Consider the following 56,600-nt stretch of genomic DNA (forward strand, 5'->3'; position numbering starts at 1 on the left):
CAGGATCTGAACCTAGATTAACAACACACTCTCTTGCACCTGCCTTTCTTGTTCTTTTTACTGATTCACGTAGGAAGTTTGCCATACTATTTTGTATATCCCCATCCCACATTCTTTTTATAGAATAATAGCATCCAAATTTTTTAGTCTTAATATTATAGACCTGTGGGTTTCTCTGATGATCATGTAAAATTTCAGGAAGAATAATGTACATATCAGGCATTGCTTTCCAAACATTCAATACTTCCTCAGTACTGGTTATTCCGGCTGAAGAATCCCCTTGATTACCATAAATAGAAAATGGCGGCATATAAATATTATGATCTTGTGCTAAACCGTCAGTTCCAAAATAAGGTTTATACCTCGCCAATTGAGGAGTACTTTCTATAGAGAATGCAAACTGATTTCCTATCGTCAGTCTGTTTTCTTCAATGCTGAACATTCCAGAGGTATTTTCTGCTAATACTTTAAAATGATGAAATACCGCATTGCCGTCATTATCAACAAGTGGAAGTACACCACCATTCCCCCAATCAGTATTACTTAATGCCAATGTTAAAATTGAATCATTACTTTGTATTGAGGCAATCTTAGTCCAATTTCCCATACCTGAATTGTGTTTAATTTCTGCAATAAAAAGTCTTCTTCTTTTCTTTAATGTTCCATTTTTTCCCTCATCAAAAATAATTCTATTCTTTATAATAGCACTTTCTCCTATTACATCATCCAAATTTATATTTCGACTTTTATCATAAGTTATATAATGCAATTTATGTGTAGTTGTATCTACGCTAAAAGAATTTTTGACATTGACTGCCCACAAATCATTATAGTATTTATCAACAGGGAATTTCTGGAACATTCTGTAGTTTAAAAAAACAAACGATGCACAAAACCCGAAACTGGATTCTTTTTCAAAAGTTATGCTGATTGATGCGGATTTTCCAAAAATATTAGCTGCAGGTGATCCGAATTGTTCTCCTGAAATTTGCGGTCTTTCTGTAGAAGGATATGCTAATAAATCTACATTTGGAGCAATTACATTAACTGATATATTTCGTTCTGAATTTCTTTCTAGGGTAGTGCTTTCGATAGTGTAGTCACATTGAAAGTTTATATTTTGAGGAGAATTATTTAGCAATTGTTTAATTAAAATTGGCCACCCATTTGTGTTATCAGGTTCTGGGCTTGTACCGCTAAAACCATATACTTTTCTAGTAGAATCATAGTAATTAAAACTTCTATTATTTTCTCCTTGTATATAGATATAAAGCTTATTGCCGGTTTGATATTTTTTTAATATTTCTGAAATACTACTGATGTTACTCACCTTAATTCCATCTTTATATTTAATTATACCACAGTTAATATGAGATCCCCAAAACGCAGCAGCATCTAAAAATTGATGTATGTTTTCTTTAAGTCTTTTTTTCTTTGTATCAGAAAGAGAACCTATATCGAAAATAAATTCCTGAGCCCTTGCAAAATCTAAATTATAGCTAAAAAGGATTTCCTGATTTTCGAAAATATATTCTCCATCATCTAAAACGATATCCAAGCCAACTTCATCATTAAAATTTCCAATATAATCACCTTCTATACAGCTCACCAAAGATTTTTGGAAAGCTTCATCAATTAATTTTGTGCCAGGTGCAGCAAAATCATATATATACTCTAAGGGGAAGATATTTCCCGATGGAGAAGTAAGACCATTCAATGCTAGAAGTGTAGTCCATAATTTTGTTACAGTAATGGGTTTATTTACATCTGGCTGATTTAATACATTATTTGTAAAATAATCTGCTTTATTTATCCCTCTATAGATAAAATATTTAATTTTTAACGGACTGTAATTGTTAGTAGATGGTTTTATAATGATATTTATCTTATTGTTATCAGTGCTAGGCTGTATCAGCATTCTACCATCACAGATAGCATAAAGTTTTGCAGGACTTGCATTGATCGCTTTTACTTTTGATGTGACTCTATACTTTGTAGTTAATGAACCAGCAACAGGTCCAAAACCATCATTTCCATTAGCTGCTGCTAAACTTGAAAGATCAGTAAAAAAATGTGAATGAGGCTTATATTGTTTCATATTAAGTGATTGTGGTAAATTTTATAACTACTTAAGTTTAAATAAACCCTGTAATTGTTAGTTTTAGTAGGAGAGGTACAAGATTTATACTTATTTTATTGAAATTTATGATTGGATGCGTGTATAAAAAAAAGCTAATCTCTGCTTAGTAAGTAATGCTATAAAAAAAAAAAATTAAATACATAAAGATGATTTTCTATCAAAATATCCTCCTGCGATTTGTATTTGTTAATATCATTTGTTTTGTTTTTTATTTCTCAAATCTATTAAAATACTTCATTCAAAAGTGAAGCTATTCAAAAAATATAATTATTTATTAAAAATTTAACATTTCTAAAGCCAATGACTTAACATAATATCAAAAGAAGGTCATTAATCACCTGAAAATGACATAGCCCTTTTTATCTTTAGCTAAATGTTGAAGAATTTTCCAAGAAGCTTTTACTTGTTTTCCGTTTCTTATGATAAATCGTCTTTCAAAATGAGGAAGATCTCTAAAGTTTTTCCAATTGCCACCCCAGTCCCAACCATTTTTAGCAAATATTTTCACACATTCATACCAGTCGGCTATTCTATCATTATCCCAATCTTTCGCAGTGTCCCAACTTGCTGTTTTCCCGTCAATAATCATACATATATCAACTGCTAAACCGTAATTATGAATACTTTGACCAGGTTTTGCGTTAGTTACCTTTCTTCCAGGTTTCGTACGTCCCTGATCATATAGATCCTGTTGCTCTTTGTAAGTTCTTAAACCTTGGGTTATTCTCACTTTTGCACGACCGGTAAGGGCTAGTTCACATTCTTGAATAATTTTGGTAACTTGCTCACGAACGAAAGGGTGAACTTGAGTACTAACTAAAAATATCATTGTTTTTTTATGACTACATCATAAAAGCGAACACCTAAAAAAGGATCACATTATAAAAATGTAATCCTTAAAACACAAATGATGAGAAAATTTTCTTTATATCTATTTATAAGCTAATTTAAAAATTATTTTCTCAATAAAAATATTTACTAAGAAAATAATTCTTAAAAAAATCAAATTCGAAACCTTTTTTCCAAAAACACCCTTCGGGAAAGCTGGGTAGGTTTTTAGAAATGGGGTTGCTCCGCTTACCTGCAAAAATTCGTTTCCGACCAACGGAGGAATTGCATTTTTGCATCCCAGTTGTCAATTAGATTAAAAAATCAATTTTTCATGATTTGCTATCCCAATAAAAATCTTCTAATTTCCAAGTATGGGTTCTAATTTGACCAACCAATTCCTTGAGCTCTTCCGAATAATCTGTATTTCCAAAATTCATTTCTATTTCAGTTTGTATTGTCCAAAGTGATCTCCCCAAATAATTGATGTGTTTTTTAAGTTCATCAATTCTGTCAGAGGAAAGTTGGGTGTCTTGTCCCAAATTAAGTCCATCAATAGTACATTGGTCATTTGACAGAAAATATTCTCCATTTTCAGATGCTGTAAAACCTAAACCAACTGCTACTTTTTCGGAAGCTGTAAAATTATCTCGCCCAATTTCATTTTCCCTTATTGTTATTCTTTGTTCATCTCTACTCAAAAATAAATGAGGAATAATTATGTCTTTCATTGCCTCTGTCAAATACCCCATGCCCCTATAATTTTGAAGAACAAACCAATGTAAATCTCTTTTCATATCAAATACAATTGCAACAAAAATGTTTTCACTATTTTTGATCAAATAAAAATTATCTGGTCCATCAGAATTAGTTACACTATCAGTCAATTTTGGTTTGTCTAACCAAATTTTTGCAAAATCAACATTTGAGCTTAAAGACCTTAAGTAAATAAGGCTAGATGACGCATCATTTCTGTTTAATTTTTCAAGTAACGATTGAAGAGATTCATTTGTCATTTTTAAGCATTTACCTTGTTAAGAACTACCATTCTATTTCATATATTTTATGATCATCACTCAATTCCAAGTCGTCAATTTTGCAATTATATTTTTCAGCTTCTGATTTAAGAAAATCTAAAAAATCATTATACTCATTTGAAAAATAAATGGAAACTCTCATCAGATCAGCCAATTTTCTAAATGCGATTTTTCCGCCCCTCATTTCAAAAAATTTAGCATTAATATGTCGCATGTACAAATACAGATATTCATTTCCAGCATTAATAGCATCATTTAAAAAGGGCAAAAGCGTCTTAGCTCCAATGGGATCATAGCTTTCTATTACTTGCTCTATCCAATATTCGAGATGTAAAAACATTGCTATATCAGCTTTATTACTATCAACCATTCGCATATTATACTTTAGTGCTACGATAGAGAATATAATATGCACCCAAGATATTTTAAAACCTAAATATGGAATTTCCTCAAAGGAATAATGACTATGATTTCTTGTTAATCTACTTCCATAAGATGCTTTTCGGATTTCATATGAAAAACTGCTAATCAATTTATTTTTATCTTCATATCCTTTAACATGAAAGTATGCTTCATCATTCCAAAATTTTGAGATAATTTCATAAATGTACTCCAAATCATCACGAGTTCCCCATATTTCAATTCCTAAACCCTTTTTTGTTGGTACTGCATAAATCATTTTTTAGTAGCTTTTTCTTCTAACAAATTTATAGAAATAAAAAATACATTTAAATAGGACAATTACTAAAAATAAAAATCCCGCAGCCTCTTTTCAAAAACATCCCCGCCCAAGCCTGGCAATGTTTTAGAAATGTGGTGCATCCTTATTTCGGCAAAAATGCGTTTCCGACCGCAGGGAGGAATTGCATTTTTGCCGCCCGATTTTCATCAGACAGCAAAAATTATAGTTTTATCGGTTGAGATTGAAAATTCTTTAGATTTAGGAAAATACCTCTGTTTTCCGTCAATCCATTGCGGAATAAACTCCACAACAAAGAACTTCCCATTTGCGCCAAAGTTGAGTTGATAAACAAATCCTGCTTTTCCAAGGCTTCCGCCAAACTGCAACTTGGTGTATCGTCTTCCGCTTCCGAAAGCTTTAAAAGTTCACCAAATTCTTCTGTTACAAATGGTAAATTCGCAACAGTTTCATATTTTTCAGAATTAGGTTGTTTAATATCTCCAATTGTCGAAAGCAAAACTTGTCCCGAATATTGGCTATTCCCAAAGTCCATCCAATATTTAGATTGATTTCGGTAATATCCTCTACTCTCCTTTAATCCATCTAAAATTTCTGCAATTGCAAAACGAGATTTTACATTATCTACACACGAAATATACATCACAGATTGCATATTTTTTTGAACTTTCCCCAAATTGTCTTTTTCAAATTTTCGTTTTTCCGCTTTCCAATTGGTTCCAAAAAATCGGTTGATTCGGTTGATTAATGCTACGGATTTATGAAATCCCATTTCACTTTCTGCAAACAATTGTCTGCCGAGATTGGCTTCCGTAATCACATCATCATCCCACAATCTTACAGACAATCCTGCGTGATTCAGTTCCGTCAAAGCGTGGTTCATTCTTGCCAATGTCGTTAACATTTGAGAACCTGTTCCACCTGCTCCGATTAAATTTATTGTTATCGGATTCGTTGGATTTATCAAGCTGCTATCAACAAAATGAATTTTCTTTTTTTCTGAATTTATCATTGTAAAAGTTCTTTTAAGGTTTTATTATTTTCAATTAATTGGTGTATTGGAAAAGTTTCTTTAGTTCCAATGAGATTTTTCCAAAGATTCACGCAATTTCCTTTTATCGGATTATGACTATTCATCAAATGACTGAAATACGAATTGAAAAAATAATTTTCCCAACTTTCGGTAAACTCTTCCAATGAAGCCGAATTTTTAATTTTCACATCAACCGTTCCCATACATACATTTCCGTTTTCGTAAACATTGAAGAATGGAGCGTGGAAAATCGGTGTGTTTTCATCAGGTCGTTCATCATTTTCCACAGCGAAAATTTTCAAATTCTGCTTATTGGCAACCCAAAGTAAAGGTGGAATATTGGCTTTTCCGTTCGGAATATTTAAGTTTTTCAAAAAAAACAATTCTCTTTCCTGCGATTTTGTAAACCAAACTACTTTTCCATTTTCAGATGAATCGATATGAAGAATATTGATGGAAATAATCCCTTTTGATTTTAAAAAATCTTTATCTTTTTTGTTTTGAATATTCAACGATTTGGAAAGTCTTTGTGCTTCTCTAACGGTTAAAGGATGTGCGTTAATGGGATTTCCATCTTCATCCATATCAAAATATTCCACATAAGTTTCTGAACTTTTTTCTTCATTTTCATAGAAAAGCAATGCACATTTTGGTAGATAAAGTGTTCCAAAATCATTGGTGATATCAATTATTTCGCTGTCTATTTCTTTGTTTTTTGTATTTCTCATTTTTTGTTTTTTTGGAAATTATTTAATTGTTTTATGTGTGTTTTTCAGAATTAATCCCCCAATAATGTTGAAAGCTGAATTAAAATTCCAAACAATCGATTTTCAAAATCAAGGTTATTTTTAGGAATATCGCTTCCATCAAAAACCTTTGTAATCATTGGTTCTTGCAATTCTGAATATTCGTTGAAATCATTGTTCACGCTGTCAATAAGGTTTTGATAAATCAATCCTTTATCGTCAGCAAAAAAGGAAATGTATTTGTCCATTGTAACTACTTTTTCTTCATTGTAAAAATCATCATCCGTATTCTCTTCCGTTTGAATATTATTAAAATGGGCATTTCTGAAAATACTTTCTTCGGGATAATCGTTGTACAATTGAAAAACCTTTTTCGAAAGTTGAAAGCATTCTTTATCAAAATTATTTTTTGCTTTAAAAGTTTCAAGTCGTTTTCCAAAAACCTCGACATTATTTTTATGAAAAATTTTCTGTTCCATAAAATCTCCGATAATTTCGGCTTGTTGAAGTTCTTTTTTAGAGGAATGATTTTCGTCTATTTCTTCATCTTCAGAAATCCAATCGGTCAGCATTTCGTAATTCCAATACAGATAAGAATTTTCTTGTCGGTAGTAAGGAATATTGGCGTTTCTGTACAAATAAGAACAAACCGACAAAAGCAGTTGAGCCGATTTTTTCTTCGCCTTATTTTTCAACATTCTGTAAAGCGGAATTAAGGGAATGTAAAAAAGACTTGTTCCCGTTTTACAACGTTCTTCGCTGATGAAGTACGTTCTATTTTCATTTTGTATTAATTGGATATTATCCCAATTTTCGTTGCTTTCTTTCAATTGTTTTTTAATATTCCAAACTGAAAGCGCAATATTATAAGGAAAATCAAAATTTTCTGTCGGTATTGGATTTAGTCCGTAATGTCCCGCCAATTGTGAAAGGGACTTATAAAAATCCCTTTCCGTTTTACTCTTTTTTCTTTGAATTTTAATTAAATTATCTTCCTTTGATATTGATTTCTGAAAATCGTTCTCTTTGAATTTTGGCAGAAAAGTAGTTTTCAAAAAACCATTGGAAGCTGTCTTATCGGAACCGATTGGCGTTGGTCTTTTTGGACTTCCGATGCATCTTTTTGCTGCTTCATCCATTCCAGAAACTCTCCTAATTGTCTGTGTAACTTTCGCTGTTTTTGCTCTTCGGGTGGTTGTATTTTTCCCGATATTATTTTTCGTTGCATTCATTTTGGTTGTTGGTTGTCAGTTGTTGGCTTGATGTAGTGATGTTTCTATCAACTATCAACCAACAACTATCAACTAATTTTATCCTTTCGTTCCCATCACACTTTCAAATTTGTACAAAATCGTATCATCTTTGATTTGTGGTGCTGAAACTTTGGCGGTAGTTAAAATTGGGTAAGTATTCGAGTAGAAATTCATCACGGCTTCCACGCTCCATTTTGGTTCGGGGTCGGTCAGTTTTATTTCTTGTCCGTTGTCTTTGAGTAGAAAAACTCGTTCTAATTGTGTTGCGAGTAACATAATTTTGGATTTTTAAATTAAATTTCGGTTGATTGAGATTGATTTTCAGAGAAAAGACTTGGGGCAAAATGTCTTTCATATTCATCCTGCTTTTTGCGGATAATTTCAGCATAATCGGGAAACTCCGAAGCTTTCGGAAGTGCAGACCAAGCATCCTTGTACTTTTCTTCTTTTTCAAGTTCTTCGGCTTTTTGTAGAGTATCTTTAAACTTCTTCTCTTTGGCTTCCTTTTCCTTTTTCTCCTTGTCAGATTTTTCTTTTTCCATTGCAGAATTTCTTTTGGTTTCTTCGAGTTGTTTCATAAAACTTTCCATATCCACCATTAATCCCGATGCTGTTTGTAGTGGTTGAGTGATACTTTCAAAAAAACCATTGTCCAAATCTTCTGCTGTTCCCCGCAAATTCAAGGGCGGAATGGTTTTTCTTGCTTCGTCTCCGCATTGCTCGTTTTTGAGCAACACGGAAGCGATAAAATTGTTCTCCGAAGTTTGGGTAAATGTGATTTGTAAATCGCCTTTGAGGTTCAGTTTGGCTATTTGTCTGAAAAAATTGGTTTGCATAATTCTATTTTTTATTGTTGAGAAAATTAAAATGGTAAATCATCATCTGCATCATCAAGTAAAGCAATAGGTGCTTTCTGCGGTTTGGCAGTTGGTTCTTCTTTTATATCAGACTTTTTTCCACCTCCGTGAAGTTTAATATTTGAAGTATGGAAATTCAATCCCGATTTTATTTCTCCGTCTTTGCCAATCCAAGCATTCGAACTTACTCTTCCCGAAAGTTCTACTAATGTTCCTTTGGTAAGGATTTTCGCTACGTTTGGACTTATCCAATACGAGCAATTGTAATAGGTGGTTTGTTCTACTCGGTCGCCTTGTTTGGATTTGTAACTGTCATTGATTGCGATTGAGAAATTCACGACTTGTTTGTCATTTTTTAAGGTGTTGATTTCTGCGTTTCTTGTAATTCTTCCTACGATGTTCATAATTTTCGATTTTAATTGTTAATAATTGTTTTGTTGTTAATTTTAAATTTTCAAGTGAATTGATTTGGATTCGAGGACACTCGGCTTTTTTTGCCTCTTTATATTTCTATTTTTTAAAGGAATCGGCGAATCTCATTCTTCGATTTCATTTTTTTTACTTTTACCAAAGTTGGAAAAGCAGTATTTTTTGTTGTTTTTTTTGATTTTTTCGTTGATGTCAAAGAGCGTCTGTAATTGAATTGATTCGTATAACTGAGGTTCCGGCTTTTTCTTTGCCGATGATTATAGGAAAGTATCAGGCACACAAAACCCGATTCATTTCCATCTAAAAAAAAATAGAAATTGAATCGGGCTTGAAATCTCTTTGTCCGAAGGATTTAGGAGTGTCTGGAAAAATTATTGGAGCTCAGCGGAAAGAATTTTTGTAGAAACCCAAAAAGATTTTTTTGAGTGAATGATGCTTTCCTACATTTGCAATAGTAAAAAGCCAAGACTGCAGTTGTAAGTGATTAAATAAACGGTTTTGATGGGCGGAAAATCAAAATAGACATTAGATATTCTGCTTTTTTAGTGTTTGACAAGTTTTTGATCTTTTAAAAATATATAAACAAATTTGCTTATATTTGTAATATGAACTCTCAACTTATAAAATATAAAGGCATCCATCCGGGAATTATTCTTGAGCGAGAACTACAAAAAAGGTCGCTCAAAAAACGCCCTTTTGCTTTAGCTGTTGGCGAATATCCGCAAACTTTTAATGATATAACGAAAGGAAAAAGAAATATTCCTGTTTCTTTAGCTTTAAAAATAGAAAAAGAATTACAACTCGAAGAGGGAACAATCGTTCTACTGCAAAGTTATTATGAGATTCAAAAAGAGAAGGAAAAAATTCAAAATCGCATCCCTAATCTTTCTATTCTCCGAAACTCCTTATTTTGGGATACAGATATTAATCAGATAGATTGGGACAAACAATTTCACGCAGTTATCCATCGCGTTTTTGAACGTGGAAACGAAGAAGAAAGGAAGGAGATTTCACGTTTTTATGGTCAACAAAAAATCAATACGGCTCTCCATTCCAAAAAGACGAAGCCTATGCAACTTTATAAAATTTCTTAATTCTGTACTATGTTGTATTATAACACCGTAAATGATGGATTGAAAAACAGTCTTCAAATCCTTATGAAATCTGATGTTTTTGAAAATTTCAGATTAGTGGGAGGAACTTCTTTAAGCCTGCAATTGGGGCATCGTATTTCTGTGGATATTGATTTATTCACTGATGCTGAATATGGTAGCATTGATTTTGGAAAAATTGATCTTTTTCTTAAAAATAATTTTGCTTATCTCGATACTTTTTCTGATTTGGAACCAGCGATGGGGGAAATCTTATTTCATAGGAACTGACAAAGAAAATACCGTTAAACTAGATTTTTATTACACCGACACTTTTATCCAACCTGCAAAAACGGAAGATCAAATTCGTTTTGCAACGATAGAAGAAATTATCGCAATGAAAATTGATGTGGTACATAGAGTTGGACGTAAAAAAGATTTTTGGGATCTCCACGAAGTTCTCCCATCTTACAATATCGATAAAATGCTAAAACTCCATCTGCAACGCTATCCATACAGCCACGACAAAGAATTGATTTTAAAAAATTTTACAAATTTCGGTCTTGCAGATAATGATTTTAACCCCATTTGTCTTCAGGGAAAACATTGGGAATTTATAAAAGATGATTTTGAGGAAGCTATTTTGAAATATAAAAATTCATAAAAATCATTTCATGATTTTCATTTTTTTACAAACCCACTCATTCAAATCTTTAAAGCCGCAATACAACAAAGAACAATCCTCCACATTTTTATATTTTTGTTGGATAATCTCCTTGGTCGCATTTCCATTATCATCATTATCCAAGAAAAGCGAAATTTTATCATATTCTTTCAACGTTTCTTCAACTTTGAAAAGCATTGCTGTAGAATTAAGAATTAAATAATCTGAAGTTAAATTTTCTTTCTTTTCCAAATTCCTAAAAGTCAGATAATCGAAAAAACCTTCAAAAACGATGATTTCATTGAAAGTCTTCAAATCGTTTTTAATCAAAGCAACATCCTTTTTACCCAAACAAATTTTTGAATATTTATTTCGGATTTCCACGCTTCCGGAATTATTGTAAAAGCCAACTCCAAAATACTTTTTTCCATTCAATTCGTACTCAATTTCTTTAACCAAATCTTTTTGTTCGTAAACCTTTCTGAATTTTAAGTATTGAATCAATGCGGGATGTCGAATTTCAGAAGTTTTTAAAATCTGATAATTTTTGTGCTGGTCGGTTTCTTCAATTTCTTCATTTTTCCGTGCTGAAAACTCAAATTTTTCCAAATATTCCAAAGCTTCAGAAACCGAACATTGATTCATTTGCTGTACAATGGAAATGACATCATAACTTTTCCCAGTTCCGAAATCAAACGCTTTATTTTTCACAAAATCAACTGAGAAACTCGGGATTTTTTCCTCTCTGTCGAGCGCAAAATAAAATGCCGTTTTTCGGTTTTCTTTCACGGGAAAGAGATTGAACGATTCCAAAACTGTTCTAATATTTACTTTTTCTTTTGCTTCTTCGCAATTCATTTTTTTCTTTTTTAAAGCAAATTTTTTATCCACATTTTCCTTTTAAATAAAAAAAGACTTTTTAATTACTTTTATAATACTTTTAATGATGCACCGAATCGCCTTATGGTAAAGCATTTGAACCCCATTTTCGGTGAGTGCAATTCCGAATTTCAGTGAGTGCAATTCCGAAAGTGGAGTGAGTGCAATTCCGAAAAAACAACTCATTTGTGGTGAGTGTAAATCCGAATTGTATTTTCTACTTTCATTGATTTTTCGTTTTTTTTCACATTTTCTTACAGTTATCCCTATTTTTAACGGGTTTTGAATTTTGGAGTGAGTGCAATTCCGAATTCTCAATCAAAAATTTCAATATTTTAACATTTTCTTAACTTCAGTGAGTGCAATTCCGAATTTTGGGTGAGTGGAATTCCGAACTCAAATAATTATTGGGTAGCCATTTGGCAGCAACTCTCCCATTTTTGTATTCCTGTAAATCTGTATGATGTGTTCCTGAATTTTATTTAAAAATTCGGTTCCTTGAAATTCTGTCGATTTAATTCCTTGCAATCGTGCTGTTCTAATAAATTCTTCAAAAGCTTTCTCTATCAATACTCTGGTTTGCGGAATATATCTGTATTGATGCGAAAACTGAATCATTTCACTTGTCAGCAGACCATATCTTTTTCTAAAGTAGATCAATCTTCGGCTGATTTCTTGCTTTTCATTAGGATATGCTTTTCTTAATTTCCGTTCTTCGTTACTGTTTTCAGATATATGATCATCTTCCTTCTTTTTTGTCAAACGCGGTATTACAAAAATTGAATCTCTTTTGTACTTATAATCGAAAGAGACCGTATTGAATGTATTAAGACTGCTTCTTGCAGGTTTTAGAAACTTGAAACAAAAATCCTTGGCAGTTTGATAATTCAATCCAAATTTTTTGTTCAGTGTTGACAGTTTTAATACCGTTCCATTTTCAGGGATTTTCGAAATCGGTGTATCAATTCAAGATAAGTCATCTTTATTTTTTTCCGAAAAGCGATAAACCTCCGTTGAATTTTAGTGTAATGAACGGAAATAAGCGGTACGAAATCTGCGCTCCACTGTTTAAAAAATTGCTAGAATTGAGATATTCGCTTTTGAAAACACCCAGAGGATTCGTAAACGTATTGTTCTCCCAATTCAATGAACCATCCTGATTGTAGAGTGCTGGAGCATTCGGACTAAGAGTTAAACTTCTCTTTGTTAAATCATCATTCAGGACATTGTTACTTTGAAACGAAAAGGTATTGCTGAGATTGACTTCCAGTTTTTTATCAGGTGTTCTGTAACTGAAATTCCCTGTTAGATTATTAGTTTTGTATCTGAAATCTGCAGGAAATACCGTTGTCTGTTCGTTATGTCCGTAGCTGATTAAGTAGGAGGTGTTTTCAGAACCTCCGCTTAAAGAAAGCTGGACTACAGACGCATCTGCCGTATTACCAATGAGTTCTTTTTGCCAGTCGGTGTTTCGGGTCTGATCCCACACACCGTTGAAATCATACGCTGCCGCAGGAATTGTGGAGATGCCGTCATTCTGAAATGCTTCTTTTCTGATCTTAATATACTCATCAGTGTTCAGCAGCTTCAATCGGTTGGCTACCGTACTGAGAGAATAAGAGGTATTAATCTTGAAATCGGTTCTTCCTTTTCTTCCTTTTTTGGTCGTCACAATGATGACTCCGTTGGCACCTCGTGATCCGTAGATTGCCGTGGCATCGGCATCTTTCAATACCTCGAAGCTTTCTATATCATTGGGATTGATGGAATTTAGAGGATTTATGGTAGCGTATGGTAAAATTGCAGCACTGTACAACGAGGGAGTTTCTGAAAGAATTGGAACACCATCAATAATATACAATGGTTCATTTCCTTCTCTTCGGATGCTGTTCTTCCCTCTGATCTGAATATCAAATCCTCCGCCCGGAACTCCTGAATTTTGGGTAATGCTCACGCCCGACATTCTACCCTGTGCAGCGGAAAGCACATTGATAACAGGTTGGTTTTCGATGTCTTTTGAAGAGACTTTGGCAATGCTTCCTGTTCTTTCTTTGTCTTTGACTTTATAATACCCTGCGTTGAGAACGACTTCCTCTATCTCTTTTTCTTTACCTAATGAGATATTGACGTTTATCCTACTGCCTAAAGTGATTTTTCGTTCGGGATAGTCCGGATGGCGGTAAATAATTACGGGGTTCTCTCCCGATACCTGAACACGGTAAACGCCTGCTGCATTGGTCACAGCCACTTCTTCACTACCCTCCTGGAATACGGAAACTCCTTTGACTGGCTGGTTATTTTCCGAGACAGTGCCTGTAATGGTGCGCATCTGCCCTATTGCTACGCCGGAGACGAGCAAGGTGAAGCCAAAAGCCAATTGAAGATGACTTAGGCTGCAAAAGTTTTTTTTCATACTTTTGAATAGGTTTAATTCGTTAGACTTTGCTCTTTCCTACGCTAGCGGTCAACTTTTGTGGAAAGGGCTTTTCTTTTTCTATGGTTACATTCTACTTTCTGTTTCTTGAATATGTTTTCAGCGTATCTACTTGATGATGCTTGGGAGGAAGCTTCAGTAAGGACATATCAAAACCTCCTTCCCAAGCACATCTTGAAATAATATGAATGAAATTGTGTCCCGTGTAAGCTGTAAAGCCGCAATGAGTTTACTCATTGTAAAGTGTCATTTCTAATAAGAAAACATTCTATTGAAATCTAAAAACAGCCGTAACCATCTGCATTATTCAGACCGTTGAATTTTTTTGTCTTCAGTATTAAATTCCCTTCGTTCTGAAAATAATTTGGAATATCAAAAGAAAGCGAGTACTTTTAATGTGCGAGATTAAATTGTAGTCTGGCTTTCCTTTTACTTTTAAAGGAATTTCGGAGTTTGTCGATAATAGCCAGGTAATACCAATCCAGCATTTTGCAAGCAAAACTGGCATAAAGCCGTATTTTTTTTCTGTTATGCTGGCGGACTACTCCGGTGGGCAAATTAGAAGAATGGTTGAAAATGTCGTCCTCATAAATATTATTTTTATATATGGAACGATGCTTTTAGATATGAGAATTATACGCAAAAATAGCATGCGGCGGTCTCACACTCTAGAATCAGGGCGACCAACCCACTTTAAACCGAAGATTAAAGTTTCCACCTAAAGTATACGTGAGAACCGCTCGCATGCCGTATACAAAAGTAAGAAACTTTTAGACATGGAGCGATTTCACGAGGTTCTCGATGGAAAATTGGTCTTTTTGATTCGAGATACATCGTTCATTTTACCTTGTTGAAGGTTAATGATTTATTCGCTAAAGCAAAAATAATAAATATTTATTTAACACCCAACATATTGGGTTATTTTTTTTAAAAATATATGGAACAAATTACTTATTTAGAAACAACACAATTCGATTTGGATTTTATTAATCACGTAAGAAACATTCGCAAAGCAAAAAAACTAAGCAAAGATCAGCTTAGCCTAAAAATGGGTTTGGCCAAAAGTTTTGTTAGTAATGTGGAGTCATTAACACAGCGACATAAATATTCTACTCGTCATATAACATTACTTTGTAAAGCCTTTGATTTTAAAAATATTTCAGATTTAATGAATTTTCCTACTCCTAAGAATGATAAAATTAAAGTTACAATTAGACAGAAGATGAATGATACAAATACAAAAGTGGTTAGTAGTGAGGTAGTAAAAATCGAAGTTATTTAAAGTTAATGAAAAATAATACGGATAACTAATGAACATATATACATACTCTGGAAATATTGAGCATCTAAAAGCTTTTGATAAGGATTATCAATTAAAAAGTATGTATACTCCTCCAATAAATAATCAAAGGCGTCCTCTAAAAAAAATATCAGAAAGAATCTGTCGCTTCTGTGGTAAAAAGTCCGATGCAACAACCTTTAAAAGCAAGCCTCACATTATTTCAAGATTATTTGGAAATAATTCTGGGGTGTCAGATTACGAATGTGATAAGTGTAACAATCATTTCTCAGGTTTCGAAAGTGATATGGCAAATTTTTTAGGTTTGAATAGAAGTGTTAATGCCTTAGGAGCACAAACTCCTCCAACATTTAAATCATACGATGGTAATATTGTAGCTAAAAAAAATAGTTTTAATGGTTTTCATGGCATTGATATAGAATCAAATAAACAAGGGGTAATTAAAAAAAATTAGATGGAGGTATTATAGAATTTAACGTTATACATAATCCTTATATACCGATTAACATTTTTAAATGTTTACTGAAAATTGCCTTGACTGTAATTCCTGATGTTGAAGTAGACAACTATAAATTCTGTTTTGATTTTCTGATGAGAAATAACAATGAGGCTTATTTTGTACAGCATGCCAAACAGATTCATAGGGGGGGCATCTGGTTTTAATGTAAAATTTCCCTATGTATTAATTTTCAAAAAAAGAAATTTAGAAAGTAAATTGCCTTCTCACTGGATTAAACTTTATTACCAAGATTCGTACATTCAGTTTTACATACCTTGCCATAAAGAAGATGAAGTTTTACTTCAGGGTGAAGAATTAATTTATTCACTTTGCCCACCATTAATTTTCGCTGAAACACAGCCACAAGGAATTGCAAAGTATTATGAAAAGTTAGATCTATCTTCAAATGTTATGACTAAGGGAAAGACTTCAAAACTCAATTTAACTTTTGATGAAAATCTTTCAAGGGAAGGGAGTAACAACAATCAGGAAACACACAATTCTGATAATTTTAATTCAGATGAAATTATAAAAGTTTTTCTTACCAAAAATTCAGGTTTATTAGAAGAATAAGACCGGCTCATATTATTACTGTGTGTTACCTTGCATATTAGTAAAACACAATTCTTTTATTTTGCCAAATTTAAATATTCTGGTTGCGTTATTGTCGCGACAAACTTTTTTCATATTGAGAGGAAACCGTAATTTTCTAACAATATCTTTTGTATATTGAGGTCTAAAGTGATGGAGAATATCAATATCGAAAAACACAAGTTGATTGTTTAAAGGTTATCCTTTTAGGTAATCAGAATAGCTTGCAAAATTCTAATTTTCTACATTTTATCAACGAATATTTTAAAAACATCCAAAATCGACTTAGATATATGAAAACATTAGCAATTATAATTGGCAATAACAACTACTTTAAAGGAAATGAATTAACTAACGGAGAAAATGATGCAAATCAAATTGCTGGAATCTTTAAAGATTACAATTATGAGGTAAAATTATATCTAAATATCGATCAAAAAAAAATAGTTGAAATTTTACAAGAATATAGCGACTTACTAAAAGATTTTGATGCATCTATTTTTTATTTTGCAGGTCACGGATTCGAAGTAGATGGAGAGAATTTTTTGGCGAGTATCGATTCGCAAATTCCTCCTGAAAATAAATATGTGGCAAAACAAAATTGTATTACTTTAAATGATTTATTTGACATATACAGGCAAAATCCTACTAAATTAAACATAGTGATATTAGATGCTTGCAGAAGATCATTTGGTCGCGGGACTGCACTTGGATTTAGTCCAATTATAGCTCCTAAAGGATCACTAATAGCATTTTCAACATCTCCAAATGAAGGTGCTTTAGATGTCGGATATGAGAATAATAGTATTTATACGGGCTCACTAATAAAGCACCTCTCGTCCGAAAGGATAGCTGTCGAAGATCTATTTAAATCTGTAAGAAAGACAGTTTTTGCATTGTCAGGAGGAAGACAAACAACTTGGGAACACACCTCATTAATTGGTGATTTTTACTTTTACAAACATCAAAAGCTAAATATTTTAAGCCTACCTTATAATCCGAATGTTTTGAAAGATGAAAATTATTATGAAGATTCAGAATTTTACAAAAAAATTAAAGAACTAAAGACCTACAATTGGTACAAACAAAATCCTGCAATTGATTATTTAATAACAATACCAGTAAGTCAATTAGATAAGGACCAAATGTTCATTTTAGGAAGAAATTTATTACAATGCGCTATTGGTGGGGCAAATTCCGCTATGACATTTTTTGAAAATCTTAATAGGTCACTACTAGATTTTCAAATAAACTCCGAGAATCATATTCTAAATGGAATTCTATTTGAAATGTATTACGACAGCAAAGGTGAATTCAGATTTAATAATTTTAAAGGAAATTATAGAGAAGAAATTTTTAAATTAAGAGATAATCCAGCATTCAATCAATCATTCGATTTCATAAATGGTATTTTAATTCAACAGGATTACTCTGTATTATTTTTACCAAATTCGCAGACAATAAATATTGAAATTAAATGCAGCCAAAAAACAACAAACGATGGTTTTGGAGATAGAATAGTCCAGGTGATCGAATCAATAATCTTTAACGGAAATGATATTAAAAAAGAAATATCGAAGTATTATATTGATGGGTATAATGAAAATGGATTAAAGACAGTCCTAGCCAAATATCTTAATGCGCCAGTTGAATCGATAAGAATTAATTCGAATTTTGAACTTAGATACATTAGATTTATTATATAAAAAACACATTAAAATAGTTTAAAATTATTTTATCTAAATCATTGAAGATGCTTAAAGCCGGAAAATGAAAACCCAACTACCTGCATAAAAATAGAATATGAATATTGAAAAATACAAAGAAAATGCCCTGAAAATATTATTTCCAATAAAGCAAGTCGATGATAATACAAAAGCAAACGAAAAACTATTATTTTTTGCTGAAAGAAGTGATGCAGGAAGGGAGATACAGGATTACTACTTAGTTTATTTTCTATTTGTAAATTTATTAGGTTTCAAAGACACAGGAAGATCTGAAAAGCTGGCTTGGTCTATTCCAATTGATTTTAATGGTAAAGCATTTCTGATTGAACACAGGAAAATGGGAGTTGGGGTTTTTATTCAAAATAAGGAAGATGAAGAAGATGCGAAAATAATTACTAAGAAAATTAACGGTGCGATAAAATCTTCAAGACCATATTTTAACCACTTGGCAGCAGAGGCTATCAAGAGTTCCGAAATAAATATTGTAAATAATAATGGATATTTATTTGAACGATTTAACTATTTTCTAAATCTATATAAATCAGAAAATAAGAAACTAGAAAAATTATCTAAAGAAAGGATTTCTATTGATGGCACTTTTGTTCTAGGTTCCAAAAATTACTACAAGATACGGCAAAGCACAAAATGGTTAGCAATTTCAACTATTGAATCATTTTTTAGCTGGACAGAACATCTATTTATTCATCTTGCTATCCTTACACAAAAAATAAAAACAGGGGAAGAAGTCACAAAATTAATCGATGCCGAATGGAAAACTAAATTCAATACTGTCATATCTGACGATATGTTAAAGGAATATTATATTGAATTACTGATGATAAGGAATCAGGTAAGGAACTTTGTTGCTCACGGTGCATTTGGAAAAGACGGCAATGCATTCCACTTTCATTCCGGAGCCGGTGCTGTACCAGTAATGATGAACTTTAATAAGACTAAAAATAGGTTTTCTTTTCAAGGCACACTGGAATTTAAAGATAATGAAGTTATATGTTTGATAGAATCTTTTATCTCTGATATGAATAGCAGCAATTTAAAACCTGCACTCACATATACCCAAGGGCAAGGTTTGATCACAATATTACCTTATGCAAGCAATGGGATGTATGAATCTGCAATGCACGATAATGATATTATGGAAAAATTTTGTGATCATTTGCAGGGAATATTTGATAACTCAGCAAATATGGATTGGTAATCTAAATCTATAAATAAACTTACAAGCCAATGACAAAAATTGAAAGGGTAGAGCAATACTTACACGAATTTTTTACATATAATATTTTTGAGTTCAATGATTTTTATAGGAAGTTTATTACTAGAGACTCGTTGTAGTTTATCTCTTAAAAAAATATTGTGGAAAATTTCAATTTGAACGATTAATATCTCACAGATTTCCTACGATATAAAACCTACTTTATTTTTACAAATATTTTTAGATTATATTAATAATAAAACAGACTGAACTTGAATGATGCCGCAGACGGATCAGTCATCACTCTAACAGGATTTACTAATCTGGAAAACTTTATCAACAGCCTGATCTTATAGCAACATTCAATCATCGTAATTGCCCAGCACATAAAATAAAAGGCAGAGGATCTTCGGATCTTCTGCCTTTATTTCAGACCAAAAGAAAAGAATCTTCAGATCTTTCAATGTGAAAATTATTCTCAAGATAATATGTCATTGCTGTTATGGCATTAGATCCTGTCTCTGTGCGGTTTTTCCCATATTTCTTTGGAACATCCTGCTCGGTGAGGAAAGCAACTTTGTAAACCTTGTCTTTTTGTAAATGTCTTCCCTGAAAATAGATTTCCTGAATTCTGTAACCCGGCGGATTTTCAATGCGCATCAAAATTCTCAATCCGTTGCAACGCTTAACATAACCTCCCATTTGTTTCATCGGCTCTGCGGAAAAGGTCCGCTCCAGATTTTCTTCTAACATTTCAAAGATCTCTTTTCCAGTGAGCTCTGTGGTGGAAATAGGCGGATTCATCGGCACGATTTTGTATAAGTCCCAGAGGGTAATATTTCCGACATTTATAGGTGCACCATAGCGCCATCCGTTGGAAAAGGAGATCTCAACGTCCGTCGCAAAATTGACGGCAGACAGAAGAAAGTCATCCATAGTAGAAGACAGCGTGGAATAGCGGTGCAAAATATGTTCTGTCGTCCCCAATACTGTACTTTTCATTTCAGCAAAAGACTGTAGACTTTTTTCCACCAGATCTTTAACTTCTACATCTTCATCAATACTGTCGTCAGTTTCAATGATCTTGTAATCAAAATGTGTAATCATTCCATTTTCGACATCAAGCTTTAGATTTCCTACAAATGATCCGTGGCAGCCACATTGGATGATAATGCAGTTTCCTGCTTTTTCTGCTTCGTACATCCTGTTATGGGTGTGTGCACTGAGACAAATATCGATTCCTTCCACTTTTTTGAGCAGTTCGATATCTTGCGGATAACCATTGTGCGACAAAAGAATAATAATGTCCACAGCATCCTCTCTTAATTCTCTGACGCATTGATTCGTCTCTTCAATTCCATCGGTCACCGTTATGCCTTCACTGAACTTCTCCGGCATTGTCTTATCGATAATATTGGAACAGATCCCGATTATACCAATTTTGAGTCCTCCAATTTCAGATATTTTGTAAGGTAGTAGAAATCGTTTTCCCTGCTCATCAAAAACATTGCAGCCCAAGACGGGATAATTGAGCTGGCTTTCCAGTTTTAACAGATGTCTTGGTGTATAGGCAAAGTCCCAGTGTCCTACCATTGCATCAAATCCAAGTTGGTTAAGTATGGGAATCAAGACCTCTCCTTTCGACTGTACCACCGGAACTGTTCCGTGAAACGTATCCCCTCCGTCAAAGAGCAATGCGTTCGGATTTTCTGCCCTGATCTTTTTGAAGATGGTCTGAATTCTGGCATAACCTCCTGCACTTTTAACATATTCTTTCTGATAGTCATAAAACAGCTCTGGATGGGGTTCCATATAGCCGTGCACATCGTTGATGAATCCTATTGATAATTTCATAATTTCCAATTTTAGGGTTTAACTATTGCCCATCCTTCATCCTGTCTCAAAATCATTTCCCCGTTTCCGCTGGGGGTGTAATTTACAAACTCAAATAATTCGGACTTTTCGATCTTTTTTTCACGAAGGGTATTTTCGCACTGTACCATCACTACCCCCTTATCTTGCAGACCTGTAAGAAGTTCCCCGTAGGGGTTTTTCTTTCTGAACATTTCCACTCCGCCCCCAAAGGCCAGCAGTTCGACCTTCAGTTTGCCTTTCAGCCTGGGATCTTCCATCGCGTTATTGATATTTCTGATAATGACTCTGATTTTCTGGTCATCACCTTCATTGATCACATACAAAGCCTTGTACTCCTTATTAATAGATTTTGCAGGTTCGTAAACTGTTGCCTTTTGCGCAAAACCCATAAACCCTGTCAGGAAAACTGAGAAGGTCAATATCTTAATTAAGTTTTTCATTATTTTTCATTTAAAAGTTGATTGATTTCTTGATAGAATGATTCTTTGCTGTAGTCTGCCATTCCCGCATGATGCATCCTAATTTTTCCTGATCTGTCCAAAACGACGGTCGTAGGAAGTGAACCATTAAAAAAAGCAGTTGGAATCGAACCTTCTGCAACTAAAAACGGAACAGTGAATTGTTCTTTTTCAAGATACATCTTACCCAAGGCGGTCTGCTCATCCAGATTGACTGTAAGAAAAACAAGATCTTTATTGGATTTAAATCGGTCGTAGAATGTCTGAATCGAAGGGAATTCCGCACGGCAAGGCGGGCACCAGGACGCCCAGAAGTTAATAAATACCACTTTTCCCTTGAGGTCAGAAGTATTGATGATCTCACCTTTATCATTTCTGACACTGAAGTTTTCAGTACTGGACAAAGGAGTCGACTCAACGGCCGGCTCTGTTTCCTTTTCTTCAATCTTTGAGTTCATAAGACCGGTAGAGATGATCTGGCGCATCAGCCAGGCTTTTGCATCGGGACTCACAAGCAACACGATGAATATTGACACCAAAAGTGCCGTACTCCAGTTCTTCCGAAGCCATATTTTAAATTTTTCCATTGTTCTTATTTTAATAAATTATTGTCCGGTTAACTTTTTCAGCGCTTCATAAATCTCAGGTCGGTCAAAATCTTGCCCTCCCTGCATCTGTGCTTCGAGTTCTCCTTTTTTATTAAAGATCAAAGTCGTCGGAATTGCTCCCTGAAAGTACTGCGAAGGAATAGTGTCTGCTGCTACATACACCGGAAGATCGTAGTTTTTATCCTTCATAAATTTCTTAGACTTTGTCAGGTTGGCTTCCACATTGAGAAGGACAAAAACGATATTGTCATTTCCCTTGAATTTGTCTTTCAGGTCTCTGATGCTCGGCATTTCTTCGACACAAGGCCTGCACCATGTGGCCCAGAAATTTACAAAGACCACCTTCCCTTTCAGTTCACTCAAAGCAATTTTCTTTCCGTTCTCATCGATTAAGATGATATCCTCATTATCATTTACATTATTTTGTGGGATGGGCCCATCCTGATTCTCAACTCTTGATTGCATCGCACTCAAAGAAAAAGAAAACAGGGTCATCATAAGAATGAAAATAGGTGTTTTAAATTTTAAGGTCGTTATCATTATTTATTTTTTTTTGGGGTTGATATCTTTCCTTCCTCAATTTCTTCGGAAGGTTTTACTAGAACTTTGTCATGGCCGAATAGTGCACCAAAGACCTCGGTCATTTTTTCGTAGGTGATTCCTTCTTTCACAGCAACTCTGCTTACCGTATTATCATTGAAGGTCATCACAAAGGTTCCGGATTGAGTCTGCAGAATACTTTTCGTGGGTACAAAAAATGTAGGTGCACTTCTTTTCAGATTGAGCTGGACCTGTGCATATTCCCCCCCTTTTAAGACAGTGCCCGGATTTGGAACGTCAAACTCAAGGGTCATCGAACGGTTTTCCTGACTGATAACACCGGAATTCCTTGAAAGATGCGCTTCAAAATTTTTTCCCGGGATAGAGTTGACCGTAAATTGCGCCACTATCCCCTCATTGACACTTGATGCATGTTTTTCAGGAAGAGATACCGTCAGTCTCAGCTTATTTTTCTGAGCAATACTGAAAAGAGCCATTCCTGAATTGGGACCAACCAAGGCTCCTACCGACAGATTCCTATCCATTATCACACCACTGAAAGGTGCCGTGATCCTAAGGTACTGATTCATCTGTGAAGACCTACCGGTGCCCGCTTTTGATGCCTCGTATGTTGCTTTGGAACTCTGCATAATGCTTTTAGCCCTATCCAGTTCTATGTCGGCAACAGCTCCTTTTGTACTGGCCGCGTCCTGCAATCGCTCAAAAGCCTGTTTAGCATAAAGATAGTCGGTGTATGTTTTCTGCTGTGAAGATTTATCGGATAGGTAATCCTGATTCATTTCTGGTGCTTCCAGAACTGCAAGAAGCTGACCTTTGGTCACAACTGAACCTCTGTCAACATAAATTTTCTTGATAAATCCGGCAACCTTCGCAAAGATCTGCACCGATTCATAAGGTTTCAGTTCGCCTGGAACGGAAATCTGATAAGTGGGATTTATCAGCTTGATTTCTGTGGTCACGAAAGACCGAGCAGGCTGAACTGTTTTTTTTGTTTCATTTTTACTTTCCTTTTCGCCCGAGCAGGAAGCCATTCCCAAAAGAACGACCGGAATGAAGATGTATTTTATTTTATTGATGATTTTCATTATTTTTTAATTATTTAAGATTGTACGAAAAATTTACTTTCCTCATCTTCCGGATCCAAGGAAGGATTTGAATGTCCTGCATTGGACATTACTGCTGCAAAAAAATGCGGAACCAAAAGCAGAATGGTAAGAGTGGATGCGATGATACCACCGATAACAGCTCTACCAAGTGGAGCAACCTGCTCAGAACCTTCCCCGATACCGATTGCCATAGGAATCATCCCGGCAAGCATCGCCAAAGCGGTCATCAGTACAGGGCGGAGTCTGGACGCCGCTGCCATTCTCGCAGAATGAAGCGCACTGATATGGTAATGTTTACGGTAGTACTCTGCCTGATTGATAAGTAATACGGCATTTGAAACCGAAACACCGATGGACATAATCATCCCCATATATGACTGGAGGTTGAGCGTACTGCCGGTAATGAAAATCAAAACAAGACTTCCCACGATCACGGAAGGAATCACGGAAAGAACAACAAAAGGTACTTTAAATGACTGATAATAAGCAGAAAGCATTAGGAATATCGCTAGTACTGCCGCCAAAAGTCCCATTGCAAGACTGTCGAGTGTATCATCCAGTAGCTGCAGTGTGCCTTCTGTCCAGACAGAAACACTTTTTGGAGGTTTTCCGGTCTCACTGATGGCATTTTTTACCGCTTTGGAAGCAGAGCCCAGGTCTTTTCCGTACACATTTCCGATAATTGTTACATATCTCATAGGTCCCTTTCGGTTGACCTGTGCAGGTGCGGTCGTTTTTTTAACTGTAGCGATATCTTCAAGAACGGGTCTCGGGCTGTCTTTTTTCAGTGGAAGTGATTTCAGGATCTCTTCAGAGTTCATTATACTTTCTGGAATCTGGACCTGTGTCTGAAAGACAAGTCCTGATTTTGGGTCGACCCAGAGGTTCTTGTCGGTGTAGCGGGTTGAAGAGGTAGCGGTCACAAGACTGCGTGTCACATCCTGCATCGTCAGTCCGAACTGCGCAGCGAGATTTCGGTCTACGTTGGTCTGTAACGTCGGATATTGAAGTGGCTCTGCAATGCGGACGTCTCGCAGGAAATCGTTGCTTTTCAGCTTTTCCTCTATTTTTTTTGCGTGAGATGCCGCCAGTTTCAGATTCGGAGATCCTACCTTGATTTCTATCGGGGTCATCGATCCCTGTCCAATAATTTTTTCGGTAAGTTCCATCGGTTCAAAATTGATTTGTGCTTCAGGATGCTTTTCAGCAATCTTCTTGCGGATCTTTTCTTTCAGATCTTCCATAGACCCTGAAAAGATCTCCTTATTTACAGAAACCTGCAAAACAGACTGGTGTGTTCCGTTGGTGAAAAGAAATATGGGATTGATCGGCGTTGCTGCCGGATGTAAACCGACATAGGCCGAACTGATGCTGACCGCATTTTCCGGCAAAATACCTTCAATATCTTTGAGAATATCCTTCACCAGCTTTTCAGTTTTCTCCAGACGGCTTCCCTGTGGCGCATCAATTCTCATCTGAAAATCACCGCTGTTGGAAAGAGGCATAATATCGGTTCCCAATGAGCGCATCATTAAAAATATTAAAAGGCCCGAGAAAATGATATAGGCCGAAAACAATACCAAAGTCCTTCCCGACCATTTTCTCATTTTGTGACTGTAGCCCGTTCTGAATCGATAGAAAAAACTCCTGTTTTTAACATAATGCTTCTCAATATGCTTATTCTTCATCATCCAGTTAGCCAGGATCGGAACGAAGGTCTGGGATGCCAGAAAGGAAGCTATCATTGCGAATGCAACTGCAAAAGAAAGCGGAAGAAACATATCTTTTGGAATGCCCGTCATAATGAAGGCAGGCGTAAGAACGGCCAGAATACATAATAATATCAGCACCTTCGGAATGGAAATTTCAAGTACTGCATCAAGAATGGCTTTGGGTTTGGTTTTCCTCATTTCCATATGCTGGTGGATATTCTCGATCGTGACCGTAGCTTCATCTACCAAAATTCCGATGGATAGGGCTAACCCACTCAAGGTCATTATATTAATAGTATATCCTGCAAAATAGAGCACACAGACGGCTGTTAATATTGCTATGGGAATTGTAAAGACCACGATCAGTGCACCTCGAAGGTCACCAAGGAAAAGAATAATGACCAGTCCTGTAAAAAGTGCACCCAAAAGTCCTTCATGAATTAGATTTGAAAGGGAACGTTCAATATATTTTGACTGGTCAAATTCATAACTCACCTTCACATCATCCGGAAGCTGATCTCTCAGTTTTGGCATTGCTTTTTTTAGATTTTCAACTGCTGTCAGTGTTGAAGCATCTGATTTTTTGATCACCGGGAGATACACAGAGCGTTTCCCATTGACCAATGCATATCCAGATGTCTGGTCAGCTCCATCCTGAACATTGGCTACATCACCCACGTAAAGAGTTCTACCGTCTTGGGTCTTTATCGGGATTTTAAGAAACTCCGCAGGATCTTTGGCTATGGAATTGATCGGTGCCATATAATTCGTTTCGCCCATTCTGATATTTCCTGCTGGCGAAGGATGGCTGCTTTTTGTGATCGCCAAAGTAATTTCTTCCGGACTTAGTCCGTTACTCTGCATTGCAGCCGGGTCAATATTTACAACGATCGAACGGATGTTACCCCCAAAAGGTGCCGGAGCCGTAATACCGGGAATCTCAACAAACATCGGCCGGATTTTGGTTAGGACCATTGTCTGAAGCTCTGTTACAGAGTGATTGTCACTTTCAAAGACAAGTTGACCGACCGGGAGTGAATTACCGTCAAACCGCACAACCATAGGCGGTACTGCACCGGGTGGTAAAAATCCCATTGCCCGTGAAACCTGCGTGGAAACCTCACCTGCAGCCTGCGCCATATCGGTGCCTGGATAAAAGGTCAGTTTCATTAAGGTCAGTCCCTGAACACTTTTGAAATCAATATTCTTGACACCATTCACAAAGAGTAAAACTTTTTGAAATTCATTGGACATAAAACCATCCATATATTGAGGTGAAAGCCCTCCGTAAGGCATCGCAATATACATTGACGGCAACTCTACCTCCGGGAAAATATCTACTTTTATTTTTTTTATAGCTGTAAGCGAAAGCACAATGACCGACAGGAAAACGACCATGACGGCAATGGGCTTTCTGAGCGCAAAACGTATTAAATTCATTCTAAAATTTTAAAGTTGGGTAAATAAATAATCAAAATCGCCGGTGAGTTCAGCCTTTGCTATGACCTGCTCCCAGAATTCTTTTGCGGCATCGATCTGACTTTTTTCTGCATTTTCAAGAATCTGACGGATCTGTAACAGTTCAGTGAGGGTAATAAGACCACTCTTGTATCTTGCTACATACATTTCGTAGGCATCTGATGCGCCTTTCACAGAAGCACTTTCTTTCTTAAGTTGTTTTTGCTGTTCTACAATCCTGCTTTCAAGGGCTTTAATCTCAGTCTGCATTGATAGCTGATACTGGTTTTCGAGATAACCCAGACGTTCCGCTTCTTTTGACAGCATATTGGCTTTTTGCCTGTTCGTATGAAGACTGCTGATATTCCACGTCAATCCAAGTCCAACAAGAGCATTGTTGGCAGAATTGGAGAAACCATCGGTAAATTTCCCTGAGACATTGCCATATGGATCGGATCCTGAACCTCTGTAAGCATAACCTCCCAAGATCTTAAGCGACGGAAGTGATGATCTTCTCTCTGTTTCCGCTTTGGTCTGATAGTATTCGGACTCCTGATGGATGGACTTTAAAAAAGGATGTGATGGATTAACCTTCTCACTGTTAAAAGAATTTATTTCAGGGTCAAGAAAATGACTGACCTGGTAATCCTCTACTTTAAAATTATCAATGTAAAATTCCTTAAGTTTTTCTGTGGCTGCCTGCTGCTTTCCAAACCAATTATCTTGCATTGCCAATGCCTGAACGTACGATGAATAGGTAAGTACAGAATCTGCTTCCGGTTTGAGACCGGCACGCGAAAGGGCTTTGCTTGAACTGTGGATTTCTTCGAGCCTCGTCGAGTTTCTCTCTGCCCATCTGAGCTTGGCGCCATTAAAGACATAGTCAAGATAACGTTGTGATAGCAATTTTTTGAGCCTCAGCAAATAGGATTCTTTATCTGTCCTGAGCTTTTGTGTGAACTCATTTGCTGATCTTTCCTCGGATCTCTGACGCCCGAAGTTGTAGATCTCGTACTCCGCAATGGCTGAGCCGAAATTGTTTGAGGATAAAGAGGAGCCCGAATTCCTGTTTCCGGAAACATTAAAAAAACCGGACTGTGGGAAAAAACCACCACTGCTTCCCTCTAATGTTCCGTAGGTATTTTGATATTGAAGCTTTACCTGTGGTAATGCCTTGGATTTTACTGTCTCTTCGTTATATTCTGAAGATTCTATTGCAGACTCGGCTGCACGGATCCCTGAATAGTTTTTTTGTGTTTCTGTCCATATTTTACCCAAAAGTGATTCTTGCTGGGCATAAAGGACAGACTGCTGAGTAATCAGCCCAAAAATAAGGACTGAAAGACTTTTTCTTATCATTGTATGAAAGATTAACAGTTACCGAAATGATTCCGATAAGGATTAATAAAAATTTAAAATCAATCGTTTGAGTCTCTACAAGAAGAGACCAATTAAATTTTAAATCAAATGATAAGTTTGCGGTATTGTATGAAGATGGGAACCGTAATTCCAATTTTGGAAGTACTGTAAAATGGATGTTCTCTAAGATTTATAAACAGAAATGCCCCTGCAAATAGAATGAATGTAAATGCAGCAAGCTCCTGAAATTCCGCCACTGAAAAATGGGTATCATTTTTAGCGGTAATTTCTCTTTCCTTGCAAAAGTTGCAGACAGAGGCCGTGGTTGTGTTGGTGGTAAATTTCTCCTTTGGTGCGGAGGTATGACTTTTAGCGGAAGGCTGCAGACTGAGTAGGTTTTTGATACCGTATTTTACAGCGCAGGAAGAAATTAAAATACATATAATGAAAAACATTGCAATAACGCTTTTCATTATATGATTGGTATTTAATTTCTGATAAGTCATTCCTGCAAATATAAATTTTTAATTACTAAGGTCAAAAACATTAACAGAATTTATATGAAATACATTATTGTGCAATCTTGTTTTTCACTTCCTGCTCTGTTGCAAAACCTAAATTATCCCAGACTAATTTATCGTTTTTATACAGCTTCAGGACCGGTAGTGCAGAAACATTCAGTTCTTTGCAGAGTTCTGTATTTGCATCTGCATCTATTCTTAAAATTTTCACCTTATCCGGCATTTCAGCAGCCATCTTTTTAAGGTAAGGCTCCATCTTTTTGCAGGGAGCGCACCATTCTGCATAAAAATCCACCAGAACGGGAGTATTGCTTTTCAACATTTCCTTATACTGGGCAAGACTAATTCCTGTAGCAGTTGATGCTTTGATCTCCGGAAGCTCAGCGTTCCTCCACTTCATCATTCCTCCCTGCATTTCATATACATTTTTAAAACCGATTTCCTGAAGTTTTGCAGCGGCGGCCGTACTTCTGGGTCCGCTCATACAATACACAAATACAGGTTTATCCTTATCGAGCGCTTTTGCTTTCTCTGTGAAGTCATCTGCATTCCAGTCGATGTTCATTGCACTTTTAAGATGACCGTTACGAAATTCTCCAGGTGTTCTTACATCAACCAATTGTGCATCTTTGGTCTGGTCCAATTTTTTAGAAAATTCTTTGGCAGGAAGACTGCTCTCGCTTTTGTTACTCTGAGCTTTTCCGCATCCTGTAATTGCGATGAGAAAAAATACAACGATTAGGTTTTTATACATTTTAAAGGTTTTGCTTGATTAATCTTTCCAGTTCATCCGCCTGAAAAACACCGGATTGTTTCCATTTTACTTCTCCATTTTTCAAGATCATCAAAGTAGGAACACTTCGGATTCCGAATTGCGAGGCAACCGCCTGGTTTTTGTCGATGTCAATTTTAACAATGCTTGCTACATCACCAATATTCTTTTTGAGATCCTGAAGAATAGGCGCCTGCATTTTGCATGGACCGCACCATTCTGCAAAGAAATCTACCAATACGGGTTTCTCCTGACTGATTAGTTCCTGAAATTTATTCATTTTTCAGATTTTATTTGATTTCTTCATATTCAACCTTATCCCCATTTTTTTTTGAATTTCTTGTTGGGACAGAACAGTTTCCCGCAGCACAACAGCCGATATTGAATAGTGGCATTACAACAAAAACCATTCCGACAGCCACCAAAATCCACATTCCAGATTGTGTGGCTTCTACAACAAGGAAAATTCCCATTGCCAGACGAAGCAACCTTACAAAGTTCCAGTTTTTAAATAAATTATCCATACTTTTCTTTATCTTTTTGTACCAAAAAAGCGTACAACCGAAGCTTTTCCTTTGTGATAAGCGCCTTCACTCAGTATGGTTTCGGAAATATATGCTTCCTGAAAATCGAAATCGGAAAAATCAGTTTTCAGTTCTTCTAAATCATAAAGCATTTCCCAATGTTTTGGTCCGCCTGCATTTGGATTTTCGTCTTGAAATTTAGAATGCTCTTTACTGAAACCTTCCAGAATAATTCCCCCACCTTTCTTCACAAGCGATGAAAACCATCTGTGCAAATCCCGCCTCAATATTTCAGGAAAATGGGCAAAAACCATTACTAAAAGGTCAAAACTTTCTTTTTTATAACCTATTGTATCTGCCGAAACCGTTGTGTAATTTATTTTCACCGAGTTTATTTCAGCAAGCTGCATCGCTTTCTTTTTGCCTTCTTCACTTTGGTCAAAAGCCTCAACTTCAAAACCCTGAATTGCCGCATAAACAGCATTCCTACCCTCTCCTTCAGCAGGAAAAAGAGCTTTTCCGGGAGTGAGTTCAGCCAATTTTTCGGCAAAATAGATATTTGGTTGATCTCCGTACACAAAATCTGACTGGCGGTATCTTTCGTCCCAAAAATCTTTCATTATTGTTCCGTTAGTTTTATCATATTCTGTACACTGCCACCGTTGAGAACATTCGTGATTCCGTTTCGTTCCAATGTTCCTTTTGCCATTGCGCTACGGTTTCCACTTCTACAGAAAACAATGATGTTTTTCTTATTCCTGAACTTGGAAATCTGGTCTTTGACGACATCCAAAGGTATATTAACAGCCCCTTCAGCACTTCCCGAAGCAAATTCTACGGGCGTTCTTACATCTACCAAAAAAGCACCTTCTCCCAACGCAGTTTCCAGCGCAGCATTGTCTTTTTTTCCGAATAACATTGATAATAAATCCATCTTAATTTTTTACAGGGTTTGCTTTTTCTGTCCATTCTTTCATTCCGCCAGAGAAATTTTTGACGTTCTCAAAACCGTTTTTCTTCAGTAGAGAATAGGCAATTGCTGCTCTGTCGCCACTTTGACAATGAATTACAATTGGTTTTTCATGGGAAATTTTATCCAGATTATCCTCCAAAGTTCCCACAAAGACATTCTCAGCATTCTCAATACGTCCTGCGTCATATTCGGTTTTATTTCTTACATCAACCACCTGAATATTATCTCTGTTCAGATAAGATTTGAATTCCTCAATATCAATAATATCGGCAGTCTGTAATTCTAAGTCTAAATTTTTCACGTCATCAATATAGCCCATCATTTGATCCATCCCGATTCTCATCAGTTTTCTGGTAAGATCTTCCATTTGTTCTTCCTGAGCAACCAAAATAAACGGCTCGGAATAATTGACAATCCATCCCATCCACGTGGAAAATGAATTATTACCCTGAATATTGATGCTGTTTGGTATAAAACCTTGGGCAAAATCTACTTTATTTCTCGTGTCTATAATTTTAACTCCATTTTGATAAGCTTTCAAAAATTCTTCTTTGGAAAGTTTCGGATGTTTTGGAACTTCTTTTAATAAAGGTCTTTCCACTTTGTTGAGTTTTTTCATCATTGCAAAATATTTTGGAGGTTCCGGCTGTCCTTCCAGCAGATATTCTACAAAACCTTCCTCATCTTCTTCATATTGAAAAGCCCAGTTTCTGATTTTTTCATAACCTACCGTTGAACTCGGAACTGCACCCAAAGCTTTTCCGCAAGCCGAACCTGCACCGTGTCCCGGCCAAACTTGGATAAACTCCCGCAATCTGCTAAAATCCTGAACAGAATGAAACATTTCTTTCGCTCCTTTTTCCTGAGTTCCTGTAATTCCGGCCGCCTTCTCCAATAAATCTGGTCTTCCTATATCTCCCACAAAAACAAAATCTCCTGTAAAAATCATCACCGGTTCGTCCGTTGCAGGATGATCGGTCAATAAAAAGCTGATGCTTTCCGGCGTATGTCCCGGCGTGTGAATGACTTTTAAAGTTAAATTTCCAACTTTAATGATATCTCCATTCGTTAATCCGGTATGTGGAAACTGATATTGCCAATCTTCACCACCTTCATCCGAAAGATACATTTTTGCACCCGTCACTTCCACAAGTTCTCTAGAACCCGACAAAAAATCGGCGTGAATATGAGTTTCTGTAATATGTGTAATCGTGAGATTATTTTCTTTGGCAATCTGAAGATAGGTATCGATATCTCTTTTGGCATCGATAACAATGGCTTCACCTTTTGCCTGACATCCTATTAAATAGCTAGCCTGCGCAAGGCTCTTATCATAAATATGCTGAAAAAACATAATGTAATTTTTTAGGGTTATACTTTTTTAATATTATAGTACAAATTTCGGGGTTTACAAAGTGTTATACCGCTACTTTTGTTACATAAGTTAAATTTTTCAAAACCAATAATTCGTAATTAAATTTAACTGATTATAATTGGTCTTTTGATAGACTGCAATTGGGTTTGAGCTTTGCAGATTTCTTTTAAAAATGTAAAGCAAATCAACTTCCAGTTTATGACTGACTTTGTAAGCGACAAAGCTATTCCATTGCAAAAAATCATCTGTATTGTACTTATTATTTTTAAAATCATTTTCGGAAACTCCGTTGCTGATGCTAAAATCTGAGTGAGCCGACCATTTTCCATGATGAAATAAGACCGAAACTTTTATAATATCAACATTTCCAAAACCTTCCAATCTGCTTCTCGGAAGCGATGTGAAAAACTGATCTCTTCCCAATTCTTTCGGAAATAAAAATCTGCCGGTATCAAATGCTTTAGAATAAGCAAACTCCAAAGCGAAATTTTTGATCTTATATCGAAACAAAAAACTTGCAACCTGACCGTTTTCATCTGGCTGGACATATCTTTCGTAATATTTTAATCGACTTTGGTAAGAATCCGGAATCTGATAACTGTAAATCAACCCAAAATCCCATTTAGGAAAATTTAAACCCAGCTGAAACCAAGATGTATTGAGTGTTTTATCTAAATGTATGTTGTAAAAATTAATATCTGCAATTCGAAATTTTCTTCCGTAGTGAAAGATGGCAACACCTGTGCTGTTATTTTCACTGAGATAATCTGCTTTTGAGCTGTCTGGTTGAAATCCGTTATCCAATACTCCGATTGCGTCTTTCATTTTTGACCATTCTGAATTTGAACGCATTGAAACAGAATTCAGCAATGCTACATCAACCTGTGATTTACCGGAAGTAAAATTCCAGCTCAATCCGCCATATTCTATAGGTAACATTCTGCCGTCACTTGGATTGATAAGCGGAGAATATTTAATCGGAATTTTTCCTATCGTAAATTTTGATTTCCCTTTCTCGTATTGTAAATACAACTGATTAAGCCTTGAAACGGCATAAAGATTCTGAGGAGAAGATAAGTCAAAAAGTTCCCGTTCCCACTTGGAAGATTTTCCGGATTTCAAATCCTTTTCTTCCAAATCTGATGATGCAACTTTAGAAAGATACGAAGCAGAAACTCCAATGGAAATACGTTTTACGGGTTTGTATTCAACCTTTAAATTTCCTGCTAAAGCATCTGCCCAATAATCGGTACCTGTAAGATTGTCTGTTGACATCAAAAAGTTTCGTAGATTTCCTGAGATGATGACTTTATCACGATTATCTAAATTAACAGATTGCGTTTTAACCATTGAAAAAGCAAACACCAAAATTATTGACGTAACTTTTTTGGTATACATTTCAAACTTCTTTTCCTTTCAGCATTTTGTTCCAATAGAGATACGGGAGAATATATTTCTTGAGAATCCAAAGTCTCCAATGCTCTTTTGAACTGTCTGAAATGAGCATCTTTTTGAGATTCGGGTCTGGTGTGAACTCATTTTTATAGTTAAATTCTGCCAAAACCATTTTTCCGTAACCTGTTACAAGCGGGCACGAAGAATATCCATTATAAGATTTGTTATCTGGTTTTGCACCTAAAATCATATTGATGAGATTAGAAACCACTACAGGAACTTGTTTTCGAATTGCAGCACCAGTTTTTGCAGTTGGAAGTCCGGCTACATCTCCTACTCCGAAAATATTTTGAAATTTATTGTGCTGAAGACTGTTAATATCAACATCAAGCCAGCCTGCCTCATTAGCTAAAACTGAATTTTTAATAAAACGTGGAGCTTCCTGTGGCGGCGCAAGATGAAGAAAATTAAACGGAATCTCAACAATACGATCTTCGTTTTTGAAATAGGCAATTTTATTCACCGGGTCAATCTTAAAAAGTCCGTGCAGTGTTTTTAAATCGATATGGTAACGGTAAATGACTTTCATCAACGTTTCAGCGACTTCTTTTACGCCAAAAATAACACCACCGGGAAGCGCAAAAGTAATTTTTACCTTATCTGAAATACCTTTTCTCCTAAAATAATCTGCGGCAAGATACATTATCTTTTGCGGCGCGCCTCCACATTTGATGGGCGTTGTAGGCAAAGTGAACAGCGCATTTCCTCCTTTAAAGCTCTGAAGAGATTTCCACGTAAACTCGGGATCTATATAGTTACTGCAAACAATACCCGTTTTCACCGCCTCTTCTAAACCTTCTACCAGAGAAAGATTATTCACCAGCCCAGGTGCAACCACGAGATATTCGTAAGAATAACTCGTGCCATTATCTGCAGAAATCTTGTTTTGTTCGGGATGAATTTCTGTAACCTTGTTTTTAAGCCAGGTTACACCATTGGGAATTAAATCTTTTGTCTGTCTTGCTGTGTCTTTAAAATCGTAAGTTCCAGCTCCTACGAGAGTCCACGCTGGTTGGTAATAATGTTTCTCGGAAGGGTCTATGATGAGAACATTGAGGGATTCATTGGTATTTATGAGAGAAGCAGCAGTCATAATTCCTCCTGTTCCTGCTCCGATAATGATGATTTGAAAATGATTTTCCATAGCCAGACTTTTTGATGATTTGTAAAGCTAAATAATCTGATAAAAACAGTAAGTAACATTTGTTACATAAGCTAAAAACTAAGCATAAAATATAAAATAATTTAAAAATAAACTCAAAATACCTCAATATTAACAACAGTCATCAAATAATATTGTAAAAAAGAGACTGATTCAAAATTGAATCAGTCTCTTACGATTAGATTTTTACTGAAAATATATTAGTGGGGCAATTTATCCCTCAAATATCCATAGACCCAAGTTCCAAAAATGGCACTCAGCAAAGTAACTCCAACAGCCAATGCACCTGTTCCAATCTGTGCGAAAAGAGGTCCCGGACAGGCACCCGTCATTGCCCAGCCAAATCCAAAAATCAGCCCGCCATAGATTTGTCCTTTGTTAAATTTCTTCGGTGTAATTGAAATCCTTTCCCCGTAAATTGTTTTGATGTTGAATTTCTTAATAATAAACACTGAAATCATTCCTGTAAGAACTGCACTACCGATTACGCCGTACATAAAAAACGACTGCAAACGGAACATCTCCTGAATCCTGAACCAGCTGATGATTTCTGCTTTTACAAATACAATCCCAAATACAATTCCTACCAAAAGGTATTTAAGATTGTAATACCATTTGTGAGTAAGATGACTTTCGTTGGTGCAAACGCTGTCCTGATGACGTATATCTTTTTCTGTTGCCATATTTTTTTAAATTAAAGTGAAAGAATTATCGGCAAAATCACGTTCGCCATTAGAAAACCTCCTGCCATAAAGCATATTGTGGCAATAAGTGATGGTAACTGCAAATTTGCCAATCCCATAATGGCGTGTCCACTGGTACAACCACCTGCATAACGGGTTCCGAAACCTACCAAAAATCCACCGACAACCATAGTAATGAAACCTTTTATCGTTAAAAGACTCGCAAAATTCATCAATTGAGCAGGAACGAGATTGCTGTAATCGGTAATTCCGTAGGTTGCAAGTTCGGCTTTCAGATTCGGATTAATCGATAATTCTCCAGGATTCATAAGGAATTGAGATGCGACAACTCCACCGAGCAAAATCCCAAAAACGAAAAACAAATTCCAGAGTTCTTTTTTCCAGTCGTATTTGAAAAAAATAATGTTGGCTGGAATACACGCTGCGCAAATATGCCTTAAAGATGAACTGATTCCAAAAGATTTGTTACCCAGTATCAGCAAAGCCGGAACTGTAAGCCCTATTAACGGACCCGCAATATACCACGGCCAGGGTTGTTTTATAACTTCTATCATTTTAATTAATTTATTTCAAAAATATATGTTTAAGATTACATATACGGTTACTTTTGTTACAGAGCAGTTTATTTCTCTTTTCTAAAATACAAAATAGATTTTTCGAATAAAAATAACTGAATTCTTTTATTGAGAATCAGCGAACCTGGATGCAATAATTTTCCGACAAACTCACGCTGCAAAAGATGCTCAAAAGCTACATTAAAAGCTCTCTTACAATAATGTAAATTCCCATTATTAAGATGAACCAGCCGAAAGCAGGTTTGAGTTTTCTACCGTCTATTTTTTTTGACAATTGTGCTCCTATAATAATCCCCACTATGGAAATGGATGAGACCGTTGCAAGTAGTTTCCAGTTGATCGGGACGTTGTGCATTGAAGTGAAAAATCCGATAAGGGAATTCAGGGAAATGATGACAAGCGAGGTACCGATGGCTACCTTCATTGGTGTCTTGAGCAAATTGACGAGTGCAGGAATAATCATAAAGCCACCACCCGCACCGACCAAACCAGTAAGCACCCCGACAACCGACCCTTGCCCTGCTGCCAAAAGATTGTTATTTTTATTAAAATGAATCGATTCTATCTGCGGCGCTACTCTACTTTGAATCATTTTGTACGATGCGAGAATCATTAATAATGCAAAAATCAGAAGTAATAAGATATCTTTGGTAACCACTAAAGTACTGATTGTAAGAACTTCATCAGGAATCAGTGGCAAAATAAAATTTCTGGTCAAAAAAATAGATATTATTGACGGGACACCAAAAACCAAAGCTGTTTTTATATTAACCAGCCCTTTCTTAAAGTAGGAAAATGAACCTACCACACTGCTGATTCCAACTATGAAAAGTGAATATTCTGTGGCTACGAAGGCATCTATACCAAAGAGATATACTAAGACAGGCACAGTAAGAATACTTCCCCCTCCTCCTATCAGCCCTAAGGAAATACCAATAAATATTGCGGCAATGTATCCGAAAATTTCCATCTCTTTAATTTTATATGACAAAAATGGATATTTCTATTTTACTGCACCGCTACTTTTGTTACATAAGAAAATTTTAGTTCAGATCTGAAAAAATAATTTTGTTTCTTCCCAATTTCACTTTTCCAGAATCTTCCAATTGCTTTAGAAGTCGGGAAACAACAACTCTTACTGTTCCAAGTTCATTCGCAAGCTGCTCGTGAGTAACGACTATAGTATTTGAATTTGCTATTTCTGCTTTTTTAGTAAGAAGATTTAGTAGTCGCTCATCTACCTTTTTAAAAGCTATAGCATTAATAATATCCAGTAATTCTTCAAAGCGTTTGTGATATAGTCTGAAAATATAGTCCAGCCATTCCGGATATTCTTTGATAAAGAGCGAAACCTTTTCTACAGGTAAGAAAAGTATCTCGGAATCTTCTTCAACTTCTGCCTTTACAATACTCTTTTCATTATGCATTCCACCAAGAAAAGACATAATGCAGCTTTCACCTGCTTTAATATAGTATAATAATATTTCTCTTCCATCTTCTTCCGTTCGTATTACTTTCAACAATCCCTTCATTACAATTGGTATAGATCGGATCGAAGCATTTTCATCTAAAATGATTTCACCTTCCCGGTAGGTTTTTATATTACCATTTTGGTAAAGCTTATCAAGTAATTCCTGTGAAGAAATGACATCGGAAGAAAATTCAGTATGTTCCATTGCAAAAATATTTCTTCTAATATAATATATTTCTTCTGAATATAAACCGTCAATATGTAACCTAGAACATTTTATTTTGTTGCAAATTGCTAATAGATAAAAAATCTATTTCAAACTTAATTTGTAAATTTGGTATTGTTAGCTATTGTAGGCATAAGATAAATTTTGAATAAGATATGAATAAAGATAAACCAAATCATACCAGTGAACATTTGGCAAATGAAAGAACATTTCTTGCGTGGATGCGAACATCGATAGCATTGATGGGTTTCGGATTCATACTAGTTAAATTTTCCCTATTTCTTAAGCAGATACCTTTAGTTGCAGAAGCTAAAAACACAGTGCACGCTCAAAATGGACATTCCAGTCTTGTAGGGATTGTAATTGTCATTGTTGGAGCTATAGTTTTATTATTTTCATATATTAATTACTACAATAACAAAAAACGTATTAATAATAATACATTTTACGAGAACAACATTTTCTTGCTCATAGTCACCACTGTTTTATTTTTGCTGAGCATTTTTTTAATACATTACTTATTAAATAACATATAAATGATACTCACAGATTTCAATTAATTAGCTATTATAAATCAATAAAAATCGAAAGAGTGTTTCACATAGATGATGGGAAAACGCAGTCCGATTTCCTTGAAATTAAGGTTTTTTCCAGAGTTCAGTAGATAATCTTTATTATTACAATTATCAAGAATCCTTCAGCAAAAATGAGTTACCTAAAAAATTACAACAATTTCCTTATTAGTAAATTTTTGCTTCAATTCCATCATATCCTCACTGACTTTTTTATCAAGTATTTTCGCATAATGCTGTGTTGTCTTAATGCTCTTGTGACCTAGCATTTTACTAACACTTTCAATGGAAACCCCATTAGATAAAGTTATCGTTGTTGCAAAGGTATGTCGTGCAATATGATAGGTCAATTCTTTGTTAATTCCGCACAGGTCGGCAATCTCCTTAAGATATGCATTCATCTTTTGATTACTCAGAATAGGCAGCAACTTTCCATTATTAAGACATACTGGATGATTTTTGTATTTTTCAATAATTTTCTCTGTTTGAGAAAGTAAGGGAATATTAGAAGTAGTTTTAGTTTTCTGACGTTTTGTATAAATCCATTGAGAGCCATCAAGTCCCAAATTGATATTTTGATATGTTAGTTTTTGAGTATCAATGTACGCTAGTCCGGTGAAACAGCTGAACAGAAAAATATCTCTTACCAAAGACAATCTCTCATTTTTAAAATCTTTGGCAAAAAGTACTTCTATCTCCTTTTCATTAAGGAACATTCTTGTCACTTCATTAAACTTAGAATGATAGTTCATAAAAGGATCTCTTTCCATCCATCCATTTGCAAGACAGATACGTATAATCTTACCAAAATTCTTGATATATTTTACTGCAGAATTATTATTACAGGATCTTTCAGTCCTTAAAAAAAATTCAAAATCGTTTAGAAAAGCATAATCGATCTTTTTTATTTCAATGTCGGTAATACTATATTTCCATTTCAAAAAATCTTTGGTATGTTTCAGACAGGTCTTATAACGGGTTAACGTTCCTTGGGCAAATTCTTTGTCTATAAGTTTCTCCATTCGATCATTATGATCCTGAAAAACGGGAATGAGTGTTCGGGTTATTCTACCTCTACCTACTAACTTATTCTTAATAGCCTCAGAAGTTACGGCTTCCTTATCTCTGATTAATTCGTGATAGGTATCGTAAACTTTTTGCTCAAATGTTTTCAAATAATAATTAAGGGATCTGCATTCTTCCGAAGAGCCACTAACCTTCTGCATTGCAGAATTCCATTTCGTCGGCTTTACTGTACGCTTTGTGCTTATTTCGGTTATTTTGCCGTCGATGGTAATCCGCAAATAAATAGGAGACTCTCCTACAGAATTGATTTTCGATTTCTTCACATAGAAAAGTAAATTGAATGTCTTGTTCATATCGTTTAGCTTTTGAGATTTAAAATTAACCTTAGTAAAAACTTAACACAAGATGTTCAGTTGCTGAACCAGCTGCTGAAAAGGGTTTGTCTGAATTTCCAGTGACCTTTTTAACCTATTTCAACAGGTCACTGAATAGGTCACTTTCAGATTATGCTTTTTTAGTTCTCTTTGAACAGACATAAAACAAAAAAAGCTTTAAAACATACGTTTTAAAGCTTTTTGTACTACTTTGATATTGTAGTTGCGATCCGGACGGGACTCGAACCCGCGACCTCCGCCGTGACAGGGCGGCATTCTAACCAGCTGAACTACCGGATCTTTTTACAATTTCAGAATTATCTTCCGTTATTGTGGTTGCAAAAATACAACTTTTTAGTCATTATGCAAATCTTTAAAAACAAAAAATGCTTCCCAAAACAGAAAGCATTCATTATCAAAGTGATTTTTTATAAGTGTGCGCTTAATTTTTCAGCGATTACCTCTTTTGGAGCTACACCAACCAATTTATCTACTACCTCACCGTTCTTGAAAATAAGAACTGTAGGGATATTTCTGATCCCGTATTGCATAGAAATCTCCTGATTGTTGTCTACATCTACTTTTCCTACTACAGCTTTTCCGTCAAAATCTGCTGCAACTTCTTCGATGATTGGTCCTAAAGTTCTGCACGGTCCGCACCATACTGCCCAAAAGTCTACCAATACCGGTTTGTCTGATTTTAAAACCGTTTCCTGGAACGAACTGTCTGTAATTTCTAAAGCCATTTTTTTATCTTTTAATTAATTGTTAATATTCTTATTTAATTTCTTATTCAAAATTACCACTTTAAAATGAAAAGCCTATCTATGCTCAACATTTGTATTTTCTATAACGAAGTCTTTAGAAATTTCTTTTAAGGCATCCACCAATGCATCAATATCTTTTTCAGTGGTCATATGACTGAAAGAGACTCTCAACGGAGTGCAATGATCCATTTCATCTTCCGACAAAATCATCATCATAACCATGGAAGGTTTTGAAGCTCCCGACGAACAGGCACTTCCCTGCGAAACTGCAATTCCTTTCATATCCAGCTGCAATCCGATTAATGGATTTTTATAAGGTAGCAAGAGGCTTACCACGGTATATAAGCTGTTGTCAGCTTCCGAACTTCTTCCATTGAATTTCACTCCAGGAATTTCTTCTGCAATTCTGTTGATCGTATATTGTTTGATATTTTGCATATGTTGCGTATAAGCTTCCATATTATTTAATGAAAGCTCTAAAGCTTTACCCAAACCAGAAATTCCTGCAACGTTTTCGGTTCCTGCTCTCAGACTTCTTTCCTGAGGTCCGCCGGTAATAATTCCTTTTAAACCGGTCGCTTTTCTGATGAAAGCAAAACCAATTCCTTTAGGACCGTGGAATTTATGTGCACTGCATGATGCAAAATCTACAGGAATATCAGAAAAATCCAGATTCATATGAGCCATTGTCTGAACTGTATCAGAATGGAAAAGTGCATTATTCTCTTTGCAGATTTGTGCAATTTTTTTAATATCAACAATATTTCCGATCTCGTTATTGGCATGCATTAAGCTTACCAATGTTTTTTTATCTGAATTTTTAAGTAATTCATCTAATTTAGCTAAATCAATATCCCCTTTTTCGTTAGGACGAATGTAATTAACTTCAACACCTTTTCTGTTTTTCATATCAAGAATACTCTCCGAAACACATTTATGCTCCATCGGTGAACTGATGATTCTTTCTACTCCAAGATGTTCAACACATGATTTGATAATCATATTGTTGGATTCCGTACCGCAAGAAGTGAAGATAATTTCTGCAGGAGTTACATGTAGATAATCTGCGATCTGCCTTCTTACATTTTCTATCAGGATTTTGGCTTCCTGTCCGAAGCTGTGTGTTGAAGAAGGGTTACCGAAATTCACTTTCATGGTTTCAACCATTGCATCGATTACTTCTTCCGAAAGCGGAGTAGTTGCAGCGTTATCTAAATATATTTTGTTCATTTCTTATTTTGTAGGTTTTAGTTGTACTGATGTGAATTTGTAGCCAGACGGAACTGTAAAAATAAACCACGGATTTGAAAGCACCTGAATTTCCATACCACCAGACTCGTACATAGGAACTTCCACATACAATACATTATCTTGCACGGATAGACTTTTAATTTCTCTTATGGTATGATCTCCAGAGTTGAATCTGCCCAAATTATATAAAACAACTTTTTTATCATTTGGAAAAGATGGAATCACCATAAGAGGTTCCATACCTGCAGCAGCAAAATTTTGAGTGATTTCTTTTTTAAGTTCTTCCTGATTTTTTATGAGCTTAAACCCCACTTTCTCTGTTCCTCCATTCGATTCGGAAGCAAGAATTTCACTTTTACTCTGCATATTTCCAGATTTTTGTGCGGTTGTGCCAGTGCAGCTCATCATGATTGCAAAACACAAGATTAGCAGTTTGTTCATTTTACTTTTATTGATCTTTCAAAATTAATGAAAAAATTGGTAATGACCTTCATTCGCCCACTTAAGCATTGGCTTATCACCCGAAGTATCTCCGAATGCTATGATTTTATCGTATTTATTGTCGGAAATTTCCTTTTTTATGCGCTCTAATTTTTCTTTTCCGTTGCAATTTTTACCGATAAAATTTCCCGTAAAAACACCATCAGTGAACTCGGCTCTAGTAGAAACGAGCTGCATTTGAAGTTTTTCGGCAAAAGGTTTTGTCCAAATATCCAAAGAAGCCGTTACCATAAGACTTTTGGTATTTTCACGATCCATATTAGAAATAAAATCCAGCGCATTTTCACGTACGATCTTCGGATAGTTTTCTTCAAAAAACTGTTGTGCTTTTTCTTCTATTTTAGTTTTTGGCTGCCCTTTCAGAATTGATCCTATGAAGCTTTTCTTTACCTTTTCCGTTTCTGCGAGCTTTAATTTCAAAAGAATAAACAGCGGAATATGCTTCAAAAACTGCACCCGGAATTTTGAGGGATTGTAAAATTTAAGATACATAAACATCGTATCTTTATAGGTAATAGTTCCGTCAAAATCAAAACAATACAATTTTTTCATTCTATTTTTTCCGTTTTTAATATTTTAACGCAAAGGTCGTAAAGATATTTGAATATTATTTTTAAAGCTTCAATTTTTTAAATATAAATTCAGGAATATTTCTGATAATCAACATAATAATCCACCAAATCGGCAAAACATAAGCCACATTTTTTTGTTTTTTGAATGCTTTATAAATACATTCTGCCGCCTGTTTCGGAGTTGCTGTCAACTTCGGATTTAATGGTAATCCTTCGGTCATTTTCGTTGCCATGAAACCTGGTTTTACCGTTAAAACATGAACCTTCTTTTCAAAAAGATAATTTCTAAGTCCGCTTAAATAGGCTGTAAATGCAGCTTTTGCACTTCCGTAAATAAAATTACTCTGTCTACCACGATCACCTGCAACAGATGAAAGCCCAATAATGGTTCCTGATCTTTTACTTTCAAATTTTTTTGCAAAATAATTGATCACAGGAACTAATTTAGAGTAATTAATATCAATAATTCTTTCTGTATTTTTAGTATCATACAAACCTTCTTCCGTACCTTCTCCCAAATAACCTGTTGCACAAAACAACAAATTCGAATTGATATTTTCGAATTCAAAATAATTAATCTCTTTGGTAAGATCGAGTTCTATAATTTCAGAAAGCTGCAGAAATTTCACATCGATATGCTTTGCAAAACGTTCCGTTGCTTCTTTGTTTGATGTAAAAAGATAAATTCTTTCAAATTTTTCGCCTTCCTGCAAAGCTTTTTCTACAAAAGCCTGTGCCACTTCAGATGTACTTCCGAGAACTATCATTTTACTTGTTATTTAAGATTCTTTTGTGCTGTAAAGAGACAAATTTTGAACTTTCTACATTTTTCAGGTAGTCTGTCAGTGAAGATTTGCTCATGCTGTCTTTAGTCAGATAAATTTTTCCGCCGTATTCTTCAACAATTGCATCAAGTTTTTCTACCAATTTTTTAAGTTTTGAATTAACCTTAAAATCCAGAGCTAAAGAATACCCTTCAAACGGAAAAGAATTGTAAGCCTGTGGATTTTCTTTGCCATATAATTTTAAAACCGCTAAAAAAGAAGCATTTCCATTATCGGCAATGGTTTCAAGGATTTTTTTCATTCCTTCTCTTCCGGTCGCTTTAGGAATCATCATCTGATACTGGATAAATCCTGCTTTACCATAAATTTTATTCCAGTCGTTTACAAAATCTAATGGATAAAAGAAAGTATCGTAGTCTACAAAATTTTTAACCTCTTTTTGAGTTTGTTTTTTATAATAGAGCCAGTTGAAAATCTTTACCGTCAGTTTATTCAACGCAAAGTTGGGAAAGTAAAACGGAACCGTTGGCGAGAATTTCTTTTTCAGCCTTAAAGGATTTTCCGAAAATTTCTTGGGAAGTTCATGGGCAAAGGCGTGTTCACCTTTCATCAGAATACTTCTTCCTATATTTTTACCTTTTTGAAGGCAATCGATCCAGGCAACGGTATACGTCCAGCTTTCACTTTCTTCGAAAAGCCTGAATATTTCGTCAAGATTTTCAGCTTTTGTGCTTTCCTGACGAATGTACGCAGTTTCAATATTTTTTAGTTTAAACCTTGAAGAAAGAATAATTCCGGTCAACCCCATTCCGCCAATAGTAGACCAGAATTTCTCTGAATTCTCTTCACGCGAACAATTGATGATGTCCCCGTTTTCTATCATTAATTTAAAATCAATAACATATTCCGAAAAACAACCTTCTGCATGATGGTTTTTCCCATGAACATCGGAAGCAATAGCACCACCAACCGAAATAAATTTGGTTCCGGGAGTTACATATAAAAAATACCCTTGTGGAACAGAAACTTCCAGAACGTCTGATAGAAGAACGCCTGATTCGCATTCGATAATTCCGTTTAACCTATCGAAACTGATGAATTTATTTAATTTTTTGGTCGAAAAAATACTTTCAGCTAAAGAAGAATCACCATAACATCTTCCGTTTCCTCTTGCAATAACTTCGTTGTGATTGAGTACAAATTCTTTGATCCTCCGATAGCTGTCTTCCGACTTCATTTCTTTTTCCACAATGGGAAAATTACCCCAATTTGTTACTTTCTGTGTAAAATTCGGCTTCATGATTTACAGTAAATTAAATTGGTGAATACTCTCTTTAAAGTAAATAAGAATTAAAAACGATATTACCCACAATACCAAAGTAACCTGAATATAACGGTCTCTGTAGAGAATTTTTGTTGGAGATTCGGTACGGTTATATACTAAAGTCTGCTGCAAGTATCTTAGAAATGCAAAAACTACGAAGATTACCGTATAAAAAATGCTTGAATGTGATTTTAGCTGAACTTCCGGAGACAGTGTAAACATTAAGTAACAAACAATCGCCAAGGTAACCGAAATCGACAATGCTATATCGGCAAACTGTACATTGTACCCATCTAAAGCTTTTCTTGTTTTCCCAGAAACCTGAGCATTGATGAGTTCTCCTCTTCTCTTCCCGATTGCTAAAACCAATGCTAAAACAAAAGTTAACAATATTGCCCATTGTGAAATGAAAATTCCGGTAATATAACCTCCTGCCTGAACCCGTAGAACGAAGCCTATGGCAATGATAAAAATATCGATGATCGGAACATGCTTTAATTTAAAAGTATAAGCAAGATTCATCAGGAAATAAAATATAATGATGCACGCAAATTTCCAGATAGAAGTCTGAAGGTAAAAATGAGCAAATAATGTCAGCAAAATATTTACAATCACTAATCCAATCAAAATGCTGATGGCCGTAGATTTTGAAACAGCTCCACTGGCAAGCGGACGTCTTCTTTTTTCGGGATGTTTACGATCGGCCTCAATATCGTTGTAATCATTCAGAATATACACAACACCTGCAGCAAGGGAGAATATGATGAATGCAAAAATACTTTTAGTAAGTAAATCTAAATTTTTGACATTACCTGAGAAAAATAGCGGGACAAAAACAAAAAGGTTTTTCACCCATTGTTCTACACGAAGTAGTTTTAAATATTTTTTCATTTATCTGGTTTCGATTGCAAAAATAATGATTTTCAAAAAATAAATCAGCTATAAAAATACAAAAAAAACCGCTGGAGCGGTTTTTTTTGTATTTTTATATATTAAATGATTACTGACCTTGCTGTGCGTCGTTAATCATTTTCTCATTTGCCGTAATGGCAAACTCTACTCTTCTGTTTTTAGCTCTGCCTGCTTCTGTATCATTTGTTGCAACCGGCATAGATTCTCCTTCACCTAAAGCGAACAATCTGCTGGAAGCAATTCCTTTGGAAACCAAATAAGATTTTACAGAATTAGCTCTTCTTTCTGATAATTTTTGATTATAATCATCCGCACCTTTGCTGTCTGTGTGACCATATACATTGATGTTTGTATCCGGATTATCAACTAAAACCTGAGCCAGTTTATCTAAATTAGCTTTTGCCACTGACGTAAGATCTGATGAATCAAAAGCAAAAGTTACGATACTTTCGTTCATCGTGATTTTAATACCGTCACCTACTCTTTCAACCTCTGCTCCAGGCAAAGTTTCTTTGATGTCTTTAGCCTGCTTATCCATTTTATTACCGATCACGTTACCTGCAACACCACCGATAATACCTCCTAAAACTGCTCCTAATGCAGCATTTTTACCTTTTCCTACATTATTTCCAAGTACACCACCAATTACAGCTCCTGAAGCAACACCTACTGCTGTACCTCTTTGCTGATGGTTTGAATTTTGTACCGCTTCACAGCTTGTTAATAATAAAGCTGATGATAAGAATAATGCGCTGATATATGTTTTATTAAATTTCATTTTCAAATATTTTTTTTAATTATCTTGTGTAATCCATTCCTGTTCTTTCGAAATTGTAAACCACTCTGATTGTGTTTCCATCAAAAGGAACATTTTGCTCTAAAGAAAATTGATCCGTAGAATTATTGATAACCCTTAAAGTGTAACCAGCCGTATTTTGTTTTGCTTTTGTGCCTTCAGCAATTTTTTTGAAGGTAAAAGTATCTCCTTTGATATCAGCTTTGATTGCCTGTATAATGTTTGGACAAGAACCTCCGCCGTTCAGTGTATAAGATCCTGAATAATTATTTGGAATAAATCTCCAGTGACTTCCTACGAAACATTGTGCATCTGCACCTTCATCAAAAGGTTTGATTTTGTATTGCTTATCGTAATCAATACTTACAATCTGCCAGTCACCTTTCATTTTAAGGAATTCTGATCTGACATTCTGCGCATCTTTAGCCTTCTGAACTGTGGAACAAGACACCGCAAAAAGTGAGGTTCCCACTATACCTGCAAGTAGTAGCTTTTTCATATTGTAGTTTTATTATTTTAACATTAAAGATACCACAAAAAATCATGCCAAATATTAATTATTTGTAAAATAAAAAATCCTGACAAAATCAGGATTTTTTATTTATAGGCTCAATCTATCTGATTATTATCTCTTTACAGATTTCTTAGCCGGTCTTGCTTTTTTAACAGTTTTTGTTTTTGAAGAATTAGATTTTCCGTCATAAAAATTAGCGTAAGCATATTCTGCTGCCTTTTTCACATCGATAACACCTCCAGCCTGAGATTTTTCACCAAACTCATTGGCTGTACTCAGATTGCTCGTTTTTACTAGAGACTCAATGATCTGGGCAGGCTTAAGATTTGGCATGTATGCTAACAAAACTGCTGCTGCTCCCGCCGCAACCGGTGAAGCCATTGATGTTCCCTGAAGATATTCATATCCGCTTTTTGTAACAGTAGAATAAATTTCTTCTCCCGGAGCAAAAACATTCACCATTTTTTTGTTATAGTTAGAGAAGTCAGCTCTCAATGCATCGTTTTTATTGGTACTTGCTCCTACAACCATTACGTTATTTACAAACGGCGCAGCATCTGTTATATTTTTAAAATTGGTAGGATATGCTAAATGTTCTGCGACATCTTCATTTTCATTTCCGGCAGCCTTTACCAAAAGAACACCTTTATCTTCAGCATATTTGAAGGCATCCCAAACTACATTTTTTCCAGGGGAAACAGGTTTTCCGAAGCTCATATTTAAAACTCTTGCTCCGTTATCTACAGCGTATCTGATCGCATTCGCAACATCTTTATCTCTTTCATCACCGTTTGGAACCGTTCTTACCGTCATGATTTTTGCAACTTCCGAAGCCACACCATACTGAATCTCTTTTCCTTGCGGAGATCCTGCAATAATACCTGCAACGTGAGTTCCGTGGGTTGCATCTGGACCTTCATAATGATTATTTCCGTAATTTTTTTCAGAATAATCATCATAGTTATCGCCAACAATTTCTGCTCTCGGATCGTAATTTAAATCATATTGTTTTGCCATCGGACCAAAATGATCCAAAGCTTCTTTCATTTCTTTTTGTAGAAAAGCTTCAACTTCAGCCGGAGTTTTACCTGCCAATTCAGGAGAGAGAGCCAAATTATTTAAAACCGTTAGTCCCATTGCTGAAGTTTGATCTGTCGGTTTTAAATTGGCCAAATTTTCTTTAGTAAGTGTTTTTCCATTTAGCAATTTAACGATAGCCGGAATAGCATCATTAAGCATACTGTATCTTTGAAAACTCTGTCTTGCATCAATACTTTTCTTTGTAAAAAGCTCTTTAGATTTCATATACATCGCAAACTCTTCCGGCATTTTTGCCTGATTTGCTTTGTTTTGGGTAGAGTTATCTCCTTCAAAAATCGGTTTATATTTAGCAACAACTCTTGTCACCTCCATATTATCAATATCAATATCGCCATTTTTACCTCCTATGAAATTCCATCCGTGAACATCATCGATGTAACCATTTCCGTCATCATCTTTTCCGTTGCCAGGAACTTCATTAGGGTTTGACCACATATTTTTAACCAATCCGGGATGATCAACCTGAACACCACTGTCTAAAACACCTACAACAACTGTTTTCGGTTTTAAACCTTTCGATTCTAAAAACTTGTAGGCATTTTCTGTATTTACGCCATATACTTTGGTAGTAGCAAAGTCTTTATGATACCACGTCATTAAATCTTTATCTTCACTTTTATCTACAGCCTGAGCCGAAGAGTATATGAAACCTGCTAAAAAAACTGCTGCTAATAATACCTTTTTCATGTATAATTATTTAATATTTTTAATATAAGTAAGTGATTCCGGACCTTTGTTACAGATAAGATCTAAAATCGATAAATCAGCTAAAAATCCCATTTTGTCTGAAAAGGTCTGATAATACTCTGTCATTTCGTATTCTGTAAGGGTTTTTGCTGAAAATCGCTCTCTAAAATTGATCTGTTCCGGATTTTTGATGTATTCTTCATTCAAAGAGTATGCCTTTTCTGTTTTCAGAATATCCAAAATGATTTTGATGCTTTTTATATTAAAATCTAGAAGAGATTTTTCCTTTGTTTCGAATATTTTTTTAAGCTTATCTTCATAAAACTCAAAATACGGAGAACTTTGATAGGCTGTTTTAATCGACTTCCAGTGCAGGTTTTGCCAGTTTTCTCTGTAAGAAATCTCTATATCTTTATAAACACGGTTTCCGTTATGGTTGATCGGGATAATAAGTGAAAGCTTACCATTTGCTCCGTAAATATTGGCACGGTTTCTATAGGTCTGTTTAGGAAAATTTTCAAATTGCTCAAAAGTCACTTCATTTTCAGCATTTAAAAATTCTGAAAACCATGAAATGGATGGTAAATAAAATACCGGTAATAATATATTCTGCATAGTCCTTTATAGAAAAATGAAGTACTTTTTCAAATACTTCATCTTATTTATTTTTTAGTTGAATTAAATTTCTTCTTCTTTATTCTTCCCTTTGAATAATTTCATGAAATATTCCCAGCCAAAGAAAAGAATTAAAATCATAGCGGCGATCCACCAATATGAAGTTTTGTTGGCTTCACCAGTGTTGGTTGCTTTGAACATTCTGTCCCAACGGATTTTGAATGGAGCCTGATAAGTAGAACTCTGATCTTTAAACGCACCCTGCAAACTCATCCAAGTAAACATAGGCTTTCCAACGATATTTTCTTCAGGAACAAAACCAAAGAACCTTGCATCCAAAGAAGCATCTCTGTTGTCTCCCACCATCATATAATAATCCTGCTGAATGGTATATTGATTGGTTTCTTTTCCGTTGATGAAAATTTTTCCGTTTTTATTTTCCAGCTTATTATGTTCGTACTGAGAAATGATCCACTGATATTCAGGTAAAGTTTTCTCATTTAATGCTACAACATCTCCTTTTTTAGGAATTTTAAGCGGGCCATACTGATCCTGATTCCATCCGCTGTTAATCGGGAAAATAGATTGTGTCGTATCAATTTTTGTTCTTGCCTCATCTCTGTAAGAAACTGCAGACTCTCCTTTAGGCTGAACGTCTTCCTTCATATCAATAACTTGCGGAAGTTTTTTGATTTCAGCAGCCGTTTTATCCGTTAAACCCTGGAATGCATAGATAAATCCGTTTCCGTTTGGAATTTCCTGTACCGGTAAAAAACCGAAAGTATTGTATAAAGACGGAATATCAAGCTGACTTCCTGTATTGACAATGTATCTGTGCTGAACTTCCTGATCTCCTAAAACAGTTTCCGGTTTTCCGTTCACGAAAAGTTTACCGTTTCTCATCTCAAAAGTGTCTCCTGCAACAGCCACCAATCTTTTTACATATGGGTCTTTTCTATCAATCGCCGTGTGTACAGAATCCTTAGGATAATTGAAAACAACGATTTCGTTTTTCTGAGGCTTACTAAACTGGAAAATTCTTTCGTAAGGCAATTTGATTCCTTCAACATAAGATTTAGGATCATCTTTTGGATTTCCGGGCTTTCCTGTATCCATAATTGTTCCCTGCAAGAAAGGAATTGCGACAGGACGCATCGGCAATCTGTAACCGTAGCTCCATTTATTTACAAAAAGGAAATCTCCCACCAATAAAGTTCTTTCCATTGATCCGGTAGGAATTCCGAAAGGCTGCGTTACAAAAACGTGGATGATGGTTGCGAAAACTACTGCAAAAGTAATCGATCCCATAAAGGTATCTTTCTTTTTTGCGTTTTTTTCTTCTTCAGTGAGATACAAATCATTTTCGTCATCAATCTCGGTATCTTTAGAATAATTTACCGTTGCCATATAGATAAACGGCAAAATCACAGTCAACAACTGATCTTTGAAAAGATTTTTTCCGAATTTTTTCATTAAATACAGATGAAAAACACTCAACATAATAGGACCAACGATCGGTAAATATGATAAAAGTGCCCACCACTTCGGGTGCTTCGTTTCTTTAAGTATAATGAAATAATTATAGAAAGGGATAAACGCAAATAGCGGACTGTACCCTAATTTCTTGAACAGCTTCCAGGTGGAAATCCCCATCAATACTGATAAAATGAGAACATAAACTGTGTACGTTAAAAAATAATTCATAAATTTTCGTTCCTAAATCTATAATATTAGTAATGAGTAATCAGTAATGAGTAATTTTTACTGCTGATTATCTACTTAATTAGTTTGCAATGTAGGGATTTTGTTACAATTTCAGAGTCCTAAAACGTCTTTCATGGTAAAGTTCCCTTTTTTATCTTTAATCCATTCTGCAGCAACTACCGCTCCCAATGCAAAACCATTTCTGTTATGTGCAGTATGTTTAATTTCAATCTCGTCTACTTCACTTCTGTAATATACAGAGTGAGTTCCCGGAACTTCATCTTCACGAATGGAAAAAATACCAAGCTGCTTTTCCTGAGTATCTTCCAATTTCCAAGCTTCAAATTTCGGGTTATTTTTAATAATTCCTTCGGCAAGAGAAATTGCTGTTCCGCTTGGAGCATCCAGCTTGTGAATGTGGTGTATCTCTTCCAGCTGACAAGAATATGCATCTACATTTTTCATTAAATCTGCTAACTTTTCGTTTAAAGCAAAAAACAAATTAACGCCTAAACTGAAGTTGGAACCATATAAAAATGCAGTTTCGTTCTGAACTGCAATATTTTCGATTTCCGGTTTTCTTTCCAGCCAGCCTGTTGTACCGCTAATTACGGGAATTCCGTTCTCAAGACAAGCTTTAATATTATCAAAAGCTACTTCTGGAAGTGAAAATTCGATGACAACATCAGGATTATTAAGATTTTCAGCAGTCGGAGTTTGTTTTAACCGGGCAACCACTTCATGGCCTCTTTTTAGAGCAATCTCATCAATGATCTTCCCCATTCTCCCGTATCCAACCAATGCTATTTTCATATGTAGATTTTATTGTTTTTTATTTGTCATATGGAATCCTTTAATTCTGATCGATTTTAAGTCTAAGAATCAAGAAGGATTTCATATATGAATCGTTATTTTTTCTTATTATTAATTTTAAAATCTGAAGCTTAAAGCAAGTCCTGTTTTTGGTGGATTGATATTGTAATCATCATAAATTACAGCCGGTGCAAAAGTAAGATCCGGATCTTTACGACCCTCATACAAATGAGCATCAACAACGGCATCTACGATATTTAAAATATAAATTAAACCTGTGATCGCAATCGCATAATCTCTCTGTCTTTTCGATCGGTCCTGTGCATTTCCCAATGCTGTTGCATCCAGATTCGGATATTGTGAAAGGAATTCGTTGGGTGTACCGTTCAGTTTTGCAATGTAATATTCACGATATTCTTTGTAACGATTCTGGTTCCAGATTGCAATTCCCACACCTGTTCCTACCGCTCCCCAAACGATGGGCACTTTCCAGTATTTTTTATTGTAAACCTGACCCAATCCGGGGAAAACAGCAGAATAAAGCCCTGCTTTTGTAGGATTAAGTTTTTTCACCTTTAATACGGAAGCGGGAGCATTGGCTTTTTCAATTTTTTGTATTACTTCAGCAGGAGCCTGCGGTTTTGCAGCAGGAATACTGTCTGTAGCGTAATGCTCTAACCTGATGGTATCTCTCGGATTGATCTGTGAAAAAATCAACCCTGAAAAAAGAAGAAAAAAAGTAAAAAGTAAGTTTTTCATTTATTTAATATGAGAAAGAATATATTCCAGCTCATCTTCATTTTTAAAGTCTAATACAATTTTACCTTTTTTACCGGTTCCTGTTGTTTTTATCTCAACTTTTACATCAAGAATATCTGCAATCGTTTTCTGTGCTCTTTTGTAGTTGTTAGAAAGCTCCGCTTTTGCTCTTTTTGCAGCAGGAGTTTTCGGGTTTTTAATGGCAGCCGCAGCTTGCTCAGACTGACGAACGTTCAGTTTTTCTTTGATTATTAAATCGAATAAAGTCTGCTGATGTTCTTCGTTTTCGAGACTGATGATTGCTCTTCCGTGACCTGCAGAAATCTCTCCGCTACGGATTGCATTCTGAATATCCGGACTTAGTCTCAAAAGCCTGATCGAATTCGTAATGGTACTTCTGTCTTTTCCAACTCTCTGGCTCAGGTTTTCCTGAGTAAGACCGATTTCTTCCAAAAGTCGGTGATACGTCAATGCGATCTCTATAGCATCAAGATCTTCACGCTGAATATTTTCTACAAGAGCCATTTCTAAAAGCTCCTGATCGTTTACCAGACGGATATATGCCGGAACAGTCGTAAGACCTGCAATTTTACTTGCTCGGTAACGTCTTTCTCCGGAAATAATTTCAAACTTTTCACCGTCTTTTCTCAAAGTAATAGGCTGAATTACACCTAAATTTTTGATGGACTGCGCTAGTTCATTTAATGCTTTTTCGTCAAAATAAGTTCTTGGCTGAGTCGGGTTCGGATAAATATCTTCAATAGAAACCTCCATAATGTTTCCTACAAAGTTTTCTGCTCCTGCATCAGTTGCCGTATTGACCGTGGCTTTGGATTCTGCACTCAGAATTGCCCCCAAACCACGTCCCATCGCTCTTTTTTTGTCTTTCATATTGCAAATGGCAATCGGCGTATAGCTTCTTGCTTTAATGTGTTATAAATTTAGCAATCGATCAAAAGCCAATTGCTATAAGCTATTTTTAATTTTTTACTAAATTTTCGTTTTTCAATAAAACCTCTTCTGCAAGCTGAATGTACTGAATTGCGCCTTTACTTTCCGCGTCATAATTCAGGATACTTTCACCGAAACTCGGGGCTTCACTTAATCTTACATTTCTACTGATGATGGTTTCAAAAACCATTTCCGGGAAGTGGGCATTTACTTCTTCCACAACCTGATTAGAAAGTCTCAGACGGCTGTCATACATAGTTAATAACAATCCTTCGATGTCCAGATCTTTATTGTGGATTTTCTGAACGTTTTTAATCGTGTTTAAAAGTTTACCAAGACCTTCCAGAGCAAAATATTCACACTGAATCGGGATAATTACAGAATCCGCTGCTGTAAGAGCATTTACTGTAATCAAACCCAAACTTGGTGCGCAATCGATGATAATATAGTCATAATCAGCTCTCACTTCTTTCAATGCTTCTTTCAACATATACTCACGATTTTCTTTGTCTACCAATTCGATTTCGGCAGCAACCAAATCGATATGCGAAGGAACAATATCCAAATTTGGAGTCGTTGTTTTCTGAATACAGTTTCTGGTTTCAACACTGTGTTCCAAAAGATTATAGGTAGAATACTGCACTTCTTCCACACCAAGACCTGAAGTCGCATTTGCCTGCGGATCTGCATCAATGATCAGGATTTTCTTTTCTAAAACTCCCAATGCTGCAGCTAAATTTACGGCAGTGGTAGTCTTTCCTACCCCACCTTTCTGATTAGCGATACCTATAATTTTTGCCATTATTTGAACTTTAAGCTTCAAAAATACACTTTTTTCTCAGCTCTTGGGGAATGACTAAAACGAAAATTGAGTTAAAATATTGTTAATAAGGGTTTTAGATATAAAAAAAAATTATCCACAAAAAAAATTCTTTGTGGATAACTATCAAGATTCGTTTTCAGGGTAATTAATTATCAAACTTCATTGAAATCGGGAAGCTGAAATAACTTCTTACGGATTCATTTTTTTTATTTTTTCCAGGTACCCACTTTCCTTTCACAGCTTTAATCGTTCTGATGGCTTCAGCATTGAATGAAGCATCTTTTCCGTTTGCTTTGATATTCGAAATAGTACCATCTGTTTCTACAACAAAGGTAATTTTTGTGCTGATAACTCCCTCTTCTTCAAAAGCAGAAACATCAAATTTATTCATTACTTTATTTCGGAAAGCATCAATTCCTCCTTCGAAATCTGCGCTTTTGCTTAATTCACTTCCTTCAGCGATTTTATTTGGATCTTCAACTTTTTCAACTGGTTTTTGAACCGGCTCAGTAATTTTTCCTGTTCCGATAATTGGTGTCGGCGGAATATGCGTATCTGGTTTCACCGGATCTCCTTTTAAATTATCAATTAATCCCGCAACAGCATCTTTAGGCTTATCCATTTTAATCGGTTCAATTGCTTCTTTAGTCGGCGTAGGAACCTGACTGTTAAATTGCTTAGTATTAGGCGGAGTAACAGGTTGTACAGGTTTTACAGTTTCAACAGGCTTAGGCTTTTCCGGAGTATCCGGGATGATATTTTTTGGACGATAAACCGGCTCAAAAGTTGTAACAACTTCTTTAGTTTTAAAAGCCGAAATTGCAGCTGGAATAATTGAAACTGCAGCCAATAAACCAACCCCAACAAAAAATGCCTTGGTTAAAATTCTGTCTGATTCTGTTCTTAATGCATAAGCTCCATACGCTTTGTTACGGTGCTCGAAAAGGATTTCGTTCAACCTGAAATCCTGATTGTGTTCTAGGTGTTTCATCACTATAAAATTAAAATTGTTAACGCATATTGATTATCAGTTTTCAACATGATTTTAAATAATCTTTGAAACAATATCAAAATATTTGCCAAATTTTTATAAAAACAAAACACTTCCAGTGAAAACTATGTTAAAGTGTAAATTTTAACTATTCATTGGATAAGGATTTGGCTGGATGATAGAAGGTGGGTGTTAGATGTTTTAAATGTTTGAAAACATTTTGTTTTGAGAGCTGGATTTACAATGTGTTAAATAAATCTGAACATGTTTTATCTTTCAGTAATTTAAATCGAAGAGATTTTCCTAGCCCCGATGTTCTATGTTAATCTGCAAATTGTTTATGTTAAAATTTTACAGTTTTTCAGATAGTCTTGTTGATAAGCTATTTTGTTTTTTACCACACCAAAACAAATTCTTAAAAGCTTGTTACAAACAGCTATCAATGC

Annotated in this window: 60 protein-coding genes and 1 tRNA gene (1 of these 61 only partly in view); 9 read left to right on the top strand and 52 right to left on the bottom strand. The window is 35.4% G+C overall.

The window, feature by feature from the left end; all coding sequences use genetic code 11:
- The 10 genes from BA768_RS07300 to BA768_RS07345 all read right to left on the bottom strand — a co-directional run.
- A protein-coding gene (locus tag BA768_RS07300; protein ID WP_065720265.1) for a hypothetical protein crosses the window boundary here: on the bottom strand, window positions 1–2,098 show its 5' portion. 134 nt of this gene lie to the left of the window's left edge; 2,098 of the gene's 2,232 nt are visible here — the first part of the coding sequence; its start codon is at window positions 2,096–2,098; its stop codon lies off the left edge, out of view.
- 376 nt (window positions 2,099–2,474) lie between these two features.
- Window positions 2,475–2,969, bottom strand: a complete 495-nt coding sequence (locus tag BA768_RS07305; RefSeq protein ID WP_065720266.1) for a M15 family metallopeptidase — start codon at window positions 2,967–2,969, stop codon at window positions 2,475–2,477.
- A 331-nt stretch (window positions 2,970–3,300) separates the two neighbouring features.
- The gene (locus BA768_RS07310; RefSeq protein WP_065720267.1) at window positions 3,301–3,984 is read right to left on the bottom strand and encodes a hypothetical protein; all 684 of its coding nucleotides are present in this window, start codon (window positions 3,982–3,984) and stop codon (window positions 3,301–3,303) included.
- 25 nt (window positions 3,985–4,009) lie between these two features.
- Window positions 4,010–4,684 (bottom strand): DUF6904 family protein, encoded by a 675-nt coding sequence (locus BA768_RS07315; protein WP_065720268.1) that lies wholly within the window; start codon window positions 4,682–4,684, stop codon window positions 4,010–4,012.
- Between the two features lie 223 nt (window positions 4,685–4,907).
- Complete coding sequence (locus BA768_RS07320; protein ID WP_065720290.1) at window positions 4,908–5,714, bottom strand: PRTRC system ThiF family protein; 807 nt, start codon at window positions 5,712–5,714, stop codon at window positions 4,908–4,910.
- A complete protein-coding gene (locus tag BA768_RS07325) occupies window positions 5,714–6,466 on the bottom strand; it encodes a PRTRC system protein B (RefSeq protein WP_185113472.1) in 753 nt (250 codons plus the stop codon). Before BA768_RS07325 ends, BA768_RS07320 begins: the two co-directional genes overlap by 1 nt.
- Before the next feature lie 50 nt (window positions 6,467–6,516).
- Window positions 6,517–7,716, bottom strand: a complete 1,200-nt coding sequence (locus tag BA768_RS07330; RefSeq protein ID WP_065720269.1) for a hypothetical protein — start codon at window positions 7,714–7,716, stop codon at window positions 6,517–6,519.
- Between the two features lie 78 nt (window positions 7,717–7,794).
- Window positions 7,795–8,013 carry a PRTRC system protein C gene (locus tag BA768_RS07335; RefSeq protein WP_065720270.1) on the bottom strand — a complete coding sequence of 73 codons (219 nt, stop codon included), beginning with the start codon at window positions 8,011–8,013 and terminating at the stop codon, window positions 7,795–7,797.
- 17 nt (window positions 8,014–8,030) lie between these two features.
- Entirely contained in the window at window positions 8,031–8,573 is a 543-nt protein-coding gene (locus BA768_RS07340; protein ID WP_065720271.1) for a prtrc system protein e, read from the bottom strand.
- Window positions 8,574–8,599: 26 nt separating this feature from the next.
- Window positions 8,600–8,998, bottom strand: coding sequence for a single-stranded DNA-binding protein (locus BA768_RS07345; RefSeq protein WP_065720272.1), 399 nt, complete (start codon window positions 8,996–8,998; stop codon window positions 8,600–8,602).
- 630 nt (window positions 8,999–9,628) lie between these two features.
- On the opposite strand from BA768_RS07345, the gene BA768_RS07350 reads away from it, so the two are divergent.
- From BA768_RS07350 to BA768_RS07355, 3 genes are read left to right on the top strand one after another with little or no spacing between them, the layout of a single operon-like run.
- Complete coding sequence (locus tag BA768_RS07350; RefSeq protein ID WP_065720273.1) at window positions 9,629–10,117, top strand: transcriptional regulator; 489 nt, start codon at window positions 9,629–9,631, stop codon at window positions 10,115–10,117.
- 9 nt (window positions 10,118–10,126) lie between these two features.
- Window positions 10,127–10,405, top strand: a complete 279-nt coding sequence (locus BA768_RS21445) for a nucleotidyl transferase AbiEii/AbiGii toxin family protein (RefSeq protein WP_228378406.1) — start codon at window positions 10,127–10,129, stop codon at window positions 10,403–10,405.
- Complete coding sequence (locus tag BA768_RS07355; RefSeq protein ID WP_228378405.1) at window positions 10,338–10,778, top strand: nucleotidyl transferase AbiEii/AbiGii toxin family protein; 441 nt, start codon at window positions 10,338–10,340, stop codon at window positions 10,776–10,778. The genes BA768_RS21445 and BA768_RS07355 overlap by 68 nt, the downstream gene beginning before the upstream one ends.
- 3 nt (window positions 10,779–10,781) lie before the next feature.
- Here BA768_RS07355 and BA768_RS07360 read toward each other — a convergent pair whose 3' ends face one another.
- The 3 genes from BA768_RS07360 to BA768_RS07370 all read right to left on the bottom strand — a co-directional run bounded on the left by BA768_RS07360 (window position 10,782) and on the right by BA768_RS07370 (window position 14,070).
- Window positions 10,782–11,636, bottom strand: a complete 855-nt coding sequence (locus BA768_RS07360; RefSeq protein WP_065720292.1) for a toprim domain-containing protein — start codon at window positions 11,634–11,636, stop codon at window positions 10,782–10,784.
- Window positions 11,637–12,053: 417 nt separating this feature from the next.
- Window positions 12,054–12,548 (bottom strand): hypothetical protein, encoded by a 495-nt coding sequence (locus tag BA768_RS07365; protein ID WP_065720274.1) that lies wholly within the window; start codon window positions 12,546–12,548, stop codon window positions 12,054–12,056.
- A 91-nt stretch (window positions 12,549–12,639) separates the two neighbouring features.
- Entirely contained in the window at window positions 12,640–14,070 is a 1,431-nt protein-coding gene (locus tag BA768_RS07370; protein ID WP_083206606.1) for a TonB-dependent receptor plug domain-containing protein, read from the bottom strand.
- 958 nt (window positions 14,071–15,028) lie between these two features.
- Between BA768_RS07370 and BA768_RS07375 the strand changes: the two genes are divergently transcribed.
- The 5 genes from BA768_RS07375 to BA768_RS07395 all read left to right on the top strand — a co-directional run bounded on the left by BA768_RS07375 (window position 15,029) and on the right by BA768_RS07395 (window position 19,424).
- The gene (locus BA768_RS07375; RefSeq protein ID WP_034741419.1) at window positions 15,029–15,373 is read left to right on the top strand and encodes a helix-turn-helix domain-containing protein; all 345 of its coding nucleotides are present in this window, start codon (window positions 15,029–15,031) and stop codon (window positions 15,371–15,373) included.
- A 28-nt stretch (window positions 15,374–15,401) separates the two neighbouring features.
- Window positions 15,402–15,845: an HNH endonuclease gene (locus BA768_RS07380; RefSeq protein ID WP_034741422.1), complete on the top strand. Its 444-nt coding sequence runs from the start codon at window positions 15,402–15,404 to the stop codon at window positions 15,843–15,845.
- Between the two features lie 171 nt (window positions 15,846–16,016).
- Complete coding sequence (locus BA768_RS07385) at window positions 16,017–16,463, top strand: hypothetical protein (protein ID WP_065720276.1); 447 nt, start codon at window positions 16,017–16,019, stop codon at window positions 16,461–16,463.
- Between the two features lie 311 nt (window positions 16,464–16,774).
- Window positions 16,775–18,187, top strand: a complete 1,413-nt coding sequence (locus tag BA768_RS07390) for a caspase domain-containing protein (RefSeq protein WP_065720277.1) — start codon at window positions 16,775–16,777, stop codon at window positions 18,185–18,187.
- 97 nt (window positions 18,188–18,284) lie between these two features.
- The gene (locus BA768_RS07395) at window positions 18,285–19,424 is read left to right on the top strand and encodes a hypothetical protein (protein ID WP_034976031.1); all 1,140 of its coding nucleotides are present in this window, start codon (window positions 18,285–18,287) and stop codon (window positions 19,422–19,424) included.
- A gap of 426 nt (window positions 19,425–19,850) precedes the next feature.
- On the opposite strand, the gene BA768_RS07400 is transcribed toward BA768_RS07395, so the two are convergent.
- The 20 genes from BA768_RS07400 to BA768_RS07495 form a co-directional block, all read right to left on the bottom strand.
- A complete protein-coding gene (locus tag BA768_RS07400; RefSeq protein WP_034741432.1) occupies window positions 19,851–21,275 on the bottom strand; it encodes a bifunctional metallophosphatase/5'-nucleotidase in 1,425 nt (474 codons plus the stop codon).
- Window positions 21,276–21,286: 11 nt separating this feature from the next.
- Window positions 21,287–21,736, bottom strand: a complete 450-nt coding sequence (locus BA768_RS07405) for a DsrE family protein (RefSeq protein ID WP_034741435.1) — start codon at window positions 21,734–21,736, stop codon at window positions 21,287–21,289.
- Window positions 21,736–22,341 (bottom strand): TlpA family protein disulfide reductase, encoded by a 606-nt coding sequence (locus BA768_RS07410; RefSeq protein ID WP_034741437.1) that lies wholly within the window; start codon window positions 22,339–22,341, stop codon window positions 21,736–21,738. Before BA768_RS07410 ends, BA768_RS07405 begins: the two co-directional genes overlap by 1 nt.
- Window positions 22,342–22,359: 18 nt before the next feature.
- Window positions 22,360–22,902: a TlpA family protein disulfide reductase gene (locus BA768_RS07415; RefSeq protein WP_034741440.1), complete on the bottom strand. Its 543-nt coding sequence runs from the start codon at window positions 22,900–22,902 to the stop codon at window positions 22,360–22,362.
- Window positions 22,902–24,008: an efflux RND transporter periplasmic adaptor subunit gene (locus tag BA768_RS07420; RefSeq protein ID WP_042279168.1), complete on the bottom strand. Its 1,107-nt coding sequence runs from the start codon at window positions 24,006–24,008 to the stop codon at window positions 22,902–22,904. Before BA768_RS07420 ends, BA768_RS07415 begins: the two co-directional genes overlap by 1 nt.
- Window positions 24,009–24,022: 14 nt before the next feature.
- Window positions 24,023–27,181, bottom strand: a complete 3,159-nt coding sequence (locus BA768_RS07425) for an efflux RND transporter permease subunit (RefSeq protein WP_040995556.1) — start codon at window positions 27,179–27,181, stop codon at window positions 24,023–24,025.
- Between the two features lie 9 nt (window positions 27,182–27,190).
- Window positions 27,191–28,558 carry a TolC family protein gene (locus BA768_RS07430; protein ID WP_034741446.1) on the bottom strand — a complete coding sequence of 456 codons (1,368 nt, stop codon included), beginning with the start codon at window positions 28,556–28,558 and terminating at the stop codon, window positions 27,191–27,193.
- Window positions 28,559–28,662: 104 nt separating this feature from the next.
- A complete protein-coding gene (locus tag BA768_RS07435) occupies window positions 28,663–29,031 on the bottom strand; it encodes a hypothetical protein (RefSeq protein ID WP_123851096.1) in 369 nt (122 codons plus the stop codon).
- Between the two features lie 97 nt (window positions 29,032–29,128).
- On the bottom strand, window positions 29,129–29,833 hold the full coding sequence (locus tag BA768_RS07440) for a thioredoxin domain-containing protein (RefSeq protein ID WP_034741451.1): 705 nt from the start codon (window positions 29,831–29,833) through the stop codon (window positions 29,129–29,131).
- Window position 29,834: 1 nt separating this feature from the next.
- A complete protein-coding gene (gene trxA, locus BA768_RS07445) occupies window positions 29,835–30,131 on the bottom strand; it encodes a thioredoxin (RefSeq protein ID WP_034976039.1) in 297 nt (98 codons plus the stop codon).
- 10 nt (window positions 30,132–30,141) lie between these two features.
- Window positions 30,142–30,375: a hypothetical protein gene (locus tag BA768_RS07450; protein WP_034741459.1), complete on the bottom strand. Its 234-nt coding sequence runs from the start codon at window positions 30,373–30,375 to the stop codon at window positions 30,142–30,144.
- Window positions 30,376–30,383: 8 nt separating this feature from the next.
- The gene (locus BA768_RS07455) at window positions 30,384–30,995 is read right to left on the bottom strand and encodes a class I SAM-dependent methyltransferase (RefSeq protein ID WP_034741462.1); all 612 of its coding nucleotides are present in this window, start codon (window positions 30,993–30,995) and stop codon (window positions 30,384–30,386) included.
- A complete protein-coding gene (locus BA768_RS07460; protein ID WP_034741465.1) occupies window positions 30,995–31,309 on the bottom strand; it encodes a rhodanese-like domain-containing protein in 315 nt (104 codons plus the stop codon). The genes BA768_RS07455 and BA768_RS07460 overlap by 1 nt, the downstream gene beginning before the upstream one ends.
- A gap of 1 nt (window position 31,310) precedes the next feature.
- The gene (locus BA768_RS07465) at window positions 31,311–32,702 is read right to left on the bottom strand and encodes an MBL fold metallo-hydrolase (RefSeq protein ID WP_040995551.1); all 1,392 of its coding nucleotides are present in this window, start codon (window positions 32,700–32,702) and stop codon (window positions 31,311–31,313) included.
- Between the two features lie 99 nt (window positions 32,703–32,801).
- Complete coding sequence (locus BA768_RS07470) at window positions 32,802–34,121, bottom strand: hypothetical protein (protein WP_034741471.1); 1,320 nt, start codon at window positions 34,119–34,121, stop codon at window positions 32,802–32,804.
- 1 nt (window position 34,122) lies between these two features.
- Window positions 34,123–35,322: an FAD/NAD(P)-binding oxidoreductase gene (locus BA768_RS07475; RefSeq protein ID WP_034741473.1), complete on the bottom strand. Its 1,200-nt coding sequence runs from the start codon at window positions 35,320–35,322 to the stop codon at window positions 34,123–34,125.
- A 218-nt stretch (window positions 35,323–35,540) separates the two neighbouring features.
- Window positions 35,541–36,023: a DUF6691 family protein gene (locus tag BA768_RS07480; protein ID WP_034741476.1), complete on the bottom strand. Its 483-nt coding sequence runs from the start codon at window positions 36,021–36,023 to the stop codon at window positions 35,541–35,543.
- Between the two features lie 11 nt (window positions 36,024–36,034).
- Complete coding sequence (locus tag BA768_RS07485) at window positions 36,035–36,598, bottom strand: YeeE/YedE family protein (RefSeq protein ID WP_034741478.1); 564 nt, start codon at window positions 36,596–36,598, stop codon at window positions 36,035–36,037.
- A gap of 196 nt (window positions 36,599–36,794) precedes the next feature.
- On the bottom strand, window positions 36,795–37,589 hold the full coding sequence (locus BA768_RS07490; protein WP_034741481.1) for a sulfite exporter TauE/SafE family protein: 795 nt from the start codon (window positions 37,587–37,589) through the stop codon (window positions 36,795–36,797).
- Window positions 37,590–37,662: 73 nt separating this feature from the next.
- Window positions 37,663–38,295 (bottom strand): Crp/Fnr family transcriptional regulator, encoded by a 633-nt coding sequence (locus BA768_RS07495; protein WP_034741485.1) that lies wholly within the window; start codon window positions 38,293–38,295, stop codon window positions 37,663–37,665.
- Window positions 38,296–38,558: 263 nt separating this feature from the next.
- Here BA768_RS07495 and BA768_RS21755 point away from each other — a divergent pair, with 263 nt between their 5' ends.
- Window positions 38,559–38,852 carry a DUF202 domain-containing protein gene (locus BA768_RS21755; RefSeq protein ID WP_346986600.1) on the top strand — a complete coding sequence of 98 codons (294 nt, stop codon included), beginning with the start codon at window positions 38,559–38,561 and terminating at the stop codon, window positions 38,850–38,852.
- A gap of 179 nt (window positions 38,853–39,031) precedes the next feature.
- Here the strand turns inward: BA768_RS21755 and BA768_RS07505 are convergent, their stop codons facing one another.
- From BA768_RS07505 to BA768_RS07595, 19 genes are all read right to left on the bottom strand, one after another.
- A complete protein-coding gene (locus tag BA768_RS07505) occupies window positions 39,032–40,267 on the bottom strand; it encodes a site-specific integrase (protein WP_034741491.1) in 1,236 nt (411 codons plus the stop codon).
- Window positions 40,268–40,514: 247 nt separating this feature from the next.
- A tRNA-Asp gene (locus tag BA768_RS07510) sits at window positions 40,515–40,588 on the bottom strand.
- A gap of 128 nt (window positions 40,589–40,716) precedes the next feature.
- A complete protein-coding gene (trxA, locus tag BA768_RS07515) occupies window positions 40,717–41,034 on the bottom strand; it encodes a thioredoxin (RefSeq protein WP_047482929.1) in 318 nt (105 codons plus the stop codon).
- Window positions 41,035–41,109: 75 nt separating this feature from the next.
- The gene (locus BA768_RS07520; RefSeq protein ID WP_065720278.1) at window positions 41,110–42,285 is read right to left on the bottom strand and encodes a cysteine desulfurase family protein; all 1,176 of its coding nucleotides are present in this window, start codon (window positions 42,283–42,285) and stop codon (window positions 41,110–41,112) included.
- A gap of 3 nt (window positions 42,286–42,288) precedes the next feature.
- On the bottom strand, window positions 42,289–42,747 hold the full coding sequence (locus BA768_RS07525; protein ID WP_065720279.1) for a hypothetical protein: 459 nt from the start codon (window positions 42,745–42,747) through the stop codon (window positions 42,289–42,291).
- Between the two features lie 24 nt (window positions 42,748–42,771).
- On the bottom strand, window positions 42,772–43,359 hold the full coding sequence (locus tag BA768_RS07530) for an HAD-IB family hydrolase (RefSeq protein ID WP_065720280.1): 588 nt from the start codon (window positions 43,357–43,359) through the stop codon (window positions 42,772–42,774).
- 61 nt (window positions 43,360–43,420) lie between these two features.
- The gene (locus BA768_RS07535) at window positions 43,421–44,146 is read right to left on the bottom strand and encodes an SDR family NAD(P)-dependent oxidoreductase (RefSeq protein WP_065720281.1); all 726 of its coding nucleotides are present in this window, start codon (window positions 44,144–44,146) and stop codon (window positions 43,421–43,423) included.
- Window position 44,147: 1 nt separating this feature from the next.
- Window positions 44,148–45,464 carry an FAD-binding oxidoreductase gene (locus tag BA768_RS07540; protein ID WP_065720282.1) on the bottom strand — a complete coding sequence of 439 codons (1,317 nt, stop codon included), beginning with the start codon at window positions 45,462–45,464 and terminating at the stop codon, window positions 44,148–44,150.
- Between the two features lie 3 nt (window positions 45,465–45,467).
- A complete protein-coding gene (locus tag BA768_RS07545) occupies window positions 45,468–46,379 on the bottom strand; it encodes a decaprenyl-phosphate phosphoribosyltransferase (RefSeq protein ID WP_065720283.1) in 912 nt (303 codons plus the stop codon).
- 109 nt (window positions 46,380–46,488) lie between these two features.
- On the bottom strand, window positions 46,489–47,178 hold the full coding sequence (locus BA768_RS07550; protein ID WP_065720284.1) for an OmpA family protein: 690 nt from the start codon (window positions 47,176–47,178) through the stop codon (window positions 46,489–46,491).
- Between the two features lie 19 nt (window positions 47,179–47,197).
- Window positions 47,198–47,695: a lipocalin family protein gene (locus tag BA768_RS07555; protein ID WP_034673410.1), complete on the bottom strand. Its 498-nt coding sequence runs from the start codon at window positions 47,693–47,695 to the stop codon at window positions 47,198–47,200.
- Window positions 47,696–47,821: 126 nt separating this feature from the next.
- Entirely contained in the window at window positions 47,822–49,498 is a 1,677-nt protein-coding gene (locus BA768_RS07560; RefSeq protein WP_065720285.1) for a S8 family serine peptidase, read from the bottom strand.
- 6 nt (window positions 49,499–49,504) lie between these two features.
- Entirely contained in the window at window positions 49,505–50,113 is a 609-nt protein-coding gene (locus tag BA768_RS07565) for a WbqC family protein (RefSeq protein ID WP_065720286.1), read from the bottom strand.
- Between the two features lie 63 nt (window positions 50,114–50,176).
- Window positions 50,177–51,817, bottom strand: coding sequence for a signal peptidase I (lepB, locus tag BA768_RS07570; RefSeq protein ID WP_065720287.1), 1,641 nt, complete (start codon window positions 51,815–51,817; stop codon window positions 50,177–50,179).
- Between the two features lie 111 nt (window positions 51,818–51,928).
- Complete coding sequence (dapB, locus tag BA768_RS07575; RefSeq protein WP_065720288.1) at window positions 51,929–52,630, bottom strand: 4-hydroxy-tetrahydrodipicolinate reductase; 702 nt, start codon at window positions 52,628–52,630, stop codon at window positions 51,929–51,931.
- Between the two features lie 117 nt (window positions 52,631–52,747).
- Window positions 52,748–53,389 (bottom strand): DUF5683 domain-containing protein, encoded by a 642-nt coding sequence (locus BA768_RS07580; protein WP_034673404.1) that lies wholly within the window; start codon window positions 53,387–53,389, stop codon window positions 52,748–52,750.
- Window positions 53,390–54,280, bottom strand: a complete 891-nt coding sequence (locus BA768_RS07585) for a ParB/RepB/Spo0J family partition protein (RefSeq protein ID WP_034673402.1) — start codon at window positions 54,278–54,280, stop codon at window positions 53,390–53,392.
- 88 nt (window positions 54,281–54,368) lie between these two features.
- A complete protein-coding gene (locus BA768_RS07590; protein ID WP_034673401.1) occupies window positions 54,369–55,142 on the bottom strand; it encodes a ParA family protein in 774 nt (257 codons plus the stop codon).
- A gap of 166 nt (window positions 55,143–55,308) precedes the next feature.
- Window positions 55,309–56,154 carry a hypothetical protein gene (locus BA768_RS07595; RefSeq protein ID WP_065720289.1) on the bottom strand — a complete coding sequence of 282 codons (846 nt, stop codon included), beginning with the start codon at window positions 56,152–56,154 and terminating at the stop codon, window positions 55,309–55,311.
- Window positions 56,155–56,600 lie beyond the last annotated feature (446 nt).

The organism is Chryseobacterium sp. CBo1, assembly GCF_001693475.1.
GTDB classification, from domain to species: Bacteria; Bacteroidota; Bacteroidia; order Flavobacteriales; family Weeksellaceae; genus Chryseobacterium; species Chryseobacterium formosense.

Coding starts and splice junctions, on each gene's coding strand:
- BA768_RS07305 (WP_065720266.1), bottom strand. CDS start 2,969: ATGATATTTTTAGTTAGTACTCAAGTTCACCCTTTCGTTCGTGAGCAA.
- BA768_RS07310 (WP_065720267.1), bottom strand. CDS start 3,984: ATGACAAATGAATCTCTTCAATCGTTACTTGAAAAATTAAACAGAAAT.
- BA768_RS07315 (WP_065720268.1), bottom strand. CDS start 4,684: ATGATTTATGCAGTACCAACAAAAAAGGGTTTAGGAATTGAAATATGG.
- BA768_RS07325 (WP_185113472.1), bottom strand. CDS start 6,466: ATGAGAAATACAAAAAACAAAGAAATAGACAGCGAAATAATTGATATC.
- BA768_RS07330 (WP_065720269.1), bottom strand. CDS start 7,716: ATGAATGCAACGAAAAATAATATCGGGAAAAATACAACCACCCGAAGA.
- BA768_RS07335 (WP_065720270.1), bottom strand. CDS start 8,013: ATGTTACTCGCAACACAATTAGAACGAGTTTTTCTACTCAAAGACAAC.
- BA768_RS07340 (WP_065720271.1), bottom strand. CDS start 8,573: ATGCAAACCAATTTTTTCAGACAAATAGCCAAACTGAACCTCAAAGGC.
- BA768_RS07345 (WP_065720272.1), bottom strand. CDS start 8,998: ATGAACATCGTAGGAAGAATTACAAGAAACGCAGAAATCAACACCTTA.
- BA768_RS07350 (WP_065720273.1), top strand. CDS start 9,629: ATGAACTCTCAACTTATAAAATATAAAGGCATCCATCCGGGAATTATT.
- BA768_RS21445 (WP_228378406.1), top strand. CDS start 10,127: ATGTTGTATTATAACACCGTAAATGATGGATTGAAAAACAGTCTTCAA.
- BA768_RS07360 (WP_065720292.1), bottom strand. CDS start 11,636: ATGAATTGCGAAGAAGCAAAAGAAAAAGTAAATATTAGAACAGTTTTG.
- BA768_RS07370 (WP_083206606.1), bottom strand. CDS start 14,070: ATGAAAAAAAACTTTTGCAGCCTAAGTCATCTTCAATTGGCTTTTGGC.
- BA768_RS07375 (WP_034741419.1), top strand. CDS start 15,029: ATGGAACAAATTACTTATTTAGAAACAACACAATTCGATTTGGATTTT.
- BA768_RS07380 (WP_034741422.1), top strand. CDS start 15,402: ATGAACATATATACATACTCTGGAAATATTGAGCATCTAAAAGCTTTT.
- BA768_RS07385 (WP_065720276.1), top strand. CDS start 16,017: ATGCCAAACAGATTCATAGGGGGGGCATCTGGTTTTAATGTAAAATTT.
- BA768_RS07390 (WP_065720277.1), top strand. CDS start 16,775: ATGAAAACATTAGCAATTATAATTGGCAATAACAACTACTTTAAAGGA.
- BA768_RS07395 (WP_034976031.1), top strand. CDS start 18,285: ATGAATATTGAAAAATACAAAGAAAATGCCCTGAAAATATTATTTCCA.
- BA768_RS07400 (WP_034741432.1), bottom strand. CDS start 21,275: ATGAAATTATCAATAGGATTCATCAACGATGTGCACGGCTATATGGAA.
- BA768_RS07405 (WP_034741435.1), bottom strand. CDS start 21,736: ATGAAAAACTTAATTAAGATATTGACCTTCTCAGTTTTCCTGACAGGG.
- BA768_RS07410 (WP_034741437.1), bottom strand. CDS start 22,341: ATGGAAAAATTTAAAATATGGCTTCGGAAGAACTGGAGTACGGCACTT.
- BA768_RS07415 (WP_034741440.1), bottom strand. CDS start 22,902: ATGATAACGACCTTAAAATTTAAAACACCTATTTTCATTCTTATGATG.
- BA768_RS07420 (WP_042279168.1), bottom strand. CDS start 24,008: ATGAAAATCATCAATAAAATAAAATACATCTTCATTCCGGTCGTTCTT.
- BA768_RS07425 (WP_040995556.1), bottom strand. CDS start 27,181: ATGAATTTAATACGTTTTGCGCTCAGAAAGCCCATTGCCGTCATGGTC.
- BA768_RS07430 (WP_034741446.1), bottom strand. CDS start 28,558: ATGATAAGAAAAAGTCTTTCAGTCCTTATTTTTGGGCTGATTACTCAG.
- BA768_RS07435 (WP_123851096.1), bottom strand. CDS start 29,031: ATGAAAAGCGTTATTGCAATGTTTTTCATTATATGTATTTTAATTTCT.
- BA768_RS07440 (WP_034741451.1), bottom strand. CDS start 29,833: ATGTATAAAAACCTAATCGTTGTATTTTTTCTCATCGCAATTACAGGA.
- trxA (WP_034976039.1), bottom strand. CDS start 30,131: ATGAATAAATTTCAGGAACTAATCAGTCAGGAGAAACCCGTATTGGTA.
- BA768_RS07450 (WP_034741459.1), bottom strand. CDS start 30,375: ATGGATAATTTATTTAAAAACTGGAACTTTGTAAGGTTGCTTCGTCTG.
- BA768_RS07455 (WP_034741462.1), bottom strand. CDS start 30,995: ATGAAAGATTTTTGGGACGAAAGATACCGCCAGTCAGATTTTGTGTAC.
- BA768_RS07460 (WP_034741465.1), bottom strand. CDS start 31,309: ATGGATTTATTATCAATGTTATTCGGAAAAAAAGACAATGCTGCGCTG.
- BA768_RS07465 (WP_040995551.1), bottom strand. CDS start 32,702: ATGTTTTTTCAGCATATTTATGATAAGAGCCTTGCGCAGGCTAGCTAT.
- BA768_RS07470 (WP_034741471.1), bottom strand. CDS start 34,121: ATGTATACCAAAAAAGTTACGTCAATAATTTTGGTGTTTGCTTTTTCA.
- BA768_RS07475 (WP_034741473.1), bottom strand. CDS start 35,322: ATGGAAAATCATTTTCAAATCATCATTATCGGAGCAGGAACAGGAGGA.
- BA768_RS07480 (WP_034741476.1), bottom strand. CDS start 36,023: ATGGCAACAGAAAAAGATATACGTCATCAGGACAGCGTTTGCACCAAC.
- BA768_RS07485 (WP_034741478.1), bottom strand. CDS start 36,598: ATGATAGAAGTTATAAAACAACCCTGGCCGTGGTATATTGCGGGTCCG.
- BA768_RS07490 (WP_034741481.1), bottom strand. CDS start 37,589: ATGGAAATTTTCGGATACATTGCCGCAATATTTATTGGTATTTCCTTA.
- BA768_RS07495 (WP_034741485.1), bottom strand. CDS start 38,295: ATGGAACATACTGAATTTTCTTCCGATGTCATTTCTTCACAGGAATTA.
- BA768_RS21755 (WP_346986600.1), top strand. CDS start 38,559: ATGGGTTTCGGATTCATACTAGTTAAATTTTCCCTATTTCTTAAGCAG.
- BA768_RS07505 (WP_034741491.1), bottom strand. CDS start 40,267: ATGAACAAGACATTCAATTTACTTTTCTATGTGAAGAAATCGAAAATC.
- trxA (WP_047482929.1), bottom strand. CDS start 41,034: ATGGCTTTAGAAATTACAGACAGTTCGTTCCAGGAAACGGTTTTAAAA.
- BA768_RS07520 (WP_065720278.1), bottom strand. CDS start 42,285: ATGAACAAAATATATTTAGATAACGCTGCAACTACTCCGCTTTCGGAA.
- BA768_RS07525 (WP_065720279.1), bottom strand. CDS start 42,747: ATGAACAAACTGCTAATCTTGTGTTTTGCAATCATGATGAGCTGCACT.
- BA768_RS07530 (WP_065720280.1), bottom strand. CDS start 43,359: ATGAAAAAATTGTATTGTTTTGATTTTGACGGAACTATTACCTATAAA.
- BA768_RS07535 (WP_065720281.1), bottom strand. CDS start 44,146: ATGATAGTTCTCGGAAGTACATCTGAAGTGGCACAGGCTTTTGTAGAA.
- BA768_RS07540 (WP_065720282.1), bottom strand. CDS start 45,464: ATGAAGCCGAATTTTACACAGAAAGTAACAAATTGGGGTAATTTTCCC.
- BA768_RS07545 (WP_065720283.1), bottom strand. CDS start 46,379: ATGAAAAAATATTTAAAACTACTTCGTGTAGAACAATGGGTGAAAAAC.
- BA768_RS07550 (WP_065720284.1), bottom strand. CDS start 47,178: ATGAAATTTAATAAAACATATATCAGCGCATTATTCTTATCATCAGCT.
- BA768_RS07555 (WP_034673410.1), bottom strand. CDS start 47,695: ATGAAAAAGCTACTACTTGCAGGTATAGTGGGAACCTCACTTTTTGCG.
- BA768_RS07560 (WP_065720285.1), bottom strand. CDS start 49,498: ATGAAAAAGGTATTATTAGCAGCAGTTTTTTTAGCAGGTTTCATATAC.
- BA768_RS07565 (WP_065720286.1), bottom strand. CDS start 50,113: ATGCAGAATATATTATTACCGGTATTTTATTTACCATCCATTTCATGG.
- lepB (WP_065720287.1), bottom strand. CDS start 51,817: ATGAATTATTTTTTAACGTACACAGTTTATGTTCTCATTTTATCAGTA.
- dapB (WP_065720288.1), bottom strand. CDS start 52,630: ATGAAAATAGCATTGGTTGGATACGGGAGAATGGGGAAGATCATTGAT.
- BA768_RS07580 (WP_034673404.1), bottom strand. CDS start 53,389: ATGAAAAACTTACTTTTTACTTTTTTTCTTCTTTTTTCAGGGTTGATT.
- BA768_RS07585 (WP_034673402.1), bottom strand. CDS start 54,280: ATGAAAGACAAAAAAAGAGCGATGGGACGTGGTTTGGGGGCAATTCTG.
- BA768_RS07590 (WP_034673401.1), bottom strand. CDS start 55,142: ATGGCAAAAATTATAGGTATCGCTAATCAGAAAGGTGGGGTAGGAAAG.
- BA768_RS07595 (WP_065720289.1), bottom strand. CDS start 56,154: ATGAAACACCTAGAACACAATCAGGATTTCAGGTTGAACGAAATCCTT.